Below are 52,461 nucleotides of genomic sequence, written 5' to 3' on the forward strand. Positions count from 1 at the left end.
GGGGGAGACCCTGGACGAGCGGCTCGCCGAGGAAGAACCCGACGTGTACGGCAACCCGAGAGAGGCAGTGATGTCCGAGCAGCTGCGCGGCCGCACGGTCGCGATTCTCGCCACCGACGGCGTCGAGCAGGTGGAACTGACCGAGCCCAAGGCCGCGGTCGAGCGGGCCGGCGGCAAGGCCGTGCTGGTGTCGTTGGAGGACGGCGAGATCCAGGCGATGAACGCCGACGTCAACCCGGCCGACACGTTCGCCGTCGACGTGACCGTGGACCGGGCCGACGCGGACGACTTCGACGCGTTGATCCTGCCCGGCGGCACCACGAATCCCGACAAACTGCGGCAGAATGACCGCGCCGTGTCGCTAGTGAACGACTTCTTCGAGGCCGGAAAGCCGGTCGCGGCGATCTGCCACGGCCCGTGGTTGCTGGTCGAGGCCGACGTGGTGCGCGGGCGGACGCTGACGTCGTACCCGAGCGTGCGCACGGACATCCGCAACGCCGGGGGAACGGTGGTGGACAAGGAAGTCGTCATCGACGGCGGCCTCGTCACCAGCCGGAACCCCGACGACCTGCCGGCGTTCTGCGAGGCGCTGGTGCGGGAGTTCGCGGAGGCGCGGTCATGACGGACCTGGACGCCCCTCAGGGCCGGCCGCCGGCCCGGCGCCTGCGTATCGCCGGGCGCCGGGCGCCGGGGGTCGAGGCGATGCGACAGGCCCGTAGCGGAGGCGCGTGATGGCCAGGTCGATCTGGAGCGGTTCCATCAGCTTCGGGCTGGTGACGATCCCGGTCGCGCTGTTCAGCGCCACCGACGACCACACCGTCCACTTCAACCAGTTCGAGCGCGGCACCTCCGACCGGATCCGCTACCAGCGCGTCAACGAGCGGACCGGCAAGGAGGTCGAGTACGCCGACATCGTGCGCGGCCACGAGGTCGGCGATGGCGAGTACGTGCTGGTCGAGCCGGACGAGCTGGCAGCCATCGCGCCGGGGCGGTCCAAGTCGATCGAGATCACCGGCTTCGTCGATCTGGACGAGATCGATCCGATCCACTTCCAGAAGACGTACTGGCTGGCCCCGGCCAAGGAGGAGTACGGCCGTCCCTACGCGCTGCTGACCGAGGCGCTGGCCAAGACCAATCGGGTCGGCATCGCCTCGTTCGTCATGCGGGGCAAGCAGTATCTCACGGACATCCGGGCCGATGACGGCGTGCTGGCCTTGGACACGCTGTACTACGCCGACGAGATCCGTGACCCGCACGACATGCTCGACACGCTGCCCAGCGGAAATCGACCGCATGCCAACGAGTTGAAGATGGCGACGCAGCTGATCGAGTCCATGGCCATGCCGTGGCGGCCGCGGGACTTCCGTGACACCTACACGCGCAAGGTGAACAAGCTCATACAGGACAAGCACAAGGGCCGCAAGATCGTCGTCGAGGCCGAGCCGCCGGAGCCGACCGGGACGACGGACCTGTTGGAAGCCTTGCGCCGCAGCGTGGAAAAAGGCCGGAGGCCCGCGCGTTCATCGTCGCAGGTGGATGATTCGAGCAAGGCCGAGCTGGCGGAGGCCGCGCGCGAGCTGGGTATCAAGGGCCGGTCCAAGATGAGCCGGGACGAGCTGGCGTCGGCGGTGAAACGGGCCACTCGCAAGGCGTCCTGAAGTTTGCCATCCCGGGTGGGCCGGGTAGGCGATCTTCATGACCGGAACGGAGGAGAAGCTGAGGCGGCCGCTGCTGTGGGCGGGTCTGGCCGTCGTGTTCCTGATCGTGGTGAATGCCCCGGACTCCGGCCTGCTGCCGATTCACGATCGCCTGGTGGAGAAGGCGATCTCGCTGGTCGGCGCGCTGCTGTTCGTGATCGCCGGCGTGCTGGCCGTCAGACGCACTGCCGGCTACGTCGATGCCCGGCTGAGCCGGCGCGGCATGGGCTCCGCCGGGTCGATCCTGGCCGTGGTGATCTCGGCCGCCGGATACTGCGTGATCGTGCTGACGGCGTTGAGCGCGTTGGCGATTCCGTTGCAGCAGCTGGTGGTCGGCGGCGCGCTGACCGGTGTCGTCGTCGGTATCGCCGCGCAGCAGACCCTGGGCAACGTCTTTGCCGGGCTGATGATCCTGATGGTGCGGCCGTTTCGGGTCGGCGACACCATCGAGGTGCGGTCCGGCGCGTTGAACGGGCCGTTCACCGGGCGGGTGCGGGCCCTGGGGCTGACGTACGTGACCCTGGCCGCCGAGAACGGAACCCTGTTGCTGCCCAATGCGGGGGTGCTGGCCGCCGGTGTCACCGTCGGCCTGCACCAGCCGGAATGACGTCAGGCCTGGGGGATCAGGCCGACCTGGCGGGCCAGTTGCAGGCTGTCGGCGTTGAGCCAGTACTCGACGATCATGCCGTCGACCAGGCGCAGGATGTCGGTGCCCGTGATGGAGACCGGGCCGACGGCGCTCGTGCCGCTCGCGTGCCAGCGCACGACCACGAAGTCCCGATCGGCGATCGGGCCGACCGCGACGGTGAACTCCAGATCCCGGATCGTGGTGTGGGTGCCGGCGATCCACTCGGTGAGGCCGTCGCGGCCGCGGATCTCGTCGCTGCCGCTGTCGACCAGCGGGGCGGCGTGGGCGACGAAGTCGGGGGAGACGATCTTCTCGGCCAGGGTGAGGTCGTTGTTCCACAGCCGCAGCCAGGTGTCGATCAGGTCCATGTCAGAAGTCCTTTGCTGGTAATGAGATTCAGAGGTCGGCGTCGGGGATCCACGAGCCGTGGATGCCGCCGGGCACGCGGTGGGGGAGCTCCACCGTGGCGACGGTGTCGAGCGTGCTGGCGTCGTAGACGATGAACTCGGAGGTGTGTCGGCGGGTGTCGCTGACGATGGTGAGCAGGTAGCCGTCGTCCTCCGCGGTGCCGTTCTCGGCCGGCACGAACACCGCCTCGCCGGGGATGTGGTGCTCGTCGCCGCTGGTCAGGCTCCTGGCGCCGGAGTGGTTGTCGTACTTGACGATGCCGTGCCGGTGCAGGCCGCCGCCGGGGAAGGCCACCGCGTAGCCGTAGCGGTTGGGGCGGCCGAGCACCTGGTTGTTGATCGCCGGGAAGTCCACGACCAGGTCGTCCACCGCTTCTTCCTTGGCGATGGTGGCAGCCGGGTCGAGGATCCAGCGGTGCTGCCTGATGCCGACCGCCGGCGTCTCCGGGTGCGCCGGTCGGCCCGCCCAGAACTTCGAGGAGGTTTCCCAGGCGCCGCGGTCGAAGCACGGTCCGTCGAGCACGATCCGGCCGTTGTCCTCGTACGCGTTCGTCACGTGCAGCAGGACGCCCGGCTCCACCGCGTGCCAGGTCACTTCCGCCCGGCCCGTGCGCGGCATGACGCCGATCCGCGGCGCGTAGTCGTCGTGCCAGCGGTAGGGGAGGCCACCCGTCTCGGCCGCGTCGAAGATCACCGACATGTCGATCCACACCACGAAGTTCTCCGTGATGGCGAAGTCGTGCATCAGCGACGGGCCCGCGCCCTCGACGATCTCCTGCCTGGTGATCTCGCCCCGTGGCGAGGCCACGTAGTAGATCAGGTGCGGCGGGAAGGGTGAGTAGGCGAAGAAGTGCAGCTCACCCGTGACCGGGTCTTCCTTGGGGTGGGCCGTCATGTTCGTCTTCAGTTTGCCGCCGAAGTCGTAGGCCCCCACCGTGTTCAGCTCCGCGTCGATCTCGAACGGCAGGTTCGCCTCCTGCAATGCCAGCAGCCGTCCCGAGTGCTCGATCACGTGCGTGCCCGCCACGCTCGCCGTCAGGTCCCCGTGGCCCTCCGGCGCCCCCTCCAGCAGCGGCGTCCGCACCCACCGGTTCCGGTACCACTCCGCGCGGCCCTCTCGCAGCCGTAAGCCGTGGATCATGCCGCTGCCCTTGAACCAGTGCGTCGGCGTCACCCCCGGCTTCGGGTTGTGCCCGTTGCGCAGATACCGCCCCTCCAGCTCCTTCGGCAGCGTCCCCCGCACCCGCAGCTCCCGCGCCGTCCGCTCCTCCGCGACCGGGGCGTAGTGATCGCTGATGTACGGCAGTGACGTCAAGACGCCCTCCCAGGCTAAGGAGTGATTGACCACTCACTGATGTGCTGGTGAGTAATAAACCACTCACACTTGACGCTGTCAACCCTTCCGACCTCGGAGGGACTGCGACGGTATCGTCTAGACGACTTCGTCTAGTCCGGGCTGGAAGGGGACGTCGCTGTGCAGGACCTGTTCTCGATAAGCGGCAAGGTGGCGCTGGTGACGGGGGGCTCGCGCGGTATCGGGAAGATGATCGCGGAGTGCTACCTGCGGGCGGGGGCGAGGGTGTTCCTGTCGTCGCGCAAGGCGGAGGCGTGTGCGGCGGCGGAGAAGGAGCTGTCGCAGTACGGAGAGGTGACGGCGCTGCCGGCGGACGTGTCGGAGCGGGGCCAGTGCGAGCGGCTGATCGGGGAGGTGGGGGAGCGGGCGGGGGAGCTGCACGTGCTGGTGAACAACGCGGGGCGACGTGGGGCGCGGCGTTCGACGAGTTCCCGGACTCGGCGTGGGACAAGGTGTTGGGCCTGAACGTGCGGGCGCCGTTCGTGCTGACGCAGCTGGGGCGGGCGCTGCTGGAGGCGTCGGCGACCGAGGACGACCCGGCCAGGGTGGTCAACATCGGCTCGATCGACGGCCTGATGGTGCCGGGCTTCAAGAACTTCTCGTACTCGGCCTCGAAGGCGGCGCTGCACCACCTGACCCGGCACATGGCGGCGGAGCTGGCGCCGAAGATCCTGGTCAACGCGATCGCCCCGGGCCCGTTCCCCAGCAAGATGATGGACGCGACACTGGACAAGCACGGGGACGCGATCCGCGCCAAGAGCCCGGTCGGCCGAGTGGGCCGCACGGAGGACGTGGGCGCGGCGGCGATCTACCTGGCCTCGCCGGCCACCACCTTCATGACGGGCGCGGTCATCCCGCTGGACGGCGGCCTGAGCACGACCGTCGGCATGGGTGTCGAAATCTGAATGGAAGCGCTGCCGCACCGGGAAAAGCTGCTGCGTGAAGGCACGCGCCGGCTCTACAGCCACGGCTTCCACGGCACCACGGTCGACGGCATCCTCGCGGCGACGGGCGTGCCGAAAGGCTCCTTCTATCACCACTTCGGGTCCAAGGAGGCCTTGGCCAAGGAGGCGTTGCGGCGCTACCTGACCTTCCAGCTGGACCTGCTCGAAAGCTGGACGGCCAAGGCGGACCTGCCGACCGCGGACGTGCTCGTCGGCTACTTCACCGACATGGCCGAGGCGTTCACGCGCTCCGAGTACCAGCGGGCGTGCCTGTTCGGCAAGCTGTCGACGGAGATGTCCGCCGGCTCATCGGAATTCCGGGCAGTGCTGGCCGATCACGTCAGGGAGTGGCAGGTCCCGCTACGGGAACTGTTGCGGCGCGGGCAAGAACGCGGCGACGTCCGCGGCGGGCTCGCCGTCGAGCAGTTGGCGGACGCGGTGCTGGCCCTGGTGCAAGGTGTGTTCGTGCTCGCGCTGGCGGTGCGGGACGAGGCGATGCTCGACGCCGCCCGCACCGCGTTGCGCGTGCTCGTGGAAAACCCTAGGGCAGCTCCGGCCTAGCCCGGCTGGTCCATTGCCGGACCCGTCGGAACACCGGATGTTGTTGCCGGACCAGGAGTTGCCGCCCACGCTCGGCCAGCAGCGGCGCCCGCACCGGCACATCGACGCAGTCGACGTAAGCGGAGGCGCCATGCTCGAGCGGGAACAGGGCGATGACCTGCCCCAGCGGGCGCGGGGCGTCGAACAGCAGATGGCAGGTCGGCGTCACGCGGGCGTTGAGCTCGATGAACCACGCGACGCCGTCCTCGCCGAGCACGAAGTCGAGACCGCAGAAGCCGCTGAGCCCCAGGCGATGCACGATCCGCCGGGCGGCCTCGGCCATGCCGGAATGATCGATCACCCGGACCACGGCCGACGGCCCCCGGACCTCCTCCGCGAGCACGACCTCCAAGCACACCAACGCCAACACCTCGCCGTCACGGCAAGCCACCGTGGCGATGGCGTCCTTGCCGGCACGGAACTCCTGCGCGTTCACGGTCGGCCGCCGCCGCAACACGGTGGCGGTGAGGGAGTGCAGTTCCCGGTTCACCAACGCCCGCTTCACGGCCACGTGCGGCGCCGGCGGCCGTGAGATGCTTCGCCACGCCCGCGTCAGCGACGCCTGCTCCACAACTGCGACACCTCGCCCACCCGAGCTGCCGTCGGTCTTGAGCACCACCGGAAACGACCGCAGAACCGAAGGATCGGTGATCACGGTGGTTGCCGGCGCGTCAACGCCGGCGTCAGTGGCGACCTCGGCGACACCGGACCGGGACACCATCCGCGTCCACTCGCCGAGGGACCGGGCCAGCAGTTCGTCGTGCGGACGCCGAGAATGCAGGCGCCGCAACAGAACCAGCGACCGCTCGTCGTCACACACGACAAGATCCGGCTGCGCCGCCGCCATGGCCCGGGCGATCGACCGCAGCGGACGGGACTTGTGCAGCGGATACGAGCCGGCCAACCCGTCCACCACCTCCAGCGGATGACCGGACGGCCGGCAGACCCACACAGTGAACCCGGACTCGATCATCGCGTCGGCCAGCCGGGCCGCCGAGAACCACCGCATGGTCGACACGATCAGCACCCGCTCGAACCCCGGCTCGGGCCGAACACCAGGGCCCTTGTTGAGGTCTCGTGCGATGCCGTCGGCCACCGCGTCGGCCGCGTCGGCCGCGCTGACGATCGTGAGGTGATCACCGACGACCCGCCGCACGTACATCTCACGGGCGAGCCCTTGCCAGCATTCGGCCGTGTCGCAACCGAAATGCCGGTTGTCGGTGGCCGCCACCACCGTCACCGCGCCGTCGTAGAACGACGGTCGGTAGCGCGGCATCGACCGATACGCCCGCTGCCCCGCATCCGTCTCACCGGATGACACGGATGTCGCCTCGCCGCCGGCCGATCGCCGAGCCAGCCGCCGCAGCAGTCGTTGCCCGCGCAGACCGAACTCGGCGACGGCTTGACGCGGCGGCAACTGGCGGATCCGCGCCAGCTGGTTGAGACCCCGCCGCCGCATGGCGACCAGCCACAGTCGACGGTTCCAGAACCGCTCGTCGAAGATCGCCTCGATCAGGAACACGTGTCCCGCGGGACGCCCGGAAGCCTTGAGCCGCTGGGCCATCTCCCACGCGATCAGCCCGCCGAACGAGTAGCCGCCCAGGTGATAAGGCCCGCCCAGCACCTCGTCCAGGGCGGCCACCATCAGCTCCGCCATCCGCTCGACCGTCTCGATGGCCTCGCCGTTGTCGTCGACGAGCATCGGCGCGGCACAGTAGACGGACTCCGGACCGGTGTAGCCGGCGATCACACCGGCCAGCTCCGCGGGATCGCCCTCAAGGCCCGGCACCAGCACCAAGGTGCCGGCCGTGCCCTCGCGTTCGAGGTCGATCCGCACCCCACCCGCCTTGTAGACGATCAACGGACCAGCCACCGCCTTCGTCGCGAGCGGATGGCCGGCGCACCCTGGGCCAGGTGGTGGGAGATCCGCGGCGCCACGTACTCCGCGCCGACCATGAACCGCATCAGCGGGCCGAAGGTGTTCACCGCCGCGGGACCGACGAAGTACAGCCCGGGCACGGAACTCTCGAACGACCGCGACACCATCGGCATCCGGGCGTGGCTGCGGACCGACCGCCGCAGGTCGTCGGAGAGGAACGCCAGCCGGGCCAGGTCGGGATAGTAACCGGTTGCTGCCAGCACGTGATCGGTCGTCAGCGTCTCGCCGCCGAGGTCCAGCTCTACCCGGCCGTCAACTTCCCGCGCCGACACGATTTCCCGGCCCAGGTGCGTGCTGACGCCGGCGTCGAAGCGGGCCTTCATGTGCCACGGCGACTTCGGGCCGAGGTGGCTGCGGATCAGCCGCAGCCGCAGATTCCCCGGCAGGAAACGGAACAGCGACGGCATGGCCTCGCACAGCCAGTTCCGCAGGCCCGGTCCGACGCCGGAGGACGGGCTGCGCAGCTTCTCCCACAGCCCCCGGGGCTCGGGCTTTCCACCGAACTTCACCACGTTGCTGCGGGCCACGAGGGACACCGTGGCGCCGTTGTCGCTGAGCAGCACGGCGGTGTCCACGGCCGACGCGCCCGCGCCGATCACCGTCACGTGCCGGTCGGCGAACCTGGTCAGCTCGTGGTGGTCGTAGGCGTGGCTGGCCAGCTCCGGCGGCAGGCCGGCCAGTTCCGTTGGCAGCGCGGCGAAATGGCTGATCCCGACCGCGCACACGACACGGTCGGCGAGCACCTCTTGACCGTCCGTCAACTTCAGCAGGAAGCAGTTCCCGTTCCGTGTCAGGCTCGTGACCAGAACTTCCTCCAGGCCGGGCACGAACCGGCGCTGGAAGTCCATCGCGTAGTCGCTGAACACGTCGAGCGGGACCGGGATGTCCGTTTCGTGGTAGGGGATCCCGCGTTCCCGGCAGTACTCGGCCAGCGTGCCGGCCGACTTGGGGTCGTAGACGTTGGAGGCGAACCCGTCGGACTTGAGCAGCATCCCGGCGGGCATGTGACTACGCCACGTGTCCAGCGGGATACCGAAAACACGTGTGTTCACACCGTAGTCGTGCAGATACGCGGCGATCGACAGCCCGTACGGCCCGGCCCCGATGACGGCAACGGATGTCACGCGACCTCCACTGTGGATGAGAGTTGCGCGTGAAGTCGTCGGCCACGATCTCCGCGTTACCATCTGGTGGGCAGTCGGTCGAGGGGACTTCCGTCCAGAGTCCCGGTTCGCTGCCGGCCCCTTCGGCCACTGGCGGGCGTCCGGGCGGTTGGTTAGGAAGGAGAAGTGTTCGATCCAGCCTTCGTGCGCGACCCGCACCCGACCTATGCTCGGCTGCGGGAGACCGCCCCGGTGTGCGCCACCGTCACCCCCAACGGCATGCGGGTGTGGCTGGTGACCCGGTACACCGACGTCCGGGCGGGGCTGGCCGATCCCCGGCTGAGCAAGGACGTCGTGGCGGCCAGGGACATCCTCGGCGACGGCGGCGACGAGGGCAAGGCCCTGTTGGCGCTGCCGCCGTCCATCGCCGTCAACCTGCTCAGCATGGACGCCCCCGAGCACGCCCGGCTGCGCAAGATCGCCACCGCGGCCTTCCCCACTCGACGCGTACGTCAACTTCGGCCCCGCGTCACGGAGATCGTCGACTCTCTGCTGACCTCGGTCGCCGGCCGTGACCGAATCGATCTCGTCACGGAAATCGCACGGCCACTACCGATTCTGTTGATGTGCGAGCTGCTCGGGCTGCCGGTGGCCGACGCGGACCGGCTGCGCGGCTGGACCGAGACGCTTGTGTCGATGTCGACCCGGTCGGTCGCGGAGTACGGCGCCGCCGGGCACGCCCTGCACGACTACCTGACCGGGGTGATCGCCGACCGGCGGGTGTCGCGCGGCGACGATCTGGTCAGCGATCTTCTCGACGAGGATCTGTCCGAGCCGGACCTGGTCTCCCTGCTGGCGGTGATGGTCATCGGCGGCTTCGAGACCACCGCCAACCTCGTCGGCACGGCCCTGCTGGCCCTGTTCGACCACCCCGGGCAACTGGCGTTGCTGCGGGAGAATCCCTCCTTGCTGCCCAACGCCGTCGAGGAGCTGGTCCGGTTCGACGGGCCGGTGCACATGGGAACCTTCCGCTATACCAGGGAAGACGTGGACTTCGGCGTGACGACCGTGCCGGCCGGGGAGGTCGTGATGTTGTCGCTGCTGTCGGCCAACCGGGACGAGCGGCAGTTCGCCGACGCCGACCGCCTCGACCTGAGCCGGGTCGTCGGCAGCCACCTCGGCTTCGGGCATGGGGTGCACTACTGCCTCGGCGCCGCGCTGGCCCGGGTCGAGTGCGAGGAGATGCTGGGCGCTTTGATCAGCCGCTTCCCGTCGATGAGGCTCGCCGTGCCGCCGGACGAGATCCCTTGGCAGTTCACACTTCTGACCCGTGGTGTCGACCGGCTGCCGGTGGTGCTGTCATGACGTCGCCGAAGCAGGTGTCCGACTTCTACGACGTGTACACGCACGTGCTCCTGAGTTCCTGGGACGTCAACTTCCATTACGGCTACTGGCTTTCCGACGACGAGCCGGTGGCCGTTGCCGTGCGGCGGATGACTGACGTGCTGATCGACCTGCTCGCCCTGCGACCCGGGGAGCGGATGCTCGACGTCGGCTGCGGCATCGGTGAGCCGGCCCTCCGGCTGGCGTCCCAGGTCGACGCCGACATCACCGGTGTGTCGATCAACCTCGGCCAGGTGCTGGAGGCCAACCGCCGTGCCGAGGCCGCCGGTGTGGGTGCCCGGATCCGCTTCGAAGAGGCCGATGCCCTCGAATTGCCCTACCGTGACGGCAACTTCGACGCCGCCTGGGCGTTCGAGTCGCTGTTGCACATGAACCGGGACCGGGCGCTGCGCGAGATTCGCCGCGTGCTGCGTCCCGGCGGACGCCTCGTGATCGCCGACCTGCTCCAGCGCGCGCCGCTCAGCCCCGACCACCGCGAGGCCTTCGACGACGCCCTGACGAAGTTCGCCCTGAGCGCGCTGCCGACCGTGGACGACTACCGTGCGTTCATCGGCGAGGCCGGTCTGGTGCTGGACCAGGTGATCGACGTCAGCGAGCACACCCGCCCAACGATGCGCCACCTGGCCGCCAGCATCCGCGCTCGCCAGACGGAACTCGTCGAGCAACACGGAGAAGCGGCCCGCCAGTTGATCGACGTGCTGCTGCATCCCGTGGCCGACCTGCCCGAGTACGGCTACATCCTGATCAACGCGCACCGCCCTTAGCTCACGCCGGCTGCTTCGACGCCGAGGGCCAGACGGCTGACGCCTTCGTTGATCTCGTCCGGGCCGGCGGTGTCGGCGAAGCTGAGGCGGAGGTGCGGTTCGGGGGCCTCGGCGGCGAAGTACGGGCGGCCGGGGGAGACGGCGACGCCGGCGCGGAGGCAGGTGGCGACGGCGGCGGCTTCGTCGGTGCCGTCGGGGAGGCGAAGCCACAGGTAGTAGCCGCCGAGCGGGGAGCGGACGGCGAGTCCATGGCGGTGCAGGGCGGTGAGCATGACGTCGCGGCGGTCACGGAGGCTGGGGGCGAGGCCGCGGAGGTGGCGTTGCCACGAGGGCGTGCCGACGAGGTCGAGGGTGGCCTCCTGGAGCGGCCGCGGCACGAAGAAGGTGTCGACGACCTGGGTGGCGCGCAGGCGTTCCAACACAGGGCCGCGAGCGATCAGGGCGCCGACGCGAAGGTTGGGCGAAGTGGGCTTGGTCAGCGAGCTGATGTGCACGACCGTGCCGTACGGATCGTCAGCGACCAGCGGCGGCGGCAGCGGGAGGCCGTGCCCGAGCCGGCGCGCGTAGTCGTCCTCGACGACAAAAGCGCCGGCGGCGTGGGCGATGTCGACCAGCCGGCGACGACGGTCGGCGGCCAGGATGGCGCCGGTGGGGTTGTGGAACAGCGGCTGGCAGTAGAAGACCCGGGCGCCGGTGGCGGCGAAGGCGTCTTCGAGCAGGTCGAGGCGCACGCCGTCCTGGTCCATCGGCACGGGGACGGGGCGTAGGCCGGCGGCCCGGGCGATGGAGAGCGCGCCGGGATAGGTCGGCGACTCGACCAGCACGGGCGAGCCCGGCGGGGTGAGGGCGTGCAGGGCGGTGGCCAGCGCGGCCTGGCCGCCGGCGGTGATCAGGACCTGGGCCGGGGTGAGGCCGACCTCGCGAGCGAACCAGGCCCGCAGCGGCGTCAGGCCCTCCAACGGCGGCCGCTGCCAGGCCCCGGGGCGGCGCGCGGCGCGGGCGACTGCGGCCCCGAGAGCCTGCTCGGGTTGTAGCGAAGGGTGCAGGTAGCCGCCGTTGAAGGCGATCACGCCCGGCGGCGGCACGGCGAGGTTGGCGGTGATGCCGGTGGCGTCGGCGATGTGCGGCGCGGGTTCGCCGTTGAGGGCGATCTCCTGCCAGGAAGTGTCCACTGTGGTCGTTGGCCGGTCGGTTGCCGCACGGAAGGCGCCCGCGCCGGGACGGGTGACCACCAAGCCCTCGGCGACCAGCTCGGCCAGCGCCCGGGAGACCGTCACCGGGCTGACCCCGAAGCGTTCGACCAGTGCCCGGCTCGACGGCAGCTTTCCACCTTGCGGGTAGCGATCGAGCTCGTTTCGCAGGGTATCGGCGAGCTGGGCCGAACTGCTACTCTCCGACATGAGAGAACAGAGTAGCGCTATCGTGCCGTCGACGGTAGCGGCTTCGGTCCTCGACACCATCGGCAACACCCCCATGGTCCGCCTCGACCGGCTCACCGCCGACGTGGACGGCACGGTCCTGGCCAAGCTGGAGTACTTCAATCCCGGGGCGTCCAAAAAGGACCGTGTCGCCCGGCGCATCATCGAGGACGCCGAACGTTCGGGCGTGCTGAGGCCCGGCCAGCCGGTCGTCGAGCTCACCAGTGGCAACACGGGCGCCGGTCTGGCGATCGCCTGCGCGGTCTTAGGACATCCCTTCGTCGCCGTGCTGTCGCGGGGTAGTTCCGCGGAGCGGGCACGGATGATCGCCGCGTTGGGGGCCGAGGTCGTCCTCGTCGATCAGCTCCCCGATTCCGTTCCCGGCCGCGTGTCCGGGGCTGATCTTGAGCTGGTCGAGTTGGAGGCACAGCGGATCACCGAGGAGCGCGACGCGTTCCGGTCGCACCAGTTCGAGAACCACAGCAACGTGGAGGCCCACTACGCCGGCACGGGACCGGAGATCTGGTACCAGACCGGCGGTTCCCTGGACGCGTTCGTCGATTTTGTCGGCACGGGCGGGTGTCTGGCCGGCGTGACGCGGTTCCTCCGGGAGCGCGATCCGTCGATCCGTTGCTACGCCGTCGAACCGGCCGGCGCCGCCGCGCTGGCCGGCCAGCCGGTGTCGGAGCCCAGCCATCCGATCCAGGGCGGCGGCTTCGCCCGTGCCGACCTCACGCACCTCCAAGGCCTGCGCCTGGACGGCCACCTCCAGGTCAGCGGCGACGATGCCCGCGTGGCCTCGCGTCTCCTGGCCACGCGCGAGGGCATCTTCGCCGGCTTCTCCGCCGGGGCCAACGTCGCCGCCGCGCTCCAGCTGCTGCGGACCGACCTGCCCGGGGCGACGATCGCCGTTGTCGTCCCGGATTCGGGGCTGAAGTACCTGTCGACCGACCTGTGGCCTGGCTGACCCGGAGGACCACCACGCCCGATACGTGCCGGCCGCCTCCGGACACTGTTGGCTGGATTGGAGTCCACTGAGTGGACGCCTCGGCGGGATCGACGCCGTCTCGGCGATGATCGGGGCATGACCGTCTCGTTCTCGGCGCTCGACAACCCGGTCTGGAGCTCGCTGAGCGGGCCGCACGCGCGGTTCGCGGAGCGGCACGGGCAGGTGCTGCGCTACCAGACCGATGTGGCGCCGTTCCTGGCGCTGCCGGACCGGCCGGACGAGGCCGCATGGCGTGACCTGGCGGCCTTCGCCGGGCCCGGGGCCGAAGTGACGGTCACGGCCGGCGAGGTGACGCCGCCGGAGGGCTGGGAGATCGTCGCGGAGTTTCCGGCCGTGCAGCTCGTCGACGCCGGCGTCGAGGGGGTCGAGGACGCGGAGGCGATCACGCTCGGGCCGGCCGACGTGCCGGAAATGCTCGATCTCGTGGAGCGCACGCAGCCGGGGCCGTTCCTGCCGCGCACCATCGAACTGGGCACCTACCTGGGCATCCGCCGCGGCGGGGCGCTGGTGGCGATGGCCGGCGAGCGCCTGCACCCGCCGGGTTTCACCGAGGTCAGCGCGGTCTGCACCGACCCCGATCATCGCGGCCAGGGCCTGGCCGCGCGGCTGGTCCTGGCCGTCGTCGCGGGCATCAAGGCCCGCGGCGAGGTCCCGTTCCTGCACGCCACCCAGACCAACACGGGCGCGATCCGCCTGTACGAGTCGCTGGGTTTCCGGGTGCACCGGCGGCCGGTGTTCGTGATGGCCCGGGTGCCATCGCTGGAGAAGGTCGGCTAACGGGGCGGTTCGAGGCGGGCCAGCCACACGGTGAGGAGCTCCTCCAGCTTGGCCGCCTCAGCGGGGGAGAGGTCCTCCAGCAGGCGGCGTTCGTTGCGCATGTGCGCGGCGAAGGCCTCGTCGATGAGGGCGCGGCCGGCGGGCGTGAGGGCGACGACCCGCCCGCGGCCGTCGGCGGTGCTGGGACGGCGGGTGACGAGGCCGGCGGCTTCGAGACGGTCGAGGCGCTTGGTCATGGCGCCGGTGGTGACCATGGTGAACGCCGCGAGCTCGCCGGGCGCCCGTTCGAACGGGGAGCCGGCGCGGCGCAGGGCCGCGAGCACGTCGAACTCGCCCTCGGACAGCCCGAAGCGCTGGTAGAGGGCCGTGAGCTGGTCGGTGAGCAGGGCCCCGACGCGGTGCAGGCGGCCGATGACGCCCTGGGGCGACACGTCGAGATCCGGCCGTTCGCGGCGCCATTCGGCCTGGATGCGGGCTACGTGGTCCCTGGGCTCGCTCACCCCGCCACAATAGCTTCCCGGGAAGGTATAAAGTAGCTTCCATGGAAGCTACCGTGAAGTGGAGCCTGGTGACGGCGATCGCGCCGGTGGCCTGGGGGACGAACTACCTCGTCACGCACGAGCAGCTGCCGGCCGGCTATCCGCTGTACGGGGCGGTGTTGCGGGCGCTGCCGGCGGGCCTGATCCTGCTCGCGGCCTGTCGAAAGCTGCCGAAGGGCCGGTGGTGGTGGAAGTCGCTGGTGCTGGGCGTGCTCAACACGAGCGTGTTCTTCACGCTGATCTACGTGGCGGCGCAGGCCCTGCCGACCAGCCTGGCGTCGATGATCATGGCGACGTCGCCGGTGGCGCTGATGCTGCTGGCCTGGCTGATCAACGCGGAGCGGCCGGCGTCGGCGGCGCTGGTCGGCGCGGTTGTCGGGATCGGCGGGGCCTGCCTGATGCTGCTCACATCGGCGGCCCGGGTGGATCTGTTGGGAGTCATGGCTTCCGTGGCGGCGATGACGCTGTCGTCGGTCGGCTACATCCTGGCCCGGCGGTGGGCGGGCGAGGTGGACGTGCTGGCGTCGACCGCATGGCAGTTGACCTGGGGCGGAGTGCTGCTGGTCCCGGCGGCCGTGCTGGTCGAGGGCGCGCCGCCGGCGCTCGGCGTGAACGCGATCTTCGGCTTCGGGTACGTCACCGTGGTGGCGACGGCGGTCGCCTTCGCCGCCTGGTTCGCGGGGCTGAAGCACCTGCCCGCGGGCACCGTGGGGTTGATCGGGCTGCTCAACCCGGTCACGGGCGTGCTGCTGGGCACGCTGGTCGCCGGGGACGGCCTGACCGGGCGGCAGGTGGCAGGCATCGCGCTCGTGCTGATCGGTCTGCTGCTGGGCCAGCCGCTGGTGAACCGGATTCATAGCGGGCGCAAGGCGGTTTCGAACCGGGCAGGGTGAGGACGGCCGGCATGGTGCGCGGTTGGTGATCGCGCCGGTGGCGGCGGCGAGCGGCGTGAGCGTGTCCCGGTCGGCGGCAGCCGGCGGGACGCGGCCCTGGAACTGGCCCGCCGCTTCGGGTTCCGGCCGGTGGGCCGCCATCCGATCGAATTGTCCCCGCCTGGGGGGAAACAGTACTGATGGCGGGTTGTTGGCCGAACGGGCAACCGGGAACCTGTCCGTGGCCCCGACGGGCGGGGCCACGAAAGGAATCCCCATGAGACGCCGGGCGTTCCCTGCTGCCCTCACGCTGGCGGTCGGACTTTTCGGACTTGTGGCGGTGACCCCGCCGGCGCAGGCCGCGGCCTGCGGTGACCAGGTGATCGGCAACGCCGGCTTCGAGGACGCCGGCACGTGGACCGGGTCGACCGCCGCGATCGTCGCCTCCACCACGGCGGAGCCGTCCCACGGCGGGGCCAGGCTGGCCCGGCTCGACGGCACCGGCGCCACCCACACCGACACCCTGTCCCAGTCGGTGACGCTGCCCGGCGGCTGCTCGTCGGCGAGTCTGACGTTCTGGTCGCACATCGACACCAAGGAGACGACCACCAGCACCAAGTACGACACGCTGGCGGTGCAGATCGGCTCCGACACCGTGGCCAGTTACTCCAACCTGGACAAGAACACCGGCTACGTGCAGCGGACCGTCGACGTGTCGCGCTACCTCGGTCAGACGGTGACGCTGAGCCTGACCGGCCGCGAGGACTCCAGCCTGGCCACCAACTTCGCGCTGGACGACTTCGCCCTGACCACCGGCACCGGCGGGCCGCCGCCCACCGACACCACCCGCACGCCGATCAACCCGGCGTACACGGTGAACCTGACGTCCAACGCCGCGGGCGACACGTGGACCGGGCACCAGAGCGTGACCTTCACCAACGGCTCCGCGACCGCGCTGCCCGAGGTCTACCTGCGGCTGTGGGACAACTACCACGGCTCCTGCCCGACAACGCCGATCACCGTCACCAACCTGACCGGCGGCACCGCGTCGGCGTTGACGGTCGGCTGCACCGCGATGAAGGTGACGCTGCCGACCCCGTTGGCGCAGAACCAATCCGCCACCATCGCCTTCGACCTGAGCATCTCGGTGCCCAGCGGCGCCGACCGATTCGGCAAGGACGGCGCGTTCAGCATGATCGGCAACGCGCTGCCGGTGCTGGCGGTGCGCGACGGCTCGGGCTGGCACCTGGACCCGTACACCAACAACGGCGAGTCGTTCTACACGGTCATCGGCGACTTCGACGTGACCCTGGTGCACCCGACCAGCCTGCTCACGCCGGCCACCGGCACCTCGACCGAGACCACCAGCGGCAGCACCACGACCACGCACGCGGTGGCCTCCAAGGTCCGTGACTTCGCCTGGGCCGCAGGGCCTTTCGCGAAGATCACCAAGACCTCCGGCAAGGGCGTGCGGGTCAACGTCTACTCGGTCAGCGGGATCTCCAGCAGCAACGCCACCTCCATGCTCAACCTGGCCGCCGACGCCGTCGACGTCCACTCCGGACGGTTCGGCGACTACCCGTACGGCGAGCTGGATGCCGTCATCGACAACAACTTCTGGTTCGGCGGCATGGAGTACCCGGGCTTCGTGATGGACCTCGTGTCCACTGTGGCCCTGCCGCACGAGATCGCGCACCAGTGGTTCTACGGCATCGTCGGCGACGACGAGTACAACTCGCCGTGGCTGGACGAGGGCTTCACCGACTACGCCACGGATCTCTACCGCGGCGTGACCGGCGCCGGCTGCTCGATCAGCTGGCAGTCCAGCGCCGAGAAGCTGACCAACTCGATGGCCTACTGGGACGCGCACTCGTCCCGGTACTCCACCGTGGTCTACAACTACGGCAAGTGCACCCTGCACGACCTGCAGCGGCTGATCGGCGACACGGCGATGACCACCCTGCTCAAGTCGTACGCCCAGTCCCACTGGTACGGCGTGTCCACCGTGGCCGAGTTCAAGGCCGCGGCCCAGGCGGCGGCCGGCTCGACCGACCTCACGTCGTTCTGGACCTCGCACCGCGTGGAGGGCTGAGGCCCCACTGATGCAGGGAAGGACGCCTTACCCGCGGTCAACGAGGGTAAGGCGTCCTTCCCTGCATGGCGGGGGTCAGCGGGCCGGGTCGATCTGCTGGTGGATCCAGGTGAACACGACGTCCACCCGGGCGACGACCTCCAGGCCCGGCTGCGGGCAGGCCGGGCCGTTGTCCACGATGGCCACCAGCGTGCCGGTCACGTTGTCCTCGGAGACGAAGAACGGGCCGCCCGAGTCGTCGGGGCAGGGGCTGTTCTCCACCGTGCGGGCCACGGTCGGCTCGGCGTCGAGCACGGTGCTGTGCAGCACCTTGACCCGGAACTGGCCACGCTTGAGGTGGTCGGACGGGGCGACGACGGTCGGCGAGATGGAGCCCCAGCCGGCGAACTGCAGCGGCAGGCCGACGGCCGGCGGCTTGCTGGCCAGCTCCAGCGGCTTGATGTCGGTCACGGCCTTGTCCAGCCTGACCACGGCCAGGTCGTTGAGCGGGGACTGGCGGACGTCCACCGCCGTCGCGCTTTCCCCGCCCGGATCGCTGTCCTTGAGCTTTCCCAGCGTCACGGTCATGTGATATTGGGGCGCGCCGCCGATCCTTACATCATTCACGTCATGAAAGCAATGGCCCGCGGTCACTACCCATTCCGGCGCAATCAGTGAACCGCTGCACGCCCCGCTGCGTATCCCGCCGCCGGGCAGCGGAATGTCCTGCGAGGTGAGTTTCGCGTTGAACGGCAGCACCGCGCTCGGGCCGGGCGGCGGTGTCGTCGTGGTGGCCGTGACGACCTTCGGCTGCTGGGCCGGGCGGTCGGTGCTACCGGTCGTGAGCACGGCGTTACGCGGCACGGTCCGTGACGGAGTGCTCACGGTGTATGCGCAGGCGATGCCCGCGCCGAGTACGGCCGCGGCCGCGATGGCCCCCAGGCGCACGGGCGCCGGCCGGCGCGAAAGCGTGCTCATGTCTGGTTGATACGTGCGTGATGGCGAAAAGGTTGCGTGATTCGCGGAATATGCGACCCGGTTCACGGACGAACGTTCCCGAACGGACAACTGCCGGCGGTTAGTGGACGCCGATGTCCACGTCGCGGAATTGTCCCGGGCCGTCCGGGTACCCCCGGTCCATGGACGAGGACTGGGAACATCCGGCAGCTGGGGCCGTCGTCGCGTACTTCGACCTGAACCGGTACCCCGTCGGCGCCGTGCGCCGGGGCGTGGCCAGCGGGACCGTGATCGTCGACCCGGGCACCGACGAGCAGTGGATCCCGGTGCGGAGCGCCGACGGGACCGGCGACCTGGTGCCGGCCGTGCTGATCATCGACGTCGAGCCGGACTGATGGCGGTGGAGCTGTGGCGTCCGGCGTCCTGGCGCGCGATCATGGGCGCATGACCGCCTGGCGGGACGTCGAGCAGGCCGAGCCCGAGTTCGCGCGGCGCGTGCGGGCCCTGTTCGACGCGCATCGGCACAAGACCATCGCCACGCTGCGGGCCGACGGCTCGCCGCGCATCTCCGGCATCGAGGTCGTGTTCGAGGACGGCGAGCTGGTGTTCGGGTCCATGGCCCGGGCCCGGAAGGGCGCCGACCTGCGGCGGGACCCCCGGTTCGCCCTGCACGGCGCCACCGTCGACCCGGTTGACGGCCAGGAGGCGGCGTGGCCGGGCGAGGCCAAGATCGCCGGCCGGGCCGTGTCGGCCGGGCCGGTCACCGAGGGACCGGACGGGGACAAGTTCCGGGCCGACATCACCGAGGTCGTGCACACCCACCTGAACGAGGCGGCGACCCTGCTGGTAGTCGAGTGGTGGACGCCGGCCGACGGCCTACGCCAGATCGAGCGCGAGTAGCCCCACCTGAGTGGCTCATTTCGCCTTTTGCCCCCACGTGAGTGGCTCAGGTGGCGCCGGGCGCGAAATGAGCCACTCACGTGCGGGAAGGGGGCGTAGCTCAGCGGCGGCGGAACTTCATCAGGTCCGTGTCGGTGAGGCCGGCGGCCGGTAGGGCGGTGGGCTCCGTGCGGGACGGGCGCAGGCCGTCGAGGATGAAGCCGAGGGCGCGGCGGTGGAGCTGGGGCCGCTCCTCGCCGCCGAAGGCCATGGCCGCCTGCACGGCCAGCGACAGCACCATCATGTCGCTGGCCTGGAAGTCCTTGCGCAGCACGCCGCCGCGCTTGGCCCGGCGCACCAGCTTGATCAGGTGCACGCCCATCGTCTTGTGGTTGCGCTCCAGCAGCTCGGCCAGCCGGGTCGGGGGAGTGCCGCGGGCCCAGCCCAGCGACTCGGTGTAGCCGCCGGTGGTGAGCTCCCGCAGGCCCCGGTCGGTCGCCAGCTCCAGAATGGACTGCTCGAAGAACTGAACGAAGCCGTCCCAGACGTCGGTGGCGAGGCTGGCCTGTTCGGCCAGCTTCTCGGTGGCGTGGACGCGGTCGGCGTAGACGTCGTGGATCAGGTCGTCCTTGTTGGCGAACCGCCGGTACACCGTGCCGACGCCCACACCGGCGTGCTTGGCCACGTCGGCGAGCGTGGCGCTGAGGCCCTGCGCCGCGAACACCTCGGCCGCGGCCCCGAGCACCCGCTCCAGATTGGTCCGCGCGTCCCGCCGCAGCGGAACCTCATCCGACGACACTCCGGCAGGTTATCGGACCCCGACGACGGAGTTCTCACCCTCGGTGGCCCCGGGAAGGCGGATCGTGACGACGAGACCACCGGTGGGGCGGGGTGTGAGTTCGAGGGCGCCGTCGTGAGCCCGGACGACGCTGTGCACGATGGCCAGCCCGAGGCCGACGCCGGCGTGCTCGTCGGTGCGCACCCGTTCCGTGCCGCGCTGGAAGGGTTCGGTCAGGGTCGGCACCAGGTCGGCGGGGAGCGGATGGCCGGTGTTCTCGACCCGGAGCACCGCCGCCGAGGGCTGCGATTCGGTGTGCACGGTGACGGTGCCGCCGGCGGCCAGGTTGTGCACGATGGCGTTCTGCACGAGGTTCGTCACCATGCGCAGGATCAGCGCGGCGGAGCCGACAACAGGTGTTGTCGGGCCGGTGACGTCGAGGGTGATCCGGCGTTGTTCGGCCAGCGGGAGCAGCGTCTCGGCGGCCTCCTCGGCGATGAGGGAGAGGTCGACGGGCTCGCGGGCGAAGCTCCCGCCGTCGCTGCGGCTGAGCAGCAACAGGGCCTCGGTGAGGTCGATGGCCCGCGTGTTGACGGTGTGCAGGCGTTCGATGACCTCGGCCTTGTCCCGCGTGGGGTCGTTGCGGGCGACGTCCAGCAGCGTCCGCGAGATGGCCAGCGGGGTGCGCAGCTCATGGGAGGCGTTGGCCGCGAACCGCTGGTGTTCGGCGACGTGGGACTCGAGTCGTTCGAGCATGGTGTCGAACACGTCGGCGAGCTCTCGGAATTCGTCCTTGCGGCCGGCCAGGCGGATCCGATGGGACAGCGTTCCGTTCGAGGCTTTCCTTGCGGCGTCGGCGATCCGGGTCAACGGCGCGAGCATCCGGCCCGCCAGCAGCCAGCCGCCCAGTAGGCCGACCACCAGCAGGAAGATCATGGCCACGGCCGCGGCGGGCGTGAAGATCCGCACGAGCAGGTAGCGGTTGGGGTCGATTCCCAGCAGGCCCTTGCTCTTGTCCGGGATGTAGCGCAACAGGAACATCCACACCACGACCAGGAGTGCGGCGCCGGCGATGAGGAGGAACCCGGCGTAGCTGAGGGCGAGTTTCCACCGGGCGCTGAGCCCGGGGCGCCTAGTCATCGGCGTTGTCGATGCGGTAGCCGACGCCGGGCACCGTGGCGATCAGCCAGGGCTCGCCCAAACGCTTACGCAGTGCGGAAACGGTGATGCGGACGGCGTTGGTGAAGGGATCGGCGTTGTTGTCCCAGGCCCGTTCCAGCAACTCCTCGGCGCTGACCACACCGCCCTCGGCGGCGACGAGCACTTCGAGCACGGCGAACTGCTTACGGGTCAACGCGACGTAGCGTCCGTCGCGGAAAACCTCACGGCGGAAGGGATCCAGCCGCAGGCCGGCGATCTCGCTCACCGGCGGCCGGGCATGTGCGCGCCGTCGGTCCAGCGCCCGCAGTCGCATGACCAGCTCGCGCAGGTCGAACGGCTTGGTGAGGTAGTCGTCGGCGCCGAGGCCGAAGCCGGAGGCCTTGTCGTCGATCCGGTCGGCCGCGGTCAGCATGAGGATCGGCATGCCGCTGCCGGCGGCGACGATGTGCCGGGCCACCTCGTCGCCGGAGGGGCCGGGGATGTCGCGGTCGAGCACCGCCAGGTCGTAGGAGTTGACATTAAGCAGCTCCAGCGCGGTGTCGCCGTCGCCCGCAATGTCGGCCGCGATCGCCGCCAGCCGGAGGCCGTCCCGGACGGCTTCGGCCAGGTAGGGCTCGTCCTCCACGATCAGCACGCGCATCGACGCAGCCTAGGCCGCCGAGCCTATCGCGGGCGTATGCGTTGCCAACATACGTGCATGCATGTATGAATAACGTCGTGCGACGAACCGCGGAGGAGTCCGCCCGAACCCGGGCCGCCCTGATGGACGCGGCCCTGTTCGTGTTCGCCGAGACGGGCGTGGCCAACGCCCGGCTGGTGGACATCGCGGCCAGGGCCAACGTGACCAGAGGCGCCGTGTACCACCACTTCACGGACAAGATGGCGCTGTTCGGGGCCATCCTGGCCGAGTCGTGGGACGCGCTGACGGTGTCGGTGTGGGCCGAACTCGACGGAGAGGGCCCGGTCCGCGAGCGGCTGACGGCGTTCCTCGTGGCCTGGCTGCGTGATCTGCGGGAGAACGAGCGGTTCCGCGCGCTGCTGACGATCACGATGAGCGGCAGCGTGCCGAAGCCGGCCGACATGGACGACGAGATCGAGATCCGGGCCTATCACGACTGGCGCGACCGCCTGGCCCGGCACGTCTCGCCCCACGCGGCGTCGAGCCTGCTGGCCTGGCTGTGCGGCACGGCCATGCTCGCGGCGGCCGACACCGACCTGCTGCCGCCGGCCGATCCCGACGGGGTCGAATCACTGCTCAGGGGGATGCTGTGACCACCATCAAATCCGGGACCACCACCAAGCCCGGCGCCGCCGTCGCGGTCACGACGATCGCGCTCGGCGTCGACATGTTCCTGTACGGCTCGATCGTGCCGATCCTGCCGAGACTGCCGGCGGTCAACGGATCGGCGCTGATCTCCGGCCTGCTGTTCACCGCCTACGCGGCCGCGCTGCTGGTGGCCACGCCGTTCGTCGGCATCTGGGTCGACCGCGCCGGACCGCGGCCGGCGATGCTGGCCGGCCTGGTCGGACTCGCCGTCACGACGGTGTTGTTCGCCGGTGTGGCCGGCGGCAGCCTGGCGGTGCTGCTGATTGCCCGGGTGGCCCAGGGAATGGCCGCCGCGGCGTCCTGGATCGCCGGCCTCGCGCTCATCGCCGCCACGCACGACGCCAGTCGACGGGGTCGGGTCATGGGCCTGGCCCTGTCGGCCATCGGCATCGGCGTGCTGCTCGGGCCCGGCATCAGCGGCGCGCTGGCCGACGCTTTCGGCACCGCTGCGCCGTTCCTGGTCGTGGCCGCGTTGGCCGCGGCCGATGCCGTGGCCCGGTTGGTCCTCATCAAGCCCATGGCGGTGGCGGAAAGCCGTACGCCACTGAGGACCGTCCTTCGTGGACCCAAGGTGCCCCTGCTGGTGCTGTTGACCGCCGTCGGCGCCGGCAGCATCGCCTTCCTGGAACCGATTCTGCCGCTGCACCTGAGCGGTCTCGGCCTCGACTCCACGATGATCGGCCTCGTGTTCAGCGCCGGCGCCCTCGTCGGCGCGGTGGGGGCGCCGCTGGCCGGCCTGTGGGCCGACAAGCTGCGCCCCGCCCCGGCCGCCGCGATCGGCGCGGTGGTCGCCGCCGTCGGATTTCTGTTGGCCGGCATGGGATCCACCGTCGTCAGCATCATCGGCGTGCTCATCGTCGACTTCGGTGCCACGCTCGTGCTCGCGCCTACTCTCGTCCTCATCGGTGTGCTGGCCGAGCACTCCAGCCCGCCGGCCTACGGCGCCGCGTACGCCCTCTACAACCTCGCCTACACCACCGGCCTCGCCATCGCGCCAATCGCCTCGGGCACGACGGCCAGGCTGCTCAGCGTGCCGACCGCCACCATCGCGGCCGCGGTCGTCGTCGCCGTGCTGTCGTTGGGAGCCTTCGCTGTGCGGAGTGGGAACGTCAGTGACCGTGGAACGCCTCGGCCAGCCACCACGAGCCGCCGTCCTCGATGATCTTCGCGTCGATCACCAGCGGGGTGTCGCGGGTGCCGTCGAGCCAGTCCTGCACGGGTTTGAGGTCGGCGGCGGCGCGGACGGTGAGGCCGGTGCAGCCGAAGCCGCGGGCGATGGCGGCGATGTCGGTGGGTGGGAAGCGGACGGTGGCGTGGTCGCCGGTGAAGTGGTGCACCTCGGCGCCGTAGGCGGCGTCGTTGTAGACGATCACCACCATCGGCAGGCCAAGGCGGGCCACGGTTTCCAGCTCGCCGGCGGCCATGTGGAAACCGCCGTCGCCCAGCGCGGCGACGGGCAGCCGGTCGGGGCGGGCGATCGCGGCGCCGATGGCTGTGGCCAGGCCGAGGCCGATGGACTGGAACGCCTGGGTGAAGCAGAACCCGAACTCGTCCGGCACGGCCAGATAAGCGCTGGGATAGCCCATGAAGTTGCCGGAGTCGACAGAGACGATCCGCTCCGCCGGCAACGTCCGGTCCAGCTCCGACGACAGCGTGCGCGGGTCGATGAGCTCCGAAGTGGACTCGTCGGCGAAGTCGGCGGCCGACCACCGGGCCCGCGAGGCGATGCGTTCGCGGAGTTCGGGGGAGCGGTAGCCGGTCTTCACGCCGTCCAGGCCGGCCAGCACCGCCCGGGCCGTCATTGCTGAGTCGCCGACCACGCCGACGTCGACGGGGCGGTGCGCGCCGAGGGCGTCCTCGTCCAGATCGACCTGCGCCAGCCGGGCCGAAGGGCCGATCAGCTTGCCCTGTCGAGTGGTCCACCGGTTCAGGGCGCAGCCCCAGCCGACCAGCAGGTCGGCGTCACGGATCAGCTCCGCGGCCAGCGGCGACGAGAAGCCGCCGGAAATGCCCAGCGCCCAAGGGTCTTCGTGAAACAGGCCGTGAGCCACGGCCGACGTCGCCAGCAACGCGCCGCAGGCGTCGGCGAGGGCCCGAATCTCCGCCCCGGCGCCGCGACCGCCGCGGCCGGCGATGAACACCGGCCGCTCGGCGGCGCCGATCAGGGCCGTCAGCTCCGTGACATCAGGTGTTGTCGGGCGCGGATAGGCCTTCAGCGCGACGGACTTCAGCTCCACTCCGGTCATCGCCTGCACGTCAACCGGCAGGTTGAGCACGATCGTGCGCCGCTCGAACCGCGCCGTGTGCACGGCGCGAATGGTGTCGACAACAACTGTTGTCGGGTCGGTGATCCGCATCGGGACAGCGCCGACCGAGCGGGCCAGCGCCTCCTGGTCGATGCGGAAGTTGTTGAGGGGATCGGACTCCGGCGACTCGGCCGTGAGCACGATCATCGGCGTCCGGCTCTTCGCCGCCTCCCCGATCCCCGTGACGGCATTGGTCAGCCCGCACCCCTGGTGCGTCGACACCAGCGTGATCCGGCCGGTCATCCGTGCGCAGGCATCGGCCGCGGTGGCCGCCGCCCCCTCGTGCCGGGTGGCGTAAAAGGGGACACCGGCGTCCCGGAGGGCGTTCGTGACGTGGAAGTTCCCGCTGCCCACAACCCCGAACACCGGGCCGACGCCCAGGTCCGCCAGCACCCGTCCGACGGCCTCGGCGACGATCACGCCCGCTCCACGAACGCGTACACGCGGGCCGGGCTGCCCGAGCCGCCGACGATCGGCAGCGGCGACACCACCAGCACCACGCCCGTCGGCGGCAGCTGCACCAGGTTGCGCAGCTGCGTGAGGCCGCACTTTCCCGCGCCCAGCAAGCGATTGTGGCACGGGAACATCGGCTCCAGCTCCGCCGCCCGCCCCGCGTCCGTGCCGACCGTCTCCACCCCGAAGCCAACGATCGGCGCCTCCTCGGCCAGCCACTGCGCGCACTCCGGCGACACGCCCGGGCTGTGCTGGCCGTTGAGGAAGCTCTCCTGGTCGCCCGACCGCGCGTCCCAGCCCGTCCGGTACAGCAGCCAGCCGCCGTCCGGCAGCGGCCCGTGCTCGCGTTCCCACTCCCGCACATCGTCGACGCTCAGCAGGAAGTCCGGGTCCTCGGCCACCTTGGCCGACGCGTCCAGCACCACCGCCGGGGCCACCAGCGTGCGCAGCGGGATCTCGTCCACGCTGTCGCCGTCCCGGCCCGACACCCAGTGGTTCGGGGCGTCGACGTGCGTGCCGACGTGCTCGCCGGTGTGGATGTCGTTCCAGTACCAGGCCGGCCCCCGGTCGTCGTAGCGGCTGATCTCCTCCAGCCGGAAGCTCGTCGTGTTCGCGAACGGCGGCGGCAGTTGAAGTACCGGCGTGCTCGCCGACAGCGGCGCGGTGAGGTCAACGACCTCCACGTTCCCGCCCGCCAGCCCCGTCACCAGATCGGTCAGCACGGCCATGGTCTGCCTCCTTGACTCGGGACCTACCGGATCCTCTCCTAACCTGGCACCCATGACCACCGACAACGGGCAGCCGTTCCGCCGCGCCGTGCAGGCTCCCGTCCGCCGCGCGGCCGACGAGTTCCGCCGGCTCGCCGACGCCCTGGACGCCGCGGCCGCCGAGGTCGAGGTGCTGGATCGGGGTCTCGGACCGCATCCCGCCGCCGACCTGGCCCGCACCGTCGTCCAGCAGATCCAGGCCGTCGGCGGGCAGGTCGACTACGGCACCCTGCTGCGGGCCGCCGCCGACCTCGACGCCGTCCTCATGGGCGCCCCGCTGGCCGCCCCGCCCCCGCCGACGGTCGCCACCGGCCGCTTCGGCCGCCGCGCCGCCCAGGCCGCCCCGCCGCCCGCCCCCGCGCCCGTCCCCGTCAACACCATCTCGCCCAACACCCTGTGGGTCGAGGACGACCCGGACGCCGGCCGTGTCCGCTATGTCTGGGTCACCGCCCTGGACGCCAAGGGCATCCAGGCCGAATGCCGCGCCTGGCGCGACGAGACCAACGTCCGCGTCCGCCCCACCGTCATCCCCGTCGCCCAGTTCCAGCCCGGCCTCCACCGCCCGGCCGACGAGCAGGAGTACCGCCGCGCCGCCCAGATCATCGTCGCCCTCCGCAGCACCGGCGTCGACGTCACGGTGATGCGCCCCCTGCTGGAGTACGCGAAGAAGGACACCGGGCGGTAGGCCGTTCGGCTGATGTCGGGCGTCCATTCGGGCGGTCGATGCGCGTCGGGCTGGTGGGCCGTCGGCCGGGTGCCCTAGCACTGTGTAGACGGCAGGCAGGTCGCGCGGCGAGTGAGGACGGGCCCACATGGTCGACATGGCGGCTGTGGAAGCGCTGATGTGGCAAGGCGATCCGCTCGCCGACGGGGTGATCGCGGACCTGGTCGCGACGGGGCGGGTCGAGGCCGTGAACGAGGTCCTGGCCCACCTGCGGGACAACGATCAGCCCATTCCGGAGAATCTGCCGGAATCGGTGCGGGCCTACCTGGTCGCCACGGACGACCCGCCGCCGTGGGCCGACCTCGACCGCGTGGCGGAGGCGTACGAGTTCTTCGTGGACGACGGGGTGCACGTCGCCTCGGTGCTGTCGTTCGGCGCGATGGTCAACTGCTACGCCCAGCCGCGGCCGTCGCGGGTGCTGGCGCTGACGCATCGGCTCAACCAACCGCACCGGCGGCTGTCGGAGACGTCGCAGTTCGTGCTGAACATGATGGGGCGCCAGCCATTCGGCGCCGGCGGTTCGTTCGTGCCGACGGTCCAGAAGACGCGCCTGATCCACGCCGCCGTGCGGCACTTCATCACGGGCTCGGGCCGCTGGGACGTCGAGGCGGACGGGGTTCCGGTGTGCCAGCAGGACATGCTGGGCGCCCTGCTGATCTTCTCGGTGCAGGTGGTCGACGGCATGCGCCGCATCGGGATCTCCGTGACCGAGCACGAGGCCGCCAGCTACTACTACGTCTGGCGGGTGACGGGCGCGATGCTCGGCATTCCCGTCGAGGTCATGCCCGAGTCGATCGACGAGGCACGGGAGCTCAACGCCGTGATCGTCGGGGCCACCTACGGGCCGTCGGCCGAAGGCGTTGCCCTCACCCGGAACCTCATCCGGCTGTACGAGGACATGGTGCCGGGCAAGGCGTTCGACGGTGTTGTGTCGGCAATGGTCCGCCAGACGGTCGATCCCCAGGTCGCCGACTGGATGGAGGTCCCGAACTCGCGGACCTGGAACCGGGCGGTGCGCGCCGGCACCTGGCTGATGCGTGTCCTCGAACGGGCCGAGGACCGCAGCAGGGTGGCGACGTCCATTTTGGACAAAGCCGGCAGCCTGCTGCTGGGCGGCAGCGTCCGCACGCTCACCAATGGCCAGTCGACCGCCCTGAACATCCCGGCCGACCTGCGTGAGAAATGGCTGGATGCCGGCGTCTGCCCCATCAGCCCGAGCTCTCGTCCAGGCGCAGCGTCGAGGTGATGCGGTAGCGGTCGCCCCGGTAGACCGAGTGCGTGACCTCGACGACGCGGCCGGTGGTGTCGCGGGTCGTGCGTTCGATCTGGAGCAGCGGCGAATACACCGGCACGTCAAGGAATTCGGCCTGTTCGGGGTTGGTGAACGAGGGCTCGATGCTCTGCACGGCCTCGGCCACGCGGATCCCGAACCGGTCGCGGAGCAGGTGATAGAAGTTGCCGGTCTCCATGTCGGCGGCTTGCAGCCCGGGCACGAGGTCGGCCGGCAGTTCCAGGTGCTCGATGGCGATGGGCTCGTCGTCGACGAGGCGGACCCGGGTGACGCGGAGGGCGGGGTCGCCGGGGGAGAGTTCGAGCCGGGCGGCGACCGGCGGCAGGGCGGGGGCGACGGCGAAGGAGACGACCCAGCTCGTCCACTCGCCCTCGGCCGGGGGAACGGCCATGCCGTTGCCGGCGAGCTCCTGGGTGACCTTGTGCGGGCTGGTGAACGTGCCGCGACCCCGCTGCCGCACCAGGAAGCCGTCCCGGGTGAGGTCGTCGAGGGCGGCGCGGACGGTGGGCCGGGACACGCCGAGCTGCTGGGCGAGCTCCCGCTCCGACGCCAGGCCGGTGCCGGGGCGGGTGTTCTCGATCAGCCCGAGGATGTGCCGGCGGACGACATCCCGCTTGGGCGAGGGCTTGTACGGCTCAGCGGTCACGGCGTCGTCTCTGCGCAGGTGGTCGGAAGGGCGTTGAGGGCGTCGAGCAGGTCCATGTGCACGGCCAGCCGGCGCCGGAACTCATCGTAGTCGGGGGCGGTGGTCCGCCACGCGGTGTCGGCGAACGCGCAGAGCCGGGGGAAGGCGAGCCGCCGGACGTGGTCGGGCGTGGGGGCGAGCTCGGTCCACAGCTGGGCCTGCGCGCCGAGCACCCCGGGCCGTGACCCGGCGGCCACCGGCAGCCCGCCGGCCAGCGGATCGAACCCGTACACGTCGGCCACGGTGGTGACGATGCCGGAGTGTCCGGCCGGCTCCTCGGGCCGGTAGTCGAGGTAGGTGGAGCGGTGCGGGGCCATGATCACCTGGTGGCCGTCCGCAATGGCCGATGCCCCGTGGGCGGCGTCCCGCCACGCGGTGACGACCGTGCCGGCCGGCATGCCGCCCGCGTGCTGCCCGGTCTCGGCCCAGCAGACGGCGGTCCGCCCGAGTTCACGGAGCGTGTCGGCCATCTGCCCGAGGAACCAGCCGTGCAGCCGGCCGGGGTCGTCGAACCCCAGTTCCGCGGCCCGCGCCAGTGCGGAAGGGGCGGTGGACCACTGCGTCGTCGGGCACTCGTCGCCGCCGATGTGCACGTACGGCGCGGGAAAGACGTCGGCGACCTGCCGCAGCACGTCCCGGCAGAAGGCGAGCGCGGTGTCGTGCACGCCGAGGATGTCCTCGCTGATGCCCCAGCTCGTCCACACCGGCAGCCGCCGCTCGGGGAAGTTGCCCAGCTCGGGATACGCCGCCAGCGCCGCCCGCACGTGTCCGGGCATCTCGATCTCCGGTACGATCATCACGCCCCGGGCCGCCGCGCAGCGCACCAGCTCCCGCAGCTCGGCCTGGGTGTAGTAGCCGCCGTGGGGCCTGCCGTCGAACTCGCCGCTGCCGGCGGGGCCGATCATGCTCTCCGGCCGCCACGCGCCGACGTCGACCAGCCGTGGCCAGCCGGCGATCTCCATGCGCCAGCCCTGGTCGTCGGTGAGATGCAGGTGCAGCACGTTCAGCTTGTGCAGCGCCATCACGTCCACGAACTGGTGCAGGAACTCCAACGGCATGTGGTGCCGGGCCACGTCGAGCAGCACACCCCGCCAAGGCAGCCTCGGTGCGTCGCGGATCCGTAGGCAGGGCAGGCGATTGCCGCTCACGAGGCTGCGCAGCGTCTGAACACCGTGCAGCAGGCCGGTTTCCGTGGTCGCGGTCAGGTGGACCTGCTGCGGCCGGATGTCCAGCTGGTAGCCCTCGGGACCGGGGCCTCGGCTGGCGAGTTCGAGCCAGATCGACGGTGCGGAGCCGTTTGCGCCGCGCAGCCCGAGGTAGCCGGCCAGCAGCTCGCCGGCCCGCTCGGCGCCGGGTCCGCAGCTGATCCGTCGCCCGGGGTGCAGCGGGAAGGCGCCCGGTCGCGGTTCGACGTGGTGGGGACTGGGGATGATCATCGGTTAGCCCTTCACCGCCCCGGCGGTCATGCCCTCGACCAGTCGGCGCTGCACCAGGGCGAAGAACACGACCACCGGCAGCGCGAACAGGGTGGAGGCGGCGATCAGGCCGCCGTAGTCGGTGCCGGTGCTCGTGCTGAACGACACCAGCCACACCGGCAGCGTGTAGCCCGACTGGTCCTTCATGATGACGTACGCGAACAGGAAGTCGTTCCAGGCCGTGATGAACGCGAACACGCTGGTGGCGATGATGCCCGGCAGCACGAGCGGCAACAGGATGCGTCGGATCACGGTGCCGCGGCTGGCGCCGTCGACCATGGCGGCCTCCTCCAGTTCGACCGGAATGCCTTGCAGGAAGCCCCGCAGCGTCCAGATGGTGAACGGCAGCACCAACGCCACATAGGTGAGCCCCAACCCCAGGAACGTGTCCAGCAGGTGCACGGCCTTCAGGCTCAGGAACAGCGGGATCACCAGCGCCGGCACGGGCACCATCTGCACGACGAGGACGCCGATGAGGAAGCCGCGCCGGCCGGGGAACCGGAACCGGGTCAGCGCCGTAGCGGCCAGGAACGCGACGGCGATGGCTGTGACAACAACTGTTGTCGTGATCAGGACGCTGTTGCCGAGGTCGCGCAGGAAGCCCGACTTCGTCACGGCGTCGACGAAGTTGTCCAGCGTGAACGGGAACGGCAGGAACCGCGGCGTTGCACTGAGGATGTCCCCGTATGGCTTGAACGCCGTGGTGACCATCCAGTACACCGGGAACAGCCACACCACGCAGAACAGCGTCGCCGCCGTGTTGCGAGCAATCCTCACAGTGCCTCCCCGGAGCGGACGAGCCGCCGCACGTACACCGCGGTCATGGCCACCAGCAGCACCACCGACACCACGGCGATCGCGCCGCCCTGGCCGAACGAGTTCTTGCTGAACGCCGTGGTGAACGTCCAGATGCCCAGCGTCGTCGTCTGCCCGCTCGGGCCGCCCTGGGTGAGGATCCAGATCTGGTTGAACACGGTGAAGTCCCAGATGACCGACAGGATCGTCACCAGCCCCAGGATCGGGCGCAGAAACGGCAAGGTGATCGTGGTGAAGGCCCGGATGGGTCCGGCCCCGTCGATCGCCGCGGCTTCGTAGTAGGAGCGGGGAATCTGGGTCAGGCCGGCGTGCAGGGTCAGCGCCACGAACGGCACCGACTGCCACACCACCAGCAGCCACACCAGGGCGAACGCCGAGAAGGCCGAGGTGGTCCAGTCCCGCTGGGTGAGATCGCCGAGCACGCCGACGCGGGTGAGCAGCCAGTTCACCACGCCGTACACCGGCTGGAACAGCCACTGCCACACCAGCGTGGACGCCACGTTGGGGATGGCCCAGGCGGCGATCAGCGCGAACATCACCGCCACCCGCATCCGCCGGCCCAGCCCGCCCATCAGCAGCGCGACGCCCAGCCCGATGACGAGTGTGCCGATCACCAGCGTCGCGCAGAAGACGATGCTGCGCACCAGAACCGGGCCCAGATCGGGGGACCGCAGGACCGTCAGGTAGTTGGCCAGGCCGGCCCAGCCGACGGTGCCGGTGAACAGCGACCGCAACCCGTAGTCCTGCAAGGAGATCAGCACCAGCCGGACCAGCGGATAACCCAGCACCAGGGCCAGCACGGCCGCCGCGGGCGCCAACAACCCGTACGGCAGAAGAAGGTGTCGCCGGCGCCGGGGCGGTGGTTCGGCGCCGGCGACGGTCGCCGCTGCTGCCGGCGGCGACGTCTGGAGGGTGCTCATGCCGCGTTCAGGGCCTGGTCGAGGTGCGCGTCGAAGTCGCGGGCGGCGTCGGCGGTCGACTTGCGGCCGGTGGCGATGTCGGCGAAGAAGGTGTTGATCGACTTGTCGCTCTCCACGGTCGCCCAGCCCGGGGTCGCCGGCGTGCTGCCGGAGGACTTGGCGGCGGCGAAGAACGCGGCGCTCAGCGGTGGCAGTGACGGCGTCACCTGGTCGATGATCTGCGTGGACACCGGCGTCCAGCCGTCGATGCCGGCGATCGCCGCCTTCTGCACGGCCGGATCGGCGGCGGTCTTCAGGTACTGCATCGCCAGGTCCTGGTTGCGGGACTTGGCCGCGACGCCGAGATCGGAGCCGCCGAGGAACACCGGCTGCGTCTTTCCGGTGGTGGCGCTGGGGAACGGGAAGGTGCCGATGTCGTCCTTGATGGACGGGTTGTCCTTGAGCACGGTGTTCACGCTCGTGTCGAGAATGGCCGAGGTCGCGCCCTGGGCGAACATCGCCGCCTGGTCCGGGGCCTTGGTGTCCACGTTGCGCGAGGCCGCCCCGGAGTAGGCGTTCTGGAACTGCTGCCACGCCTTGAGACCCTGTTGTGCGGCCGGCTTCTCCAGCGCGCCCGTCCACTTGCCACCGTCCTGTGTGGCCAGTTGGCCGCCCGCGTCCCAGACGAACTGCAGGGCCCCGTACCAGTACTGGCCCGGGAAGTTGAAGGCGGCGAACGCCGGGTCTGGATTGGCCGCCCTGACCTTGTCCAGGTCGGCCGTCAGGTCGGCCAAGGTGGTGGGCGGCGTGGCGACGCCGGCCTTGGCCCACAACGACTTCCGGTAGATGACCGCCCGGTTGCCGGCGAAGAGCGGGGCCGCGTAGATCCGGCCGTCCACGGTCGCCGGGCCGGACAGCCCCGGCAACCAGTCCTGGCCGGCGGCCAGCTCGGCCTTGTGGTCGGTCAGGTCGGCCAGGGCCCCGTTGGCCGCGAACAGGGGCACGTCGGTGTTGCCGATCTCCAGCACGTCCGGGGTGCTGTCCTGGGCCAGCGCCGTGCTGATCTTGGTGTTGATGTTGTCCCACTCCTGGACCTGCACGGTCACCGTGGCCCCGGTGGCCTTCTCGAAGGCGGCGTCGATCGCGGCGACGGCCTTGTCGCTGAGATCGCCGTCCATCAGCCACACGGTGATGGCCTTGTTCTGCGAGGTGACGGCCGGTCCGGCGCCGCACGCGGCGGTGAGGGCGACGGCGGCCATGGCTAAGGCGGCGAGGCTTCGTCTGGACATGGCGTCAGAGCGTGATGGTTGACCATTGGTCATGTCAAGGCTCTTGACAGTCGGCCGAGCTGGGATCACCGTGTACGGCATCCGACTTACCATTGGTCAGTCGGTGTCGACGAGGCCGCCACGCGTCGTTCGACCGAGGAGAGCCCGATGGACCACACCCCTGCCCGGCCCCGGGGCCGCCGCCGTGCCGCGATCGCCGCCACCGCGGCGGTGTGCGCGGCGGCCAGCCTCTACGCCATCCATCCCGCGCTGGCCGCGACGCCCGCGCTCAGCGTGCAGTACAAGACCTCGACACCGGCCAGCGCCGGCGAGGCCGAACCCTGGTTCAAGATCGTCAACACCGGGTCGGCGTCGCTGGCCCTGAACCAGGTCACCCTGCGCTACTACTTCACCGCCGACACCGGCGGCTCCTACGTGTTCGCCTGCGCCTGGGCCGTCGTCGGCTGCGGCAGTATCAGCGGCACCGTCGGAGCGCTGGCCACACCGACCGCGACCGCCGACCACTACCTCCAGGTCAGCTTCACCGGCGGCTCGGTCGCCCCCGGCACCGACAGCGGCGACATCCAGCTGCGGCTGTACCGGTCCGACTGGCAGAACGTCAACCAGGCCAACGACTATTCGTTCAACGGCGCCGACACCAACTACGCCGTCAACACGAACGTCGCCGCCTACGTCAACGGCGCCCTGGCCTTCGGCGCCGCCCCCGCCGGCGGGGCCCCGACGACCACGACAACAACTGTTGTCACCCCCAGCGGCGCCGCGCTGTTCGACGACTTCCACTACAGCGGCTCGTCCGACCCGGCGCTGGCCGCCCACGGCTGGAGTGTGCGGACCGGCAGCGGCGGCCCCGGCATCGCCGACACCTGGTCGGCCAACGCGATCAGCTTCCCGTCCGACTCGACGGCGACCGGCGGCAAGGTCATGCAGTTGGAGGCCAGGACCGACGGCACCGCGGCGAACACCACCCAGGCCGAGATCGACACCGCGCAGCGCAAGTTCGAGGAAGGCACCTACGCCGCTCGGGTGTACTTCACCGACGCGCCGACCAGCGGCCAGAACGGCGACCACGTCAACGAGACCTTCTACACCATCACCCCCGACGAGCCGCTCTACAGCGAGTTGGACAACGAGTACCTGCCCAACGGAGGGTGGGGCGCGCCCGGCCCGACGCTCTACACCACCACCTGGTACAGCGCCGACGCCATGGACCGTGTCACGCATAACGTGCTGTCCAGCCTCAAGGGCTGGCACACGCTGGTGATGACCGTCGCCAACGGCACCGTCACGTACTATGTGGACGGTCAGGTCTACTTCACCAGCAACGGGAAGTACTATCCGCGCGACAAGATGACCATCGACTTCAACGAGTGGTTCATCGACCTGCCCTTCACCGGCCAGCGCACCTGGGACCAGAAGGTCAACTGGGTGTACTTCAACGCCGGCGCGCTGAGCCCGGCCCAGGTGAACAGCGCCGTCGCCGGCTACTACGCCGCCGGCACGCACTTCACCGACACCGTCCCCAACTGAGCGATCCGCCCCCGCCCGAACGGGCGGGGGCGGCCTAATTCGATTGACCACGCTCGTTCGGGCGCGCTGTCATGGCCGGTATGACCACCGAGCAGCTGCCCGAGCACGTGCGGGCCAATCGCGAGTACTGGGACGGCATGGCCGACCAGTGGGTCGCCGCCGGCGAACGCTCGTGGGCGCTCAACGAGGTGACCTGGGGCGTGTTCAGCGTCCCGCAGGCCGAGGTCCCGCTGCTGCCGGACGACGTCAACGGCCTGGACACCATCGAACTCGGCTGCGGCACCGGCTATGTGAGCTCGTGGCTGGCCCGGCGCGGCGCTCGACCCGTGGGCATTGACAACTCCTCGGAGCAGCTCAGGACCGCCCGCCGGTTGCAGCAGGAGCACGGTCTCGATTTCCCGCTGCTGCACGGCAATGCCGAGGCAGTGCCGTACCCGGACCAGTCCTTCGACCTGGCCGTCAGCGAGTACGGGGCGGCGATCTGGTGCGACCCGTACCGGTGGATCCCGGAGGCGGCCCGGCTGCTCCGGCCCGGCGGGCGCCTCGCTTTCCTCGGCAACAGCGTGGTTTCCATGCTGTGCGCGCCGGAGGACGAGAGCGAGAAGCCCACCGAGCGGATGCTGCGTCCCCAGCGGGACATGCACCGCTTCACCTGGGACGACGGCGGCGTCGAGTTCCACCTCGGCCACGGCGACATGATCCGGCTGTTGCGCGCCAACGGTTTCGAGGTCGAGGACCTGATCGAGATCTTCGCCCCCGAGGGCGCCCCCGACTCGTCCTTCCACTACGCGCCGGCCGACTGGTCGCGGCAGTGGCCGGTCGAGGAGGTCTGGAAGGCCCGCAAGGTCAGCTGACCAGCGACCGCAGGCCGCCTTCGCCCAGCGTCGACCGTCCGCGACGGTCGTTACGCAACGTAATGGCGTTCAGCCCCGCCTCGCCGATCGGGGGCAGACGCCCGGGTTTGACCGCCGGATGCAGGGGAACCCGCTGGTGTGACCCGTGACAACCTCGACGGCCGGACCCGGGACGACCTGCTGCGGGCAGGCCTTGAGGAGGACGGGGTACGCCTGGTCCGGTACGCCGACCGGTGGCCGCTGCCGGGCACTCGGGCCGAGCGGCGGGCCGTGCGCGGGGTGTTCGGCTGGCTCGGCCTGTCGGCGGCCTTCGGCCTCTCGTGCATCGTGCTGTACCTGGTCTGGCCGTTCCGCTATCCGGCTCCGGGCTACGAGCTGTACACGCCGCTGCTCGGGCTGACCGGCGGCGGTTGTGTGCTGCTGCTGGCGGTGGCGATCATCCGGTACGCGAAGAACTTCCTGCCCGAGGAGCAGGCGGTCCAGGACCGTCACGACGAACCGTCGGGCGAATTCGACCGTGCGACGACGTCCGCGCTGGTCACGGACACCGTGCGGCGGGGCGGAATGCCACGGCGGCGGATGGTGCTGGGCATGGCCGGCGTCGGCGTCGGCATTCCTGTGCTCGGGGCGTTGGTCGCGGCGGTCGGGGGCCTGATCAAGTCGCCTTGGAGGCAGCCGCCGGCCGACACCGTGTGGCACACCGGCTGGTACTCCGCGGACGGGCAGAAAGTGTTCCTGCGCCAGGATGTCGGCGACCCGCACAAGGTCGTGCTGGTACGGCCCGAGGACCTTGAGGCCGGCTCGATGCTGACGGTGTTCCCGTTCCGGGAATCCGACCGCGAGTCGCCCGACCGGCTCTCGGCGATCTTCCAGCGGGGCGACAGCCCGGCGATGCTGATCCGGTTGCGGCCGGGGGAGCAGGTCACACCGCGGCCCGGTCAGGAGCACGACAACGTCGGCCAGTACTACGCGTTTTCCAAGCTGTGCACCCATCTCGGCTGCCCGGTGGCGCTGTACGAGCAGCAGACCAACCGCCTGCTGTGCCCGTGCCACCAGTCCCAGTTCGACGTCCTGCGGTCGGCGACCCCCATCTTCGGCCCGGCGGCCCGGCCCCTGCCGCAGCTGCCGATCGCCGTGGACACCGAGACCGGGTTCTTCTTCGCCACGGGCGACTTCCGGCAGCCGGTGGGCCCGGAGTTCTGGGAGATGGGGGGACAATGAAGCCGTCGATGCGCCCGCGCGGCGAGCTGTTCACCGAGGGCACCGTCAGCCACGCCGTGGACGAGCGTTTCCATCTGGCGGGCGGGGTTCGGCGCCAGCTGTCCAAGGTGTTCCCGACGCACTGGTCGTTCCTGCTGGGCGAGATCGCCCTGTACAGCTTCGTCGTCCTGCTGCTGACCGGCACCTATCTCGCGCTGTTCTTCGATCCGTCGCTGCAGGAGGTCACCTACTCCGGCACGTACTCGCTGTTGCGGGGCGTGTCGATGTCCCGGGCGTTCCAGACCACGGTCGACCTCTCCTTCGACGTGCGCGGCGGCCTTTTCGTGCGGCAGATCCACCATTGGGCCGCGCTGTTGTTCATGGCGGCCATCCTCTGCCACATGGCCCGGATCTTCCTCACCGGCGCGTTCCGCAAGCCCCGCGAGCTCAACTGGGTCATCGGCGTCACGCTGTTCACGCTCGGCATGGCCGAGGGTTTCGCTGGCTACTCGCTGCCCGACGACCTGTTGTCCGGCACCGGTCTGCGCATCATGTCCGGCATCGCGCAGTCGATCCCCGTGATCGGAACCTGGCTGAACTGGCTGGTGTTCGGCGGCGAGTTCCCCGGGCAGATCCTCAACAGCCGCCTCTACATCGCCCATGTGCTGCTGGTGCCGGGCATCATCCTGGCCCTGATCGCCGTGCACCTCGCCGTGGTGTGGTACCAGAAGCACACGCAGTTCCCGGGCGTGGACCGCACTGAGCGCAACGTCGTCGGGGTGCGGATCGCGCCGACGTTCGCCCTGCACAGCGGCGCCCTGTTCACCGCCGTGGTCGGCGTGCTGGGCCTGATGGGCGGCCTGTTCCAGATCAACCCCGTGTGGAACTACGGCCCCTACCGGCCCGACCTGATCTCCGCCGGCTCCCAGCCCGACTGGTACATCGGCTGGCTCGACGGCTCGGCCCGGCTCATGCCCGACTGGCCCATCGTCCTGTTCGGACACTGGCGCATCCCGGACGTCTTCTGGCCGACCGTGGTCCTTCCGGTCACCCTGATCACCTTCGCCGCCCTCTACCCGTGGGTGGAGCGCCGGTTCACGCGCGACAAGGCCCGGCACAACCTCCTGCAACGTCCGCGGGACGTCCCCGTGCGCTCCGCCTTCGGCGCCATGGCCCTGACGTTCTTCATGGTGCTGCTCGTGTCCGGTGGCAACGACGTCATCGCCCACGAGTTCGACATCTCGCTCAACGCCACCATCTGGGCCGGCCGCATCGCCCTGTTCGTCCTGCCGCCGATCGCCTACGCCGCCGTCTACCGCTGGTGCGTCGGCCTGCAGCGTCGGGACCGCAAGGTGTTGGAGCACGGCATCGAGACCGGCATCATCCGCCGCACGCCGGCCGGCGACTTCATCGACCTCGAACAACCGCTGGCCGACCGGCCCCTGGAGTACCAGGGTGCGCCCGTTCCGCGACGGGCCAACCAGCTGGGGCTGGCCGGTCGGCCTCGGCCGGGCACCACCTGGCGTCCGGACCCGCCCGAGGAGGTCGCCGCGCTGGAGGCCGCCCGCGCCGAGGACGCCGAGCGCTGGACTCGTCGCTCGACGTCCTCGGACTAGCGGGCTCAGCGCCGGCGGAGCAACAGGATCACGAGCACCAGCACGCCGACGCCGCCGGCCGCGATGACCGCGGCGGGGACCTTGCGGGCCCGGTCCAGCTTGCCGTGCAGGAGGGTGATCGTGTCGACCAACTCCTCGCGGGTGCGCTCGATCTCCTCGCGCAGCAGGGCTGGGTCCGACGGGGTGGTCACTGGGTCACCGCCCGGCGGATGATGGCGGCGTCGTCCTTGACGTTGGCCACGGTCTCCTGGGGCACCGGCGGGACGCCACGGCGCAGCTTGGCGACGGCGAAGGCGCCGAGCAGACCGGCGAAGACGATGAGGGCACCGCCGACGGCGAGGGCCGACAGCCAGGCCGGCAGCACCAAGGCGAGCGCGATGATGGCGCACGCGATGAGGGCGCAGAGGCCGAGGAAGCCGAACAGGGCGGCGCCGACGAGGACGCCGACCCCGATACCGGCGGCACGGGCCTTGGTCTTGACCTCGACGACGGCGAGGGCCGCCTCGTCGCGAACGAGGGTCGACAACTGCTCGGTCAGACGGCCCAACAACTGGCCGGTCGAGGCTTCGTCCTGAGGCATGGGTTCCTCCCAGCGTGACAGTTACTGCTGGGGGACTACCCGCCGGTCAACTCCGCGACACTCCTGAGCACGTCATCGACACTCACGCCGAGCAGCGCGGGGTCGGGATCGTCGGAGAACGGGTCCCCGCGACGCGCGGAGGCGACGGTGAGCGAGCGGTGCGGGCCGTCCGGCGGCGGCCCCCACTGGGCGACGGGGGCCGGTCCGAACAGGACGACCGAGGGCGTGCCGCAGGCGTAGGACAGGTGCGCGACGCCGGTGTCGGCGGAGATCACCAGCCGGGCCTCGGCGACCAGGGCGGTCAGCTGGGCGAGGTCGAGCCGGCCGGCGAGGACGTCCGGCACGCCGACGGCCTCCGCCAGCTCACGTTCCCGCGCGGTCCCGGTCACCACGACGGGCCCGGCGAGCTGCGCCGCGAGCTGGGCGTACCGGGCGATCGGCCAACGACGGCTGCCGTATCCGGCGCCGGGGTGGATGACCACCGCGCCGGGGGCGGCGCTCCTGACCCCGGTGGAGCCGAGCCGGAAGTCGTCCGGCGAGGAGGCGATGCCGTGGAAGGCGAGCATGCGGCACCAGCGCTCCCGTTCGTGCAGGCCATCGGTCCACACTGGCCCGGACCAGCCGTGGCCCCGGTGGCCGACGCGGTGGCGCGGCCGCAGGGCGTCGAGGACGGCGTGGCTCTCCGGACCGGCGCCGTGCAGGTTGACGGCGACTTCGGGACTGTCCACGTCGAGCGGGGCGAGGCCGTCGGTCGGCACGATCTCGTCGATGCCCCCGATCAATCGGGCCACGGGCTCCAGCCACGCCGAGGTGGCCAGCCGGAGCCGGTGGGACGGCCAGTGCCGGCGCAGCCCGCGCAGGGCCGGCACGGCGACGAGCAGGTCGCCGAGACCCAAGGCCCGCAAGGCAAACACGGTCGGCATCGGCGTCGGACTACCCGGGGCGCCACGCGGTCAAACGGCAGTCGCCACGGAGAGTAGTAGTTGTTCGGGCCGCGTTTACTTCTACTCGCAGCGGAAATCTCGACCCGGTGACTGCGCGCCCCGGTTGTGAGGCGGTGCTGTTCGACCGGGACGGCACCCTCGTCGTCGACGTGCCCTACAACGGGAACCCGAGTCGGGTGCGCCCGATGCCGGGCGCACGTCGAGCCCTGGATCTGTTGCGGCGCCGAGGGATCGCGGTCGGGGTGGTGACGAACCAGTCGGGTGTGGCCCGAGGATTGCTCACCCTGGACGACGTCCGGGTCGTGCACCGTCGGATCGAGCAGTTGCTCGGCCCGTTCGACACCTGGCAGGTCTGCCCGCACGGTCCGGAAGACCGGTGCCCCTGCCGCAAACCGGCGCCGGGCCTGGTGCTGACCGCGTCCGCCGAGCTGGGCGTGCCGACGGATCGGATCACGGTGATCGGGGACATCGGCAGCGACGTCGCGGCCGGCCGGGCCGCCGACGCACGGGCGATTCTGGTGCCCACGGCGGTGACCCGCCGCGAGGAGATCGACGAAGCCCCCGAGGTGAGCCCGGACCTCCTTGCCGCCGTGGGAAAGGTGCTGCGATGACACGTCAGGTGCTGGTCGTCCGGCTCGACAGCGAGGGCGACGTCCTCATGTCGGGGCCGGCGGTGCGTGCGGCCGCTCAGGGTGGCCGGGTCACGCTCCTGTGTGGTCCCCGAGGGACGCAGGCGGCGCGGATGCTGCCCGGCGTGAGCGACGTGCTCACGTGGAGCTGCCCGTGGATCGACCCGACACCGTCCGATGTGGACCGCCGTGACATCGAGTCGTTGCGGAAGACCTTGCAGCGCCGCAAGTTCGACCTGGCGCTGATCCTCACCTCCTACCACCAGTCGCCGCTGCCGATGGCGTTGCTCCTGCGGATGGCCGGCGTGCCGTGGATCGCGGCCATCTCGGAGGACTATCCGGGCTCCCTGCTGGACGTTCGGCTGCGGCCCGGCATCGAGGTCGACGAGGACCTGCCGGAACCCGAACGCGCGCTGACCGTGGCCCGGGCGGCCGGCTTCACCCTGGGCCCGACCGACGACGGCCGACTGGCCGTGCGCACGCTGCCGAGGAGCCCGGTGCGTCAACGTCGTTACGTGGTGCTGCATCCCGGCGCCTCGGTGCCGGCGAGGGCCTGGTCGCCGGAGCGGTGTGCCGAGACCGTGGTCGAACTGAGCCGCCGCGGCCTGCACGTGGTGGTCACCGGCGCGCCCGACGAACGGGCCCTGACCGCGCGGGTCGCCGGCGAGTGCGGGATCGACCTCGGTGGCCGCACCAACTTCCCGCAGCTGGCCGCGACCATCGCCGCGGCGGACGCCCTGGTGGTCGGCAACACCGGGCCGGCGCACCTGGCCGCGGCCGTCGGCACACCGGTGGTCTCGCTGTTCTCCCCGGTCGTGCCGGCGCGGCGGTGGGCGCCCTATCGGGTGCCGTACGTGCTGCTCGGCGACCAGGACTCACCCTGCCGCGACACTCGGGCCCGGATCTGCCCGATCGCCGGGCACCCGTGCCTGAACGACGTCACCGCGGCCGAGGTGGCCGACGCGGTCGAGGCCATGCAGGGGGTCCGCGCATGAGCGAGCGCGCCGTCCTGCCGCCGCCCAACTGGACCGCCCCCGACCGCCGCCTTCGCATCCTCGTCTGGCACGTGCACGCGGCGTGGATGTCGGCATTCGTCGCCGGCCGGCACGAATACCTGATCCCGAAGGACGCGCAGGGCGGTGGCAAGTGCGGCCGGGACTGGCCCAACGCCGTCGAGGTCACCGCGCCGTGCGAGGTCGATGTCGTTGTGCTGCAACGGCCGGAGGACCTGGCCGAGCTGCCGGCGTGGGTGCGTCACGAGGTGCCGATGGTCTACGTAGAGCACAACACCCCCAAGGGGCAACCACATCCGATCGCCGATCGCACCGACATCCGCCTCGTCCACGTCACCCACTTCAACGAGGTGATGTGGGATTCCGGCCGAGCGCCGACGACGGTGATCGAGCACGGCGTCCCGGACCCGGGCCCGCGCTACACCGGCGAGCTGCGCCGCGCGGCGGCCGTGATCAACGAACCGGTGCGGCGGGCCAGGATCACCGGCACCGACCTGCTGCCGAGGTTCGCGCCGATCGACGTGTTCGGCATCCACACCGACCGCCTCGACCTGCCGGGCGTGCATCCCGGCGGCGACCTGTGGACCGACGAGCTGCACACCGAGCTGGCCCGGCGGCGGGTGTACGTGCATCCGCCGCGCTGGACGTCGTTGGGGCTGTCCCTGATCGAGGCGATGCACCTGGCCATGCCGGTCGTGGTGCTGGGGGCGACGGAGGCGTTCGAGGCGGTGCCGCCCGACGCCGGCGTCGTCTCGACCCGGGTCGACGTCCTGGCCGACGCCGCCCGTGAGCTGATCAACGCCCCGGACCTGGCCGCCGAGCTGGGCCGACAGGCCAGGCGAGCGGCGCTGGCCAGATACGGGTCGGCGGCCTTCCTGCGGGACTGGGACTGGCTGCTGACCGAAGCCTTGGAAGATGGGAGGCAGTCATGAGGATCTCGATGGTCTCCGAGCACGCCAGTCCGCTGGCTGCCCTCGGCGACGTCGACAGCGGCGGGCAGAACCTGCACGTCGCCGAGTTGTCGGCGGCGCTGGCCCGGCAGGGCCATGACGTCGTCGTGTACACCCGTCGCGCGGATCCGGACCTGCCGACCCGCGTCGACACGACCCTGGGCTTCAGCGTCGTGCACGTGCCGGCCGGCCCACCGGGCCCGCTGCCCAAGGACGAACTGCTGCCGCACATGGGGGAATTCGCCGACACCCTCGCGCGTGAATGGCGGCAGCGACCGCCGGACGTCGTGCACGCGCACTTCTGGATGTCCGGCCTGGCCTCGGTGCTGGGCGCGGACGGCATCGGAGTGCCGGTGGTGCAGACCTTTCACGCCCTGGGCTCGGTCAAGCGGCGCCACCAGGGCGAGCACGACACCAGCCCGGCCGGGCGACCACGGCTGGAGCGCCTGGTCGGGCGGACCGCGTCCCGGGTCCTCGCGACCTGTAGCGACGAGGTGTTCGAGCTGGTGCGCATGGGTGTGCCGCGGTCGCGGATCTCCGTGGTGCCGTGCGGGGTGGATGTTCGGCAGTTCACCCCGAGCGGCCCGGCCGCCGCCCGTGGCCAACGCCATCGGCTGCTGGCCGTGGGCCGCCTGGTGCCCCGCAAGGGTTTCGACATCCCCATCGAGGCGCTGGCCCGGCTGCCCCACACCGAGCTGCTGATCGCCGGCGGTCCGCAACCGTCCGGGCTGTCCTCGGACGCGGAGGCCCGCCGGCTGCGCCAGGTCGCGATCCGTTGCGGTGTCAACGATCGGGTCACCCTGCTGGGCCAGAAGTCGCGGGAGGAGATGCCGGCCTTGCTGCGGTCGGCCGACGTGGTGGTGTGCACGCCCTGGTACGAGCCCTTCGGCATCGTGCCGCTGGAGGCGATGGCCTGCGGCGTCCCGGTGGTGGCGGCCGCGACCGGTGGGCTGACCGACACCGTCGTCGACGGCGTCACCGGAAAGCATGTGCCGCCCCGTGATGCGGTCGCCCTGGCTCGGGCGCTGCGGCCGCTGTTGGACGACCCCACGCTGCGTGCGGCGTACGGTGCGGCCGGCTGCGACCGGGCACACGCCCGCTATTCCTGGGATCGGATCGCCACCGACACCACACAGGTCTACCGGCGCGCCGGCGTGATGCCGGCCGGGTCCGCGCTGGAGGTCTCCTCGTGAACTCCGTCGAGCACGTCGACGACCTGCGTGACGCGTTGGACTGGCTCTGCGCGCAGTCGTCGGTCCTGGACAGCTGGGGCCACCGACTGGCCAGAAAGCTGACGGCCGGCGGACGGCTGCTGGCGGCGGGCAACGGCGGCTCGGCGGCCGAGGCCCAGCACCTGACCGCGGAACTGGTGGGGCGCTTCGACGGCGACCGCCGGCCGTTCTCGGCGATCGCCCTGCACGGCGACACGTCGGCGATGACCGCGATCGGCAACGACTACGGGTATGACGAGGTGTTCGCCCGTCAGGTCACGGCCCACGCCCGGCCCGGGGACATCGTGATGCTGTTGTCCACCAGCGGCCGCAGTCCGAACCTGCTGAAGGCGGCCACCGCCGCCCGACGTGCCGGCGCGACGTGCTGGGCGATGACCGGCCGCGCGCCGAATCCGCTTTCGTCCACTGTGGACGAGGCGCTGTGCGTGCCGGCCGAGCCGGCGACCGTGCAGGAGGCGCATCTGGTGGCCGTGCACGTGGTGTGCGGGGCTTTCGAGAACGCGTTGCTGGGGAGGCGGGCCTCGTGAATCTGGTCGTGGTCGGCGACGCGCTGTTGGACGTGGACGTCGTCGGCTCGGTGAGCCGCGTGTGCCCGGACGGCCCGGCGCCCGTGCTGGACATGGCCACGGAGCGGCCCCGGGCCGGCGGAGCCGGTCTGGCCGCGGTGCTGGCCGCCTCCGACGGCGTGCCGACGACGTTGGTGACGGCGCTGTCCGACGACGCGGACGCCGGCGTGCTGAGGTCGTGTCTGCCGGATGTCCGGGTCGTCGCCGGCAGGTCCTTCGGCGAGACCGTGGTCAAGACGCGGTTGCGGGCCGACGGCCATTCCCTGGCCCGGATCGACCGCGGTGGCAGCGAACGGCCGCCGGAGGTCACCGACGAGATGCTCGAAGCGGTGCGCGCGGCCGACATGGTGCTGGTGTCCGACTACGGTCGGGGCCTTGCCGCCGATCCCCGGCTGCGCGAGGTGCTGACGGGACTGCCCGTGGTGTGGGATCCGCACCCGCGCGGGCCCGAGCCGGTGCCGGGAGTTCTTGTGTACACGCCGAATCTGGCCGAGGCGGAGGCATCGGCCCGTGTGGCCGGCGCCCGGCAGGCGGCGGCCGTCCTGCGAGAGCGGCTTCGGCCGCGTGCGGTCGCTGTGACGTTGGGCGGCGGCGGCGCGCTGCTGGACCTTGGTGGGACGCCGATCGCGGTGCCCGCGCCCCGGGTGCCGGTGCTCGACCCCTGCGGCGGCGGCGACCGCTTCGCCGCCGCGGTCGCGACCAACCTGTTGCGCGCCAAGCCGGTGGGCGTGGCCGTGGCGGCGGCGGTGGTTGCCGCATCGGACTTCGTCTCCGCCGGGACGCCCTCGGAAAGCCTGTCCCTCGAAGCGGTGCGGGCCCGCGGCGGCAGGGTCGTCGCCACCGGTGGCTGCTTCGACATCCTCCACACCGGACACACGAGAACCCTGCGGGCGGCCCGGCAGCTCGGAGACTTTCTCGTCGTGTGCCTGAATTCCGACGAGTCGGTGCGGCGGCTGAAGGGGTCCGCACGGCCGGTGAACAACGAGCGCGACCGGGCCGAGATGTTGCGCTGCCTGGACTGTGTGGACGCCGTCGTCTTGTTCGACGGTGACACGCCCTGTGACGTGCTGCGCGAGCTGCGGCCGGACGTGTGGGTGAAGGGGGGCGACTACTCGGCCGAGACGCTGCCGGAGTCCGAGGTGCTGGGGGAGTGGGGCGGCGAAAGCGTCGTCGTGCCGTACCACGCTGGTCGCTCGACCACGCGGCTGGTGGATCTGCTGTCGAAGTGAGAGGAGGGTCGATGGGAACCATCGCGGTGACCGGCGGCGCGTCGGGACTGGGCGCGGCCGTCGTGCGAGCGGTGCGCAAGGCCGGTGGAAAAGCCGTTGTGCTGGACCGGGTCGAACCGCCGGAGTGTGATGATTTCATCCAGGTGGACCTGTCCGACACTCGCGCGGCCGAACGGGCCGTGCGCGAGATCGCCGACCGCAACGGGGGTGTGGACGGAGTTGTCACGGCCGCCGGCACCGACCGCTGCGGCGCGCTGTCCGATGTGGACGGAACCGAGTGGGATCGTGTCGTGGCGGTCAACCTGCTCGGCACGGCGGCGGTGGTCCGGGCCGCGCTGCCGTACCTGCTGGCGTCACATGGGCGGATCGTGACGGTGGCCTCGACGTTGGGGTTCAGCGCCGTCAGCGACGCGACCGCCTACTGTGCCTCGAAGTTCGGCGTTGTCGGCTTCACCCGGGCGCTGACCGCGGAGCTGACCGGGCAGGTCGGCGTGACGCTGCTGGTGCCCGGCGGCATGCGGACGAAGTTCTTCGACGACCGCGAAGAGCGTTACAAGCCGCCGTCCGACGCCCGGCTCAACGACCCGGACGACGTGGCGGCGGCCGTCGTGTTCGCGCTGAGCCAGCCGGGTAGCTGCGAGCTCAGGGAGCTGGTCGTGACGCACTCCGAGGAGGGATCATGGCCGCCATGACGCTGTCCACATCGGCCAGCACCGGCGCGACCGGAACGTCGGCGACCCAGGACGGGTGATCCCCGCAGTCCGGCTCCTCCCGGTCGGTCAGCGTGCGGCCGCAGTCGGGGCAGGTCACCATCCACGCGATGTGCGGCCGGTGCACGCCTCGCCAGAACGGGCCGGCATTGATCATGTTGCCGCACCAGAAGATGCTGACGGTGGGTGTGCCGACCGCCTCCGCGATGTGTCGCGGCCCGCTGTCGTTGGCCACGACGACGTCGCTGCGGGCCAGCACACCCACCAGGCCGCTCAGGTCGAGCGCACCGGCCAGGTCTCGAATGCGGTGCGGCGACGGCACCTCGCCGCGGGCCCGGTCCGCGATGCGCTGGGCAAGTTCCCGCTCGTCGGCGGAACCGATGACGACCACGCTGTGGCCGGCGGCGACGGCATGTGCGGCGACTGCGGCGAATTTGTCGGCTGGCCAACACCGCCGTGGATCGGTGGCGCTGGGATGCACGGCGACCAGGCGCCCGGGCAGGCCCGCCAACGCTTCGTCCGCCGCGGCGAGGTCGTGTCCCGTGACCGCCAAGCCGCTGTCCAAGGTGACGGTCGGGGCGCCGGCCAGCCGTACGACCTCCAGCCAGCGCAGCACTTCGTGCTGGTAGTAGTGGTAGGGCAGCGATCGGGTCAGCGAGGCCGAGCCCGGCGTCCGCGTGCCGACGGTGAACCGCGCGCCGAGATTGCGCAGGAACGGGTTCGACCACCGGCCGCCGCCATGCAGCTGGCAGGCGAGGTCGAACCGTTCGGCCCGCGCCGCTTCGAGAAAGCGGTGCAGCGCGGGCGGATCGTCCGTGCCCGGCGGCGGCTCGTGGACACCCTTGGCCACCGGCAGCCGGATCACGCGGTCGATCGGGCCCGGCCGGTCGGCGAGCAGGCCGGCGTGGCCGGAGGTGCCGAGCAGCACGATCTCGGCATCCGGATAGGCGTTGCGCAAGGCGTGCGCGGCGGGCAGCACGAACATCAGGTCGCCGAGGCCGCCGCCCCGCAGCAGTGCGATCTTGTGCACGTTGTCGAACGGGCGCATGACACCGGAATGCCCGCCGCTTATTCCGCCAATCACCGGGTAGCCGCCACGACGTGAGCGAAGCTGAGCGGATCGTCGCCGCCGCGCGGGCGGCACAGCCATACTGGGCATGCACCCCGGCGGCCGAGCGGGCGGCCGCGCTCGCGGCCGCCGCAGCGCGCCTGCGGGCCGCGGCCGACGAATTGGCGGCTGCCAATAATGCCGACACCGGCCGGCTGATCGACGAGGCGCGCGGCGGCGTGCAGGCAGCGGCCGGGACGCTTGACCAGTACGCCGAGCTGGGACCCTTGCACGGCGGTCACACGCTGCACGGCGCCTGGACGGCGACCGACTTCATGGTTCCGGAGCCACGCGGCGTCGTCGCGGTGATCACGCCGTGGAACGACCCGGTGGCGATCGCGTGCGGGCTGATCGGGGCGGCGCTGGCGGTGGGCAACACCGTGGTGCACAAGCCCAGCGAGCGGTCGCCGCGCGTGGGGGAGTTGCTGACCGAGCTGCTGGCCGGCGTGGTGCCCGAGCACGTGGTGCAGTGGCTGCCCGGCGACGCCGAGGTGGGCGCGGCGCTCGCTGCGCAGCCGGTGGACGTGGTGGCTCACGTCGGCAGCACCGCCGCCGGGCGGCAGATCGCCGGCAACAGCACGGCGAAGCTGCTGTTGGAGAACGGCGGCAACGACCCGCTGTTGATCGACGCCGGCGTGGATCCGGCTTGGGCGGCCGAGCAGGCCGCGCTCGGGGCGTTCACCAACGCCGGGCAGCTGTGCACGTCGGTGGAACGGATCTTCGTGCACCGGGCCGTCGCCGCGGAGTTCCTGGACGCGTTGCGGATCGAGGCGCAGAAGTTCGTGACCGGGCCGCTGGTGGACGCCCGCGCCCGCGACGCGGTCGATTCGCAGGTGCAGGAGGCCTTGCACGCCGGCGCCACGCGGATCAGCGGCGACCCGGCGGGGATGGCGACCGGGTGCATGTACCCGAACACCGTGTTGACCGAGTGCACGCCGGAGATGCGGGTGATGCGCGAGGAGACGTTCGGGCCGGTCGCGCCGGTGTGCGTGGTGGACAGCTTCGATCATGGTCTCGAGCTGGCGTCGCAAGGTCCGTACGGGCTGGCGGCGACCGTGTTGACCCGCGACATGGCGCATGCGCAGCGGGCGTGGCGCGAGCTGCCGGTCGGCACCGTGAAGATCAACGCCGTGTTCGGTGGCGCGCCCGGCGGTGCGGCCCAGCCGCGCGGGGCGAGTGGGAGCGGTTTCGGCTACGGGCCCGAGCTGTTGGACGAGATGACGACGACGAAGGTTGTGCATTGGAATGCTGACTGCTGACATGCCCGAGTCGCTGGCCCGCCGCAAGCTCCGCATCGCGGTCGTCGGTGACGCGATGCTGGACGGGTGGCTGTGTGGTGGCAGCACCCGGCTGTGCCGCGAGGCGCCGGCCCCGGTCGTGGAGATCGACTCGGTGGCCAACCGTCCCGGCGGCGCGGCCAACACCGCGGCCAACCTGGCCGCGCTGGGCGCCGAGGCGGTGCTCGTCGCGGTGACCGGGGCCGACCTGGACGGGGTGCGGATCCGGCGAGAACTCGATGCCGCCGGCGTTCGCACCGACACGCTGCTCGTCGAACACGGTCGGCGGACGCTGTCGAAGCGCCGCGTGGTCGCCGGCGATCAACTGATCGCCCGGTTCGACGAGGGCGACAGCGGGGACGTGCAGCCGTGCACCGGACACGCTTTGGTCGGGGTGCTGCGGGAAGTCGTGCCAAGATGCGACGCGGTGCTGGTGTGCGATTACGGCGCCGGAACGCTGACCACCGAGGTGCGGGCGGAACTTGAGCGTCTGCGGCCCCGGATCCCGTTGCTGGCGGCCGACGCGCATGATCTGTCGCGCTGGGCGTCGGTGCGACCCGATGTCGTCACGCCCAATGCCGCCGAGGCGGCGGCGTTGGTCGGTCGGCTCGGGTCCGTCGAGGACCGTGCGGCACAGCTGCGGACGGCGACCGGGGCCCGGACCGTGGTGGTGACCCTCGACCGGGACGGCGCCGTGTTGTTGCCGTCGGACGGTCCGGCCCACCGGACGTGGGCGCGTCCCGCGCCGGAGAGCCAGGCCGCCGGCGCCGGCGACACCTTCGTCGCCGCGCTGACCCTGGCGATGGCCGGCGGATTGCCGACAACAGCTGTTGTCGAGTTCGCGCAGGCGGCGGCCGATGTCGTGGTGAGCCGGCCCGGGACCTCCGTGTGCACGACCGCCCAGCTCACGGATCGTCTCGGCGGTTTCCAGGCGGCGGCGCTGGACCACGACCAGCTCGCCGCGGCGGTGCGGACGCACCGGGCCGCCGGCCGTCGGATCGTGTTCACCAATGGCTGCTTCGACGTGTTGCACCGCGGGCACATCGCCTACCTCAACCAGGCCAAGCGGCTGGGCGATGTGCTCGTCGTCGCCGTCAACGACGACCAGAGCGTGCGGCGGCTGAAGGGCCCCGAGCGGCCGGTGAACAGCGCGTCCGACCGCGTGGCCGTGCTGGCCGCCTTGAGCTGCGTCGACCATGTCACGACGTTCGGCGCCGACACCACGGCCGAGCTGATCGAGCGCCTGCGGCCCGACGTGTACGCCAAGGGCGGCGACTACACGCCCGAAATGCTGCCGGAAACGCCCGTTGTCCGGTCCTGCGGCGGGGAGGTGCGGATCCTCGACTACCTGCCCGACCGCTCCACCTCGGCCGTGATCGAGCGCATTCGGGGCCGGGTGGGGGCGCAGTGAGCGTCGATGTGCTGGTGCCGACCCGGAATCGGCCGGTGGAGCTGGGGGTGACGTTGGCCGGGCTGGCGGCGCAGGACGGTCCGATCCGGCGGGTGGTCGTGAGTGACCAGTCGGACGACCGCCCGTCGTTCGACACCGCGCCGGCGCGGGCGATGGCCCGCCAGTTGGGGCGGCGGGGCGTCGAGGTGGAGTTCGTGCGACACCTGCCTCGGCGTGGGCTGTCCGAGCATCGGGACTTCCTGCTCGGCCTGGCCACCGCTTCGCATGTGCTCTTCCTCGACGACGACGTGTGGCTGGAGCCGGGGACTCTGAGTCGGTTGTGGGCGGCCATGTCCGAGCTGCGATGCGGCTTCGTGGGCAGCGCGATGCAGGGACTGTCCTTTTTGGACGACCATCGGCCGGGAGAGCTGAAGCCCTACGAGGAGTGGGCGGGCGGTGTCGAGCCCGAGGTGATCGGCCCGGAGCAGGAGCGGCGGTGGACGCTGCACAACGCCGCGAACCTGGTGCACCTGGCCGAGAAGCTGGGGATCGGGGCGGGGCAGTGGCGGCCGTACAAGGTGGCCTGGATCGCCGGGTGCGTGCTGTTCGATCGGCAGAAGTTGGCCCAGTGCGGCGGCTTCGACTTCTGGCGGGAGCTGCCGGCCGAGCACGCCGGCGAGGACGTCGCCGCTCAGTGGCGGGTGATGGCGAAGCACGGAGGCGCCGGGGTGCTGCCGAGCGGGGCGGTGCACATGGAGTCGGAGACGACCGTACCGAAGCGGGATGTGCAGGCGGTGGACGTGGTGCGTTAGGACCGACCGCGGGCCGAGAACACGAACCGGGTCGCACAGTGTCGCTGTGCGACCCGGCAGACCGGCCCGGTTACGAGAAGGCCTGGCTCACCGCGTTGGGCCCGTCGTACTCCCGGTCGGGCATGGCCTTCAGCCCCTCCAGCACGGCCTCGTCGGCCCCGTTGGCCCTGGCGTGCTCCACGATCTGGTCCTTGCTCGCGGGATACTCCATCCCGCCGAGGAACTTCTGCATCTGGATCGGACTGGGCTTCTCGCTCACGACATCTCCTTCCGGCGACGCGACGACTCGGACCGGAGCTCTACCCGCCCCGCCCTCCGACAAACGGCCGAGCACCTCCCGCACCGAGATCGCCGCCATGCACGCCGGCCCGTCCTCGGACAGCGGGCACCGGGCGTCCCACCAACACGGTTGCTCGGTGATCGCCAGCGGCCGGCGGTGCGGGCAGTGGGGCAGGCCCTGAAGGTTCGCGCCGTGATAGCCGTAACGATCAGCCGTGGTGGGTCCGAACAACCCCACCACCCGGGCCCCCATCGCCTCCGCCAGCCGCACCGGGCCGGTGTCCCCACCCACCACGACCCCGCCCGCCGCGGCCACAGCGGCGAAGCACGCGCCGAGCTCCCGCAACGACATCGCCGGCAGCTCCAGCACCGGCACGATCTCCGCCAGCTCGTCGAAGTGCGGCCACCTCTTCACCGCCATTCCCGTGTCCCGCACCAGCACCACCGGCCGCGCGACCTTCCCGACCACTTCCCGCCCTCGGGCCAGCTCGTCAGCGGTCAGATGCACCCGCGGCTTCGGGTCCGCCGACCCGATCACTCCTTCCGCCCGCAGGATCTCCAGGTACCGGTCGGAAATCCGGTGACCCGCCGGCGGGCTCCGCCACAGATCCGTCACTGCCCGGCAGCCGTGCGCGGCCACCAACCCCGGAATCCCGCTGTGCATCGACGTGCTCACGACCAGATCCGGATCCACCCGTGTCAGCTCGCCCCGCACATCGCTGGACGTCGAGACCTCCGCGACCCTGGGGTCCGTCCGCAGCAGCTCGGCCCCCGGCTCCTCGGTCAGCACCGTCATCCGGGCGCCGGCGTGCCGCCGGGCCAGCGCGTGCACCGCCGGCAGCGCCATCAGCAGGTCCCCGATACCGCCCAACAGCTCGATCACGAGAATTCGGCGGAACTCAGCCATTCCGCAGCACCTGGTCGTACAACTCCCGGTGCCGCCGAGCTATCCTCGGCCACGTCCGCGCCGCCACCATGGCCTTGCCCCGCGCGGACAGGCGCGCCCGCAACGCCGGATCCCCCAACACCCGCTCCAACGCCGCCACGATCGCGTCCGCGCTCCGAACCGAAGAGGCGACTGCGACCGTCTCCCCGTCGACCAGCTCCGGATCCCCCGCGTCGGTCACCACTGTCGGCAGGCCGTGCGCCAACACGGTCAACAACGACCCGCTCTTCGTCGTCACCCCGGCCGTGAACGGCAGCACCGCGACA

The 52,461-nt window shown here is 71.0% G+C and carries 53 protein-coding genes and 2 pseudogenes (1 of these 55 cut by a window edge); 32 read left to right on the top strand and 23 right to left on the bottom strand.

What is annotated here, in order from left to right:
* From AB0M73_RS20640 to AB0M73_RS20655, 4 genes and pseudogenes are all read left to right on the top strand, one after another.
* Positions 1-43 (top strand): annotated as a pseudogene (locus AB0M73_RS20640) (hypothetical protein); its annotated part reaches 155 nt to the left of the window's first position; the annotation flags it as partial.
* Between the two features lie 27 nt (positions 44-70).
* Positions 71-622, top strand: coding sequence for a type 1 glutamine amidotransferase domain-containing protein (locus AB0M73_RS20645; protein WP_363892717.1), 552 nt, complete (start codon positions 71-73; stop codon positions 620-622).
* 109 nt (positions 623-731) lie between these two features.
* Positions 732-1,658 (top strand): Ku protein, encoded by a 927-nt coding sequence (locus AB0M73_RS20650; protein ID WP_363892609.1) that lies wholly within the window; start codon positions 732-734, stop codon positions 1,656-1,658.
* Positions 1,659-1,695: 37 nt separating this feature from the next.
* Positions 1,696-2,304, top strand: coding sequence for a mechanosensitive ion channel domain-containing protein (locus AB0M73_RS20655; RefSeq protein WP_363892611.1), 609 nt, complete (start codon positions 1,696-1,698; stop codon positions 2,302-2,304).
* Between the two features lie 2 nt (positions 2,305-2,306).
* Here AB0M73_RS20655 and AB0M73_RS20660 read toward each other — a convergent pair whose 3' ends face one another.
* Both AB0M73_RS20660 and AB0M73_RS20665 read right to left on the bottom strand, forming a co-directional pair.
* Complete coding sequence (locus AB0M73_RS20660) at positions 2,307-2,693, bottom strand: ester cyclase (protein WP_363892615.1); 387 nt, start codon at positions 2,691-2,693, stop codon at positions 2,307-2,309.
* A 28-nt stretch (positions 2,694-2,721) separates the two neighbouring features.
* A complete protein-coding gene (locus AB0M73_RS20665; RefSeq protein WP_363892617.1) occupies positions 2,722-4,047 on the bottom strand; it encodes a carotenoid oxygenase family protein in 1,326 nt (441 codons plus the stop codon).
* 228 nt (positions 4,048-4,275) lie between these two features.
* Between AB0M73_RS20665 and AB0M73_RS20670 the strand changes: the two are divergent.
* Positions 4,276-4,991, top strand: a pseudogene (locus tag AB0M73_RS20670) (SDR family oxidoreductase).
* Positions 4,992-5,591, top strand: coding sequence for a TetR/AcrR family transcriptional regulator (locus AB0M73_RS20675; protein ID WP_363892619.1), 600 nt, complete (start codon positions 4,992-4,994; stop codon positions 5,589-5,591).
* Here AB0M73_RS20675 and AB0M73_RS20680 read toward each other — a convergent pair.
* Together AB0M73_RS20680 and AB0M73_RS20685 are read right to left on the bottom strand one after the other, a co-directional pair.
* The gene (locus tag AB0M73_RS20680) at positions 5,572-7,503 is read right to left on the bottom strand and encodes a thioesterase domain-containing protein (protein WP_363892622.1); all 1,932 of its coding nucleotides are present in this window, start codon (positions 7,501-7,503) and stop codon (positions 5,572-5,574) included. The two genes, AB0M73_RS20675 and AB0M73_RS20680, sit on opposite strands and share 20 nt — an antisense overlap.
* Positions 7,488-8,693, bottom strand: a complete 1,206-nt coding sequence (locus tag AB0M73_RS20685) for an NAD(P)-binding domain-containing protein (RefSeq protein WP_363892624.1) — start codon at positions 8,691-8,693, stop codon at positions 7,488-7,490. The genes AB0M73_RS20680 and AB0M73_RS20685 overlap by 16 nt, the downstream gene beginning before the upstream one ends.
* Before the next feature lie 165 nt (positions 8,694-8,858).
* Between AB0M73_RS20685 and AB0M73_RS20690 the strand changes: the two genes are divergently transcribed.
* Both AB0M73_RS20690 and AB0M73_RS20695 read left to right on the top strand, forming a co-directional pair.
* The gene (locus AB0M73_RS20690) at positions 8,859-10,037 is read left to right on the top strand and encodes a cytochrome P450 (protein ID WP_363892626.1); all 1,179 of its coding nucleotides are present in this window, start codon (positions 8,859-8,861) and stop codon (positions 10,035-10,037) included.
* On the top strand, positions 10,034-10,840 hold the full coding sequence (locus AB0M73_RS20695) for a methyltransferase domain-containing protein (RefSeq protein WP_363892629.1): 807 nt from the start codon (positions 10,034-10,036) through the stop codon (positions 10,838-10,840). Before AB0M73_RS20690 ends, AB0M73_RS20695 begins: the two co-directional genes overlap by 4 nt.
* On the opposite strand, the gene AB0M73_RS20700 is transcribed toward AB0M73_RS20695, so the two are convergent.
* On the bottom strand, positions 10,837-12,240 hold the full coding sequence (locus tag AB0M73_RS20700; protein ID WP_363892631.1) for a PLP-dependent aminotransferase family protein: 1,404 nt from the start codon (positions 12,238-12,240) through the stop codon (positions 10,837-10,839). The genes AB0M73_RS20695 and AB0M73_RS20700 overlap by 4 nt on opposite strands.
* A 22-nt stretch (positions 12,241-12,262) precedes the next feature.
* Between AB0M73_RS20700 and AB0M73_RS20705 the strand changes: the two genes are divergently transcribed.
* On the top strand, positions 12,263-13,225 hold the full coding sequence (locus AB0M73_RS20705) for a cysteine synthase family protein (RefSeq protein ID WP_363892633.1): 963 nt from the start codon (positions 12,263-12,265) through the stop codon (positions 13,223-13,225).
* A 117-nt stretch (positions 13,226-13,342) separates the two neighbouring features.
* Complete coding sequence (locus AB0M73_RS20710) at positions 13,343-14,044, top strand: GNAT family N-acetyltransferase (RefSeq protein ID WP_363892635.1); 702 nt, start codon at positions 13,343-13,345, stop codon at positions 14,042-14,044.
* Here the strand turns inward: AB0M73_RS20710 and AB0M73_RS20715 are convergent.
* On the bottom strand, positions 14,041-14,544 hold the full coding sequence (locus AB0M73_RS20715; protein WP_043715389.1) for a MarR family transcriptional regulator: 504 nt from the start codon (positions 14,542-14,544) through the stop codon (positions 14,041-14,043). The two genes, AB0M73_RS20710 and AB0M73_RS20715, sit on opposite strands and share 4 nt — an antisense overlap.
* Before the next feature lie 41 nt (positions 14,545-14,585).
* Here AB0M73_RS20715 and AB0M73_RS20720 point away from each other — a divergent pair, with 41 nt between their 5' ends.
* On the top strand, positions 14,586-15,476 hold the full coding sequence (locus AB0M73_RS20720) for a DMT family transporter (protein ID WP_363892638.1): 891 nt from the start codon (positions 14,586-14,588) through the stop codon (positions 15,474-15,476).
* Between the two features lie 256 nt (positions 15,477-15,732).
* Positions 15,733-17,547 (top strand): M1 family metallopeptidase, encoded by a 1,815-nt coding sequence (locus tag AB0M73_RS20725; protein WP_363892640.1) that lies wholly within the window; start codon positions 15,733-15,735, stop codon positions 17,545-17,547.
* A gap of 75 nt (positions 17,548-17,622) precedes the next feature.
* Here the strand turns inward: AB0M73_RS20725 and AB0M73_RS20730 are convergent, their stop codons facing one another.
* Positions 17,623-18,504 (bottom strand): trypsin-like serine protease, encoded by an 882-nt coding sequence (locus AB0M73_RS20730; RefSeq protein ID WP_363892642.1) that lies wholly within the window; start codon positions 18,502-18,504, stop codon positions 17,623-17,625.
* Between the two features lie 161 nt (positions 18,505-18,665).
* Between AB0M73_RS20730 and AB0M73_RS20735 the strand changes: the two genes are divergently transcribed.
* Complete coding sequence (locus AB0M73_RS20735) at positions 18,666-18,878, top strand: hypothetical protein (protein WP_363892644.1); 213 nt, start codon at positions 18,666-18,668, stop codon at positions 18,876-18,878.
* A gap of 49 nt (positions 18,879-18,927) precedes the next feature.
* Positions 18,928-19,383, top strand: coding sequence for a pyridoxamine 5'-phosphate oxidase family protein (locus AB0M73_RS20740; RefSeq protein WP_363892646.1), 456 nt, complete (start codon positions 18,928-18,930; stop codon positions 19,381-19,383).
* Positions 19,384-19,483: 100 nt separating this feature from the next.
* Here the strand turns inward: AB0M73_RS20740 and AB0M73_RS20745 are convergent, their stop codons facing one another.
* Genes AB0M73_RS20745 through AB0M73_RS20755 form a run of 3 tightly spaced genes read right to left on the bottom strand, consistent with a single transcriptional unit; the run spans position 19,484 to position 21,941 of the window.
* A complete protein-coding gene (locus tag AB0M73_RS20745) occupies positions 19,484-20,161 on the bottom strand; it encodes a helix-turn-helix domain-containing protein (RefSeq protein ID WP_363892648.1) in 678 nt (225 codons plus the stop codon).
* Positions 20,162-20,170: 9 nt separating this feature from the next.
* On the bottom strand, positions 20,171-21,280 hold the full coding sequence (locus AB0M73_RS20750) for a HAMP domain-containing sensor histidine kinase (RefSeq protein ID WP_363892650.1): 1,110 nt from the start codon (positions 21,278-21,280) through the stop codon (positions 20,171-20,173).
* Entirely contained in the window at positions 21,273-21,941 is a 669-nt protein-coding gene (locus AB0M73_RS20755; protein ID WP_363892652.1) for a response regulator transcription factor, read from the bottom strand. Before AB0M73_RS20755 ends, AB0M73_RS20750 begins: the two co-directional genes overlap by 8 nt.
* Before the next feature lie 77 nt (positions 21,942-22,018).
* On the opposite strand from AB0M73_RS20755, the gene AB0M73_RS20760 reads away from it, so the two are divergent.
* Positions 22,019-22,573 (top strand): TetR family transcriptional regulator, encoded by a 555-nt coding sequence (locus AB0M73_RS20760; RefSeq protein ID WP_363892654.1) that lies wholly within the window; start codon positions 22,019-22,021, stop codon positions 22,571-22,573.
* Positions 22,570-23,790, top strand: a complete 1,221-nt coding sequence (locus AB0M73_RS20765) for an MFS transporter (protein WP_363892656.1) — start codon at positions 22,570-22,572, stop codon at positions 23,788-23,790. Before AB0M73_RS20760 ends, AB0M73_RS20765 begins: the two co-directional genes overlap by 4 nt.
* Here the strand turns inward: AB0M73_RS20765 and AB0M73_RS20770 are convergent.
* Both AB0M73_RS20770 and AB0M73_RS20775 read right to left on the bottom strand, forming a co-directional pair.
* The gene (locus AB0M73_RS20770) at positions 23,738-25,354 is read right to left on the bottom strand and encodes a thiamine pyrophosphate-binding protein (protein WP_363892658.1); all 1,617 of its coding nucleotides are present in this window, start codon (positions 25,352-25,354) and stop codon (positions 23,738-23,740) included. The genes AB0M73_RS20765 and AB0M73_RS20770 overlap by 53 nt on opposite strands.
* A complete protein-coding gene (locus AB0M73_RS20775) occupies positions 25,351-26,115 on the bottom strand; it encodes a cyclase family protein (RefSeq protein WP_363892660.1) in 765 nt (254 codons plus the stop codon). Before AB0M73_RS20775 ends, AB0M73_RS20770 begins: the two co-directional genes overlap by 4 nt.
* 52 nt (positions 26,116-26,167) lie before the next feature.
* Here AB0M73_RS20775 and AB0M73_RS20780 point away from each other — a divergent pair, with 52 nt between their 5' ends.
* Both AB0M73_RS20780 and AB0M73_RS20785 read left to right on the top strand, forming a co-directional pair.
* The gene (locus AB0M73_RS20780) at positions 26,168-26,839 is read left to right on the top strand and encodes a hypothetical protein (protein ID WP_363892662.1); all 672 of its coding nucleotides are present in this window, start codon (positions 26,168-26,170) and stop codon (positions 26,837-26,839) included.
* Between the two features lie 136 nt (positions 26,840-26,975).
* The gene (locus AB0M73_RS20785; RefSeq protein WP_363892664.1) at positions 26,976-28,124 is read left to right on the top strand and encodes an oxygenase MpaB family protein; all 1,149 of its coding nucleotides are present in this window, start codon (positions 26,976-26,978) and stop codon (positions 28,122-28,124) included.
* On the opposite strand, the gene AB0M73_RS20790 is transcribed toward AB0M73_RS20785, so the two are convergent.
* The 5 genes from AB0M73_RS20790 to AB0M73_RS20810 are packed head-to-tail and all read right to left on the bottom strand — an operon-like array spanning position 28,087 to position 33,333.
* Complete coding sequence (locus tag AB0M73_RS20790) at positions 28,087-28,815, bottom strand: GntR family transcriptional regulator (protein ID WP_363892666.1); 729 nt, start codon at positions 28,813-28,815, stop codon at positions 28,087-28,089. The two genes, AB0M73_RS20785 and AB0M73_RS20790, sit on opposite strands and share 38 nt — an antisense overlap.
* Complete coding sequence (locus tag AB0M73_RS20795; RefSeq protein WP_363892668.1) at positions 28,812-30,290, bottom strand: beta-N-acetylhexosaminidase; 1,479 nt, start codon at positions 30,288-30,290, stop codon at positions 28,812-28,814. The genes AB0M73_RS20790 and AB0M73_RS20795 overlap by 4 nt, the downstream gene beginning before the upstream one ends.
* A 3-nt stretch (positions 30,291-30,293) precedes the next feature.
* Complete coding sequence (locus AB0M73_RS20800; RefSeq protein ID WP_363892670.1) at positions 30,294-31,106, bottom strand: carbohydrate ABC transporter permease; 813 nt, start codon at positions 31,104-31,106, stop codon at positions 30,294-30,296.
* Positions 31,103-32,065: a sugar ABC transporter permease gene (locus AB0M73_RS20805; protein WP_363892672.1), complete on the bottom strand. Its 963-nt coding sequence runs from the start codon at positions 32,063-32,065 to the stop codon at positions 31,103-31,105. The genes AB0M73_RS20800 and AB0M73_RS20805 overlap by 4 nt, the downstream gene beginning before the upstream one ends.
* Complete coding sequence (locus AB0M73_RS20810) at positions 32,062-33,333, bottom strand: extracellular solute-binding protein (RefSeq protein WP_363892674.1); 1,272 nt, start codon at positions 33,331-33,333, stop codon at positions 32,062-32,064. The genes AB0M73_RS20805 and AB0M73_RS20810 overlap by 4 nt, the downstream gene beginning before the upstream one ends.
* 147 nt (positions 33,334-33,480) lie before the next feature.
* Between AB0M73_RS20810 and AB0M73_RS20815 the strand changes: the two genes are divergently transcribed.
* The 4 genes from AB0M73_RS20815 (at position 33,481) to AB0M73_RS20830 (ending at position 38,530) form a co-directional block, all read left to right on the top strand.
* On the top strand, positions 33,481-34,860 hold the full coding sequence (locus AB0M73_RS20815; protein ID WP_363892676.1) for a cellulose binding domain-containing protein: 1,380 nt from the start codon (positions 33,481-33,483) through the stop codon (positions 34,858-34,860).
* Positions 34,861-34,940: 80 nt separating this feature from the next.
* Positions 34,941-35,714: a class I SAM-dependent methyltransferase gene (locus tag AB0M73_RS20820; RefSeq protein ID WP_363892678.1), complete on the top strand. Its 774-nt coding sequence runs from the start codon at positions 34,941-34,943 to the stop codon at positions 35,712-35,714.
* A gap of 138 nt (positions 35,715-35,852) precedes the next feature.
* The gene (locus AB0M73_RS20825) at positions 35,853-36,935 is read left to right on the top strand and encodes a ubiquinol-cytochrome c reductase iron-sulfur subunit (RefSeq protein ID WP_363892680.1); all 1,083 of its coding nucleotides are present in this window, start codon (positions 35,853-35,855) and stop codon (positions 36,933-36,935) included.
* Positions 36,936-36,943: 8 nt separating this feature from the next.
* Complete coding sequence (locus AB0M73_RS20830) at positions 36,944-38,530, top strand: cytochrome bc complex cytochrome b subunit (protein WP_363892719.1); 1,587 nt, start codon at positions 36,944-36,946, stop codon at positions 38,528-38,530.
* Positions 38,531-38,535: 5 nt separating this feature from the next.
* Here the strand turns inward: AB0M73_RS20830 and AB0M73_RS20835 are convergent, their stop codons facing one another.
* From AB0M73_RS20835 to AB0M73_RS20845, 3 genes are read right to left on the bottom strand one after another with little or no spacing between them, the layout of a single operon-like run.
* Positions 38,536-38,721, bottom strand: coding sequence for a hypothetical protein (locus AB0M73_RS20835; protein ID WP_363892682.1), 186 nt, complete (start codon positions 38,719-38,721; stop codon positions 38,536-38,538).
* Positions 38,718-39,110 (bottom strand): phage holin family protein, encoded by a 393-nt coding sequence (locus tag AB0M73_RS20840; RefSeq protein ID WP_363892684.1) that lies wholly within the window; start codon positions 39,108-39,110, stop codon positions 38,718-38,720. Before AB0M73_RS20840 ends, AB0M73_RS20835 begins: the two co-directional genes overlap by 4 nt.
* 35 nt (positions 39,111-39,145) lie before the next feature.
* Positions 39,146-40,033 carry a glycosyltransferase family 9 protein gene (locus tag AB0M73_RS20845; RefSeq protein ID WP_363892687.1) on the bottom strand — a complete coding sequence of 296 codons (888 nt, stop codon included), beginning with the start codon at positions 40,031-40,033 and terminating at the stop codon, positions 39,146-39,148.
* Positions 40,034-40,140: 107 nt separating this feature from the next.
* On the opposite strand from AB0M73_RS20845, the gene AB0M73_RS20850 reads away from it, so the two are divergent.
* The 7 genes from AB0M73_RS20850 to AB0M73_RS20880 are packed head-to-tail and all read left to right on the top strand — an operon-like array spanning position 40,141 to position 46,365.
* On the top strand, positions 40,141-40,665 hold the full coding sequence (locus AB0M73_RS20850) for an HAD family hydrolase (protein ID WP_363892689.1): 525 nt from the start codon (positions 40,141-40,143) through the stop codon (positions 40,663-40,665).
* Positions 40,662-41,678: a glycosyltransferase family 9 protein gene (locus AB0M73_RS20855; protein WP_363892691.1), complete on the top strand. Its 1,017-nt coding sequence runs from the start codon at positions 40,662-40,664 to the stop codon at positions 41,676-41,678. Before AB0M73_RS20850 ends, AB0M73_RS20855 begins: the two co-directional genes overlap by 4 nt.
* Positions 41,675-42,628: a glycosyltransferase gene (locus tag AB0M73_RS20860; RefSeq protein WP_363892693.1), complete on the top strand. Its 954-nt coding sequence runs from the start codon at positions 41,675-41,677 to the stop codon at positions 42,626-42,628. The genes AB0M73_RS20855 and AB0M73_RS20860 overlap by 4 nt, the downstream gene beginning before the upstream one ends.
* Complete coding sequence (locus AB0M73_RS20865; protein ID WP_363892695.1) at positions 42,625-43,839, top strand: glycosyltransferase; 1,215 nt, start codon at positions 42,625-42,627, stop codon at positions 43,837-43,839. Before AB0M73_RS20860 ends, AB0M73_RS20865 begins: the two co-directional genes overlap by 4 nt.
* A 23-nt stretch (positions 43,840-43,862) precedes the next feature.
* Positions 43,863-44,405 (top strand): SIS domain-containing protein, encoded by a 543-nt coding sequence (locus AB0M73_RS20870; protein ID WP_363892721.1) that lies wholly within the window; start codon positions 43,863-43,865, stop codon positions 44,403-44,405.
* Positions 44,402-45,673: a D-glycero-beta-D-manno-heptose 1-phosphate adenylyltransferase gene (rfaE2, locus tag AB0M73_RS20875; protein ID WP_363892697.1), complete on the top strand. Its 1,272-nt coding sequence runs from the start codon at positions 44,402-44,404 to the stop codon at positions 45,671-45,673. The genes AB0M73_RS20870 and rfaE2 (AB0M73_RS20875) overlap by 4 nt, the downstream gene beginning before the upstream one ends.
* 11 nt (positions 45,674-45,684) lie before the next feature.
* Entirely contained in the window at positions 45,685-46,365 is a 681-nt protein-coding gene (locus AB0M73_RS20880; protein ID WP_363892699.1) for an SDR family oxidoreductase, read from the top strand.
* On the opposite strand, the gene AB0M73_RS20885 is transcribed toward AB0M73_RS20880, so the two are convergent.
* Positions 46,316-47,431: a glycosyltransferase family 9 protein gene (locus tag AB0M73_RS20885; RefSeq protein WP_363892701.1), complete on the bottom strand. Its 1,116-nt coding sequence runs from the start codon at positions 47,429-47,431 to the stop codon at positions 46,316-46,318. The genes AB0M73_RS20880 and AB0M73_RS20885 overlap by 50 nt on opposite strands.
* A 53-nt stretch (positions 47,432-47,484) precedes the next feature.
* On the opposite strand from AB0M73_RS20885, the gene AB0M73_RS20890 reads away from it, so the two are divergent.
* Genes AB0M73_RS20890 through AB0M73_RS20900 form a run of 3 tightly spaced genes read left to right on the top strand, consistent with a single transcriptional unit; the run spans position 47,485 to position 50,970 of the window.
* Positions 47,485-48,750 carry an aldehyde dehydrogenase family protein gene (locus AB0M73_RS20890; protein WP_363892703.1) on the top strand — a complete coding sequence of 422 codons (1,266 nt, stop codon included), beginning with the start codon at positions 47,485-47,487 and terminating at the stop codon, positions 48,748-48,750.
* Positions 48,737-50,179 (top strand): D-glycero-beta-D-manno-heptose 1-phosphate adenylyltransferase, encoded by a 1,443-nt coding sequence (rfaE2, locus tag AB0M73_RS20895; protein WP_363892705.1) that lies wholly within the window; start codon positions 48,737-48,739, stop codon positions 50,177-50,179. Before AB0M73_RS20890 ends, rfaE2 (AB0M73_RS20895) begins: the two co-directional genes overlap by 14 nt.
* Positions 50,176-50,970, top strand: a complete 795-nt coding sequence (locus AB0M73_RS20900) for a glycosyltransferase family A protein (protein ID WP_363892707.1) — start codon at positions 50,176-50,178, stop codon at positions 50,968-50,970. Before rfaE2 (AB0M73_RS20895) ends, AB0M73_RS20900 begins: the two co-directional genes overlap by 4 nt.
* 70 nt (positions 50,971-51,040) lie before the next feature.
* Here the strand turns inward: AB0M73_RS20900 and AB0M73_RS20905 are convergent, their stop codons facing one another.
* Both AB0M73_RS20905 and AB0M73_RS20910 read right to left on the bottom strand, forming a co-directional pair.
* Positions 51,041-52,156, bottom strand: coding sequence for a DUF2795 domain-containing protein (locus AB0M73_RS20905; protein WP_363892709.1), 1,116 nt, complete (start codon positions 52,154-52,156; stop codon positions 51,041-51,043).
* On the bottom strand, positions 52,149-52,461 hold a 313-nt coding region (locus tag AB0M73_RS20910), incomplete at its 5' end, for a glycosyltransferase (protein WP_363892711.1). The genes AB0M73_RS20905 and AB0M73_RS20910, both read right to left, overlap by 8 nt.

The organism is Kutzneria sp. NPDC051319 (genome assembly GCF_040682195.1).
In the GTDB taxonomy this organism is placed as follows: Bacteria; Actinomycetota; Actinomycetes; order Mycobacteriales; family Pseudonocardiaceae; genus Kutzneria.

Excerpts from the sequence above, each read along its gene's own strand:
- AB0M73_RS20720 (WP_363892638.1), top strand. The coding sequence starts at position 14,586 with ATGGAAGCTACCGTGAAGTGGAGCCTGGTGACGGCGATCGCGCCGGTG.
- AB0M73_RS20810 (WP_363892674.1), bottom strand. The coding sequence starts at position 33,333 with ATGTCCAGACGAAGCCTCGCCGCCTTAGCCATGGCCGCCGTCGCCCTC.
- AB0M73_RS20735 (WP_363892644.1), top strand. The coding sequence starts at position 18,666 with ATGGACGAGGACTGGGAACATCCGGCAGCTGGGGCCGTCGTCGCGTAC.
- AB0M73_RS20755 (WP_363892652.1), bottom strand. The coding sequence starts at position 21,941 with ATGCGCGTGCTGATCGTGGAGGACGAGCCCTACCTGGCCGAAGCCGTC.
- AB0M73_RS20855 (WP_363892691.1), top strand. The coding sequence starts at position 40,662 with ATGACACGTCAGGTGCTGGTCGTCCGGCTCGACAGCGAGGGCGACGTC.
- AB0M73_RS20830 (WP_363892719.1), top strand. The coding sequence starts at position 36,944 with ATGCGCCCGCGCGGCGAGCTGTTCACCGAGGGCACCGTCAGCCACGCC.
- AB0M73_RS20885 (WP_363892701.1), bottom strand. The coding sequence starts at position 47,431 with ATGCGCCCGTTCGACAACGTGCACAAGATCGCACTGCTGCGGGGCGGC.
- AB0M73_RS20695 (WP_363892629.1), top strand. The coding sequence starts at position 10,034 with ATGACGTCGCCGAAGCAGGTGTCCGACTTCTACGACGTGTACACGCAC.
- AB0M73_RS20820 (WP_363892678.1), top strand. The coding sequence starts at position 34,941 with ATGACCACCGAGCAGCTGCCCGAGCACGTGCGGGCCAATCGCGAGTAC.
- AB0M73_RS20880 (WP_363892699.1), top strand. The coding sequence starts at position 45,685 with ATGGGAACCATCGCGGTGACCGGCGGCGCGTCGGGACTGGGCGCGGCC.
- AB0M73_RS20865 (WP_363892695.1), top strand. The coding sequence starts at position 42,625 with ATGAGGATCTCGATGGTCTCCGAGCACGCCAGTCCGCTGGCTGCCCTC.
- AB0M73_RS20785 (WP_363892664.1), top strand. The coding sequence starts at position 26,976 with ATGGCGGCTGTGGAAGCGCTGATGTGGCAAGGCGATCCGCTCGCCGAC.
- AB0M73_RS20775 (WP_363892660.1), bottom strand. The coding sequence starts at position 26,115 with ATGGCCGTGCTGACCGATCTGGTGACGGGGCTGGCGGGCGGGAACGTG.
- AB0M73_RS20730 (WP_363892642.1), bottom strand. The coding sequence starts at position 18,504 with ATGAGCACGCTTTCGCGCCGGCCGGCGCCCGTGCGCCTGGGGGCCATC.
- AB0M73_RS20650 (WP_363892609.1), top strand. The coding sequence starts at position 732 with ATGGCCAGGTCGATCTGGAGCGGTTCCATCAGCTTCGGGCTGGTGACG.
- AB0M73_RS20815 (WP_363892676.1), top strand. The coding sequence starts at position 33,481 with ATGGACCACACCCCTGCCCGGCCCCGGGGCCGCCGCCGTGCCGCGATC.
- AB0M73_RS20740 (WP_363892646.1), top strand. The coding sequence starts at position 18,928 with ATGACCGCCTGGCGGGACGTCGAGCAGGCCGAGCCCGAGTTCGCGCGG.
- AB0M73_RS20845 (WP_363892687.1), bottom strand. The coding sequence starts at position 40,033 with ATGCCGACCGTGTTTGCCTTGCGGGCCTTGGGTCTCGGCGACCTGCTC.
- AB0M73_RS20780 (WP_363892662.1), top strand. The coding sequence starts at position 26,168 with ATGACCACCGACAACGGGCAGCCGTTCCGCCGCGCCGTGCAGGCTCCC.
- AB0M73_RS20710 (WP_363892635.1), top strand. The coding sequence starts at position 13,343 with ATGACCGTCTCGTTCTCGGCGCTCGACAACCCGGTCTGGAGCTCGCTG.
- AB0M73_RS20655 (WP_363892611.1), top strand. The coding sequence starts at position 1,696 with ATGACCGGAACGGAGGAGAAGCTGAGGCGGCCGCTGCTGTGGGCGGGT.
- AB0M73_RS20905 (WP_363892709.1), bottom strand. The coding sequence starts at position 52,156 with ATGGCTGAGTTCCGCCGAATTCTCGTGATCGAGCTGTTGGGCGGTATC.
- AB0M73_RS20725 (WP_363892640.1), top strand. The coding sequence starts at position 15,733 with ATGAGACGCCGGGCGTTCCCTGCTGCCCTCACGCTGGCGGTCGGACTT.
- AB0M73_RS20805 (WP_363892672.1), bottom strand. The coding sequence starts at position 32,065 with ATGAGCACCCTCCAGACGTCGCCGCCGGCAGCAGCGGCGACCGTCGCC.
- AB0M73_RS20795 (WP_363892668.1), bottom strand. The coding sequence starts at position 30,290 with ATGATCATCCCCAGTCCCCACCACGTCGAACCGCGACCGGGCGCCTTC.
- AB0M73_RS20645 (WP_363892717.1), top strand. The coding sequence starts at position 71 with ATGTCCGAGCAGCTGCGCGGCCGCACGGTCGCGATTCTCGCCACCGAC.
- AB0M73_RS20860 (WP_363892693.1), top strand. The coding sequence starts at position 41,675 with ATGAGCGAGCGCGCCGTCCTGCCGCCGCCCAACTGGACCGCCCCCGAC.
- AB0M73_RS20750 (WP_363892650.1), bottom strand. The coding sequence starts at position 21,280 with ATGACTAGGCGCCCCGGGCTCAGCGCCCGGTGGAAACTCGCCCTCAGC.
- AB0M73_RS20660 (WP_363892615.1), bottom strand. The coding sequence starts at position 2,693 with ATGGACCTGATCGACACCTGGCTGCGGCTGTGGAACAACGACCTCACC.
- AB0M73_RS20675 (WP_363892619.1), top strand. The coding sequence starts at position 4,992 with ATGGAAGCGCTGCCGCACCGGGAAAAGCTGCTGCGTGAAGGCACGCGC.
- AB0M73_RS20700 (WP_363892631.1), bottom strand. The coding sequence starts at position 12,240 with ATGTCGGAGAGTAGCAGTTCGGCCCAGCTCGCCGATACCCTGCGAAAC.
- rfaE2 (WP_363892705.1), top strand. The coding sequence starts at position 48,737 with ATGCTGACTGCTGACATGCCCGAGTCGCTGGCCCGCCGCAAGCTCCGC.
- AB0M73_RS20840 (WP_363892684.1), bottom strand. The coding sequence starts at position 39,110 with ATGCCTCAGGACGAAGCCTCGACCGGCCAGTTGTTGGGCCGTCTGACC.